Source organism: Vibrio sp. Vb0349, from assembly GCF_033338975.1.
Map to the genome: position 1 here is coordinate 1 of NZ_JAWOTS010000003.1, position 57,671 is coordinate 57,671.

Consider the following 57,671-nt stretch of genomic DNA (forward strand, 5'->3'; position numbering starts at 1 on the left):
ACACTAGCTCAGTTGGTAGAGCGCAACCTTGCCAAGGTTGAGGTCACGAGTTCGAACCTCGTGTGTCGCTCCAAATTATTCAGATATGGCCATGGCGGTATCTCGATGCCAAGTGCATCAACTTAAAACCAGCGAAAGCTGGTTTTTTTGTATCTGAAGACTGATAAATTCACACCATCTCTTTTTCATTACCTGTGAGCTTAGCAACCCCATCTCTGTCACGAGTTTCTGATATTAAGTGTGACCCGATGTTTCGCACCTCAGCCAATTTCAGTTTACAATACGGGCTTCCAAAGGATTTGACGAAGACGCATGAGAAATACCGACGATTACATCATTTTTTATCACTTGATCGAGCAAGGTTCATTCAGTGCTGCCGCGAGACATATGTCACTGACTAAATCGGTCGTCAGTAAACGCATTGCCAAGCTTGAACAAGAGCTTGGTGTACAGCTTCTCTACCGAACAACGCGAACGCTAACGTTGACTGAAGCAGGACGAGCGTTTTTTACTCATGCAAAAGCGGTTTATCAAGCGGTGGCAACGGCGGAAGAATCCATTGTGGGTTTAGGTAAAAACTTATCTGGAAACATTAAAATTTCGGTGCCTACTATCTCTGGTGAATTAATTCTTCCTCAAGTGATTAATGAATTTAATCAGAAATACCCAGACATCAATATCGATATGGATCTAGATAATCGTTTCGTCGATATCGTGAATGAACGTTTTGATTTGGCAATTAGAACGGGTGTGTTGCCAGATTCTAGTCTGATTGCAAGAAAGCTGGTGGATGCAAATTGGATCATTTGCGCGTCACCCCAATACCTAGCTAAACATGGCATACCTAAACAACCTCAAGCCTTGGCTAAACACAATTGTTTAGTCTATTCCTACCAAGAAACCGGAGCGCATGAGTGGGCGTTTAAAGATGGAGACGAGGTATATCAAATCACCGTCGACGGTAACCTCTGTACTAACAATTCTTCTGTATTGAGAAATGTGGCGCTGTTAGGGCAGGGAATCATCTATGTGCCGCGTGTATTGGTTTATGAAGACTTAAAGCAAGGCAGTCTGATTCAGTTATTTAAAGACGAAACAGCCAAATGTTTGGGTATTTATGCGGTGTACCCTTACACTCGTCAGCAACCAGAAAAAATTAAGATCTTTATCGGTCATCTATACACAAGCTTTCAAAGTCAAAACCATCGATTTTAAGCCAATAACTCAACACCGATCGTTATGTTGGTGTTGAGCTTATGTTTCCATCTTCATTTCTAAGAATCCTCTTAAATTTAGGGGCTTACGCTTCTCCTCGTTTTCTTCACTAATATTGATAACAAGATACCCCGCACAACTGTTAACAAATGGTTTTGCTATTGTTTCTTTTAAGAAACGGTCTGTTTCTTACGTTAAATTTCTCAAATGTGAAAGATAAGTAACAGAAAAATAAAGAATTATTTTGTTTGTTGTTTATTGATTACGTATTGTTCGTCCGCCTGACATAGACGCAGAGAAATGGACTGCTTATAGTGGCTCAAACGCCATGCCTGCCGCTAAGCGGTGTTGTGAGCGAAGTACAATAACTAGAGATACGGATATGAAACAAAAGCAGCTGATTGAAGAATTTAAAACCATCGTGGGGGAAGAAAATGTTCTAACCGACGAGGTTAAAACGAAATATTACCGCTCGGGGTTTCGTTCGGGTAGTGGTAATGCGCTTGCTATCGTGTTTCCTAATACTCTTCTAGAACAATGGAAGATTATTAAACAGTGTGTTGAAGCAAACTGCATCATTATCATGCAGGCGGCTAAAACAGGTTTAACAGAGGGCTCGGCTCCGAGTGGTAATGATTATGATCGCGATGTGGTTGTGATCAATATTACCAAAATCAAGAAGATTCACTTATTAGATGGCGGTAAGCAGGCGGTTTGCTTGCCTGGTGCGAGCTTACACTCTTTGGAGAAAGAGTTGAAGGCAGTGAACCGAGCACCGCATTCTATCATCGGCTCTTCATCGCTAGGTGCCACTGTGGTCGGTGGTATCGCCAATAACTCAGGTGGTGCGCTAGTTAAGCGTGGTCCTGCTTATACGGAACTGGCGATCTATGCGCAGGTGGATAAGCAAGGCCAGTTACATTTGGTGAACCACCTTGGTATTGAAGGATTAGGTGAAACGCCAGAAGAAATTCTAACAAACCTGCAAGAAGGGAACTTTGACCCAGCGAAGATCATTCATGATGAGCGAATGGCGTCAGACAAAGAATACGATGAACGTGTTCGAGACGTGACTTCTGACATTCCTTCTCGCTTTAATGCCGATGAACGCCGATTATTTGAAGCCAGTGGCTGCGCTGGTAAGTTGGGGGTTTTTGCCGTTCGGGTTGACAGCTACCCAGTCCCAGAAAAAGAGCAGGTTTTTTACCTTGGCACCAATGACCCTGCGAAACTAACGAAGTTGCGAAAAGACTTCTTATCTACGTTTGATAACTTGCCTGAGATGGGAGAATACTTGCATCGAGATATCTTCAACATGGCAGAGAAGTACGGCAAGGATGTGTTCTTATCCATCGACTTGTTAGGCACAGATAAGCTGCCAAAAATGTTCGCACTTAAAGCTAAGGTAGAAAACTTCTTAGAGCGCATCCCGTTTGTCAGTAAATATCTGCCAGACACCATTTTGTACTACGCGAGCAAGTTGTTCCCACAACACTTACCAGAGCGAATGCTGGATTTCCGTGACAAGTATGAGCATCACCTGGTATTGAAAATGAGTGATGGTGGTATTGCTGAGGCGCAAAAATACCTCAAAGAAGTTTGGGCTGTTGAAGACGACTGTGATTTCTTCGAGTGTACGCCGGAAGAGGGTAAAAAAGCTTATTTACATCGCTTTGCAGCAGCAGGTGCAGCAATTCGTTACGAGACGATTCACCGAAAAGACGTAGAAGACATCGTTGCACTTGATATTGCTTTGCGACGTAATGATGAAGAGTGGCTAGAAACTTTGCCTGAAGAGGTAAGTAAGAACCTTGTTCAAGCGCTCTATTATGGTCACTTTATGTGTTACGTCTTCCATCAAGATTACATTTTCAAAAAAGGGACTGACACGAAGTTGATGAAAAAGATGATGCTAGAGCACCTCAATAGCCGTGGTGCCAAATACCCAGCAGAACATAACGTGGGTCACTTGTATGAAGCCGAAAACTCGTTGCAGAAGTTTTACCACGAATTAGACCCAACCAATACCTTTAACCCTGGTATTGGTAAAATGGACAAATATAAGCGCAATTGTAACTGCTGTGCGTAATGTGCTGTCTCACCATGATTAATAATCGTTGTTCATCGTTAAAATGATGAGCATAAGATAAGCCCTGATGACACTTGTGGCATCAGGGCTTTGTGTTTTGGGTCTTTTATTGATGACTGGTATCGGCGTTGAAACAGCGACTAAAGAGCACGTACTGCGGCGGCGGCGATGATGCCTGCTGCAATTGCGGGTAGAGGCTTTTTCACGATGAACATGACAACGGCAGTAGAAAACAGTGCTGCTCTAGCACCGTTATCACCCTCTACTGCTAGCGGAGCTAAAAGCGCAACCAATACAGAGCCTGACATCGCAGTAATGAAACGTTGAACCCGTTCGCTAATTGGAATGAATGACATAACATACACTCCGCCCCAGCGGGTTATGAGCGTGACTAACGCCATAGCGATGATGATAAGCAGTGTGCCACCTATGGTTGTTTCGATGTTCATGCTTTCTTCTCCTTCCAACAAGCACCCAAGACTCCGCCAGTAATGGCGCCAACCACTACGTGGCTATTCTCTGGCAAATACCAATACGCCAACATAGAAGATGCCGCTGCTATGGCCCAAATCGCAAAGATTCTTAAGTCTTTCGGCCCGGCTACCACCATAGACAGCAGGAAGCACCCCATAACCATATCGAGCCCTAGCGCTACCGGATCTTTGATTGCGCTACCAAAATAAATGCCGATCCAGGTGCCAACAATCCAAAAAGACCACATCGCTAAGCCGCCACCAACAAGCAAGCCAAAGCCTGGTTCTTTTCTACCAAATGCATTGAGTGCCATTGCCCAGTTAGCGTCTGATGCTACCAGCATGACACCGTAACGTTTTGTTGGTGGGAGTTGTCGTAACCATGGATAAAGTGTGGCTCCCATCAAGAGGTGACGAGCATTAATCGCAAATACAGTAATAAGTACTGGAATGAAAGGGACTTCCGCTCCCCACATTTCTAACGTGGCAAATTGTGAAGCACCGGCGAAGACCAGTGTGCTCATCAACATAGTGGGAAATACATCTAGTCCAGTCTGTACCGCAGCAACACCGAAAGCGAGGCCAAATATGACCACGAACATAGAGAGGGGTAAAAGTTGGGTGAAGCCGTTCCAGACGTCAAGCCGATTAAATTCGTGCAACTCAGTGGAGGAGCGTTGAAGATGTTGAGTATTTTCTGTCATAGAGATACCTAGCTAGCAGGCAAAGGGGCAGTGCCATACGAGTGTGTTTGTTATTCTTTTGTAAACTTCATGTTTAACATCAATTGGAGGGGCTTTCAAACTCTAAGTGCTATATAAAATTGAGCCATCCAAGCGGCTTTAAGAAACAGAGTGTAGAGAGTCGCGCTTGGTAGTGCTAAAGGAGAATAAAACAACAGAAATAGTAAGCTCTGTTTAATTGATAACATCACGAGCTAGTACAGATTAGTAAATAAGAAAGAAAGCGAGCACGAGGCTCGCTTTTTCGCTCTGTTACGAATAACTGAATAGGTTTATTTTACGTAGACACGAGGGTTCGCGCTTCCCCAAACCGTGTATAGTTCAGGGAAGATGACTTCTGCGTGTTTTTCCATCTCAGCAGCTGAAATCGTTTTGCCTTGTTGGGAGCCAAACAAAACAACTTCAGAACCAGGCTCAACATCTTTGATACCTGTAACATCTACCATTGTAGTGTTCATTGAAGCAACGCCCGCAACTTTTGCACGTTGGCCATTGATCAGAACTTCTGCTGTATTCCCCATTTTTCGTGGGTAACCATCAGAGTAACCAACAGGAATGTTCGCCATTAAGCTTTCTTTGCTTGTTGTGTAGCTGCTGTCGTAACCGACTGTGCTATTTTTTGGCAGGTGGTGAACGGATGCCACGCGTGTTTTGAAAGACACGATAGAAGGGTACTCAGGGTTAGTGGGTAAGTCTCCGTATAAAACGCCACCAGGACGAACCATATCAAGCTGCGCCTCAGGAACATTAAGCGCGGTGTAAGAGTTAGCTACGTGCAGTAAAATGTTGTCGCGTTTTAGATTCGCTTCTTTAATCAGCCATGCAGAACTGTCTTTGAATGAAGCTAACTTTTGGCGCACGTCGTCTGCATTGTAGTTAGGGAAATGAGTCATGATACCAACAATACTAACGCCAGTTTGTTGAGCGATTTCTAGCGCTTCTTTCTTGCCCGCTTCTGTCGTCATATCAACACCATTACGCCCCATACCACCGTCGTTCAGAGCAAGGTGAGCTTTGATTTCTTTACCAGCTTTCTCGGCTAGTTTAGACAGTGCTTTAGCTTGCTCTGCTGTGCCTATCAACTCTTCGACATTTAGGTCGATTGCGGCTTCAATCTCGCCAATATCCGCTGAGCGTACACGCATAAGTTGGCCTTTAAAGCCACTGTCGCGAACAGTTTGTGCTTCGGCGTTACTTGCAACGGCAACGCAAGGAATTTGTTGTTCGATAATAGTCGGCATCAGGCCTGCGATACCATTGCCGTATGCGTCGGCTTTCATCACGGCGCAGATTTTCGTTTTGCCATCCATGTGCGATTTAAACTGCTCAATATTATCGCGGAACTGACCTAAGTTTATTTCTAGCCAAGCGTTAGCACCTTGAACTTGCTCTGCTTTTGCTGCTGTATTGCTAATTTGAAGAGGAGCAGCAGTAGCTTGCATTACAGGAATCGCGATTGCAGCAGCGATAGTCAGTGATAGTAAGGTTTTATTTAAGCGCATAAAGTCTCCGTACGCGTTTTTTGTATTGGTTATGTTATTGAGTACTTGGGGAAAGTACCTGACGAAGTAAAACGCTCCAAGTGGTGCTTTGGAGCGTTTGTTAAGATAATGATTTAATATATACCTAAATATACCTCAGTGATGACATTCTATTTAAGCAAATCGGGATTGATTTGGTATCTACTAAGGTATCCACTGAGTTTAACTCAGTTTAAAGCGGCTCATTACATCTTTAAGAGAAATGGATAGCTGGCTTAGTTCGCGGCACGCCTGTGCGGTTTGCTCCGAACCTTGAGAGACCTCTTGAGATGCCAAATGTATGTTTTCAATGCTGCGGTTAAGCTCTTCCGCAACAGAGTCTTGCTGGTTACAAGCCGTGGCGATTTGGGTACCCATGTCTGAGATGTCCGAAATCGAATGCTCAATGTCGCTCATCAGCTGTTTTGATTGAATGCCTTGTTCTGCACATTCTGAGATGCTGGTTCTAGAAAGTTCAGTAGCTGATTTTGCGTCTTTTGCAAGTGATTGTAGCTGCTCAATGATCGAAGTGATTTCACTCGTTGAATCTTGCGTACGGCCGGCAAGAGTTCGAACTTCGTCTGCAACGACGGCAAAGCCACGACCAGACTCACCAGCACGCGCCGCTTCAATGGCTGCATTAAGTGCAAGTAGGTTGGTTTGATCGGCAATGTCGCGGATAACATCCACTATAACGTTAATTTTATTCGATTGCTGTTCAAGCTCTGCTACGGTATCGCCTGCAGCGCCAATTACGTTTGAAACTTCTTGAATCGCGTCAACCATACCTTGGGTTTCACGAACACCGTGTTGTGTGCGGCGGTTTGCTTCGTTAGCTTGGTTCGCTGAGTCTTCAGTGTTACGAGCAACATCGGCTACGGCCGCTTTCATTTCTGTCATTGCTGTTGCGATGTGCGTAATTTGCAGCTGTTGATCTTTCATACCAGACGCAGAAATATCGGAGATTTGGTTCATCTCTTCGACAGCGCTGCTTAACTGAGTAACTGCAGCAATCACGTTATCGATAACTTGGCGTAAGTCATCTTGCATCTTAGTGGTCGCGTCTGCCAGTTCACCAAGCTCATCATTGCCGATTGCTTTACGGTCAATGTCACTTGATAGATCACCTGTTGCGATGGCACTTGCTTGCTCAACAACAAGTTTAAGTGGGCCACAAATTAGGCGAGTCAGCACGTATGTCATGCCTACCATGATCAGTAGAATAATCACGTTACTTGCAATTGAAGAATTACTCAATCCATTTACAGAGGACAGGATATGAGTTTTGTTGCTGTCCATAGCTTCTTTAAGGAGACGGATTAGTTCGCCTAACTCTGAGTCAACCGCTTCGAAAGCAGACAAAGAGTTCGCCAAAATAGGGTGGGCCTTGCTTTTGTCGTTAGCTAGCATCGCTTCATTGTACTGGTCCATAGTAACCAAGTACTTTTTCCACTGACGCATAAGACGCTGGTAAGTTTGTTGCTCTTCGCCAGGCCAGATAGTTTCACCGTAAGCGTTGAGCTCTCTAGTGATCTTTTCGCGTTCTCTAATATTGTTAGAAATTTTAGTTTTGACTTGGTCTGCGTCTTCATAAGTGTACGCAGCAAATTGAGCTCGGCGCCAGCGAGACAAGTGATCTCGAATCGAATCGACCCTTTCCATTGCAGGAAGCGTATCGTCGGTATAGTTTAAAAGCTCAGATTTGATGCTTTTGAGCTCTGTAGATAAAAATACGCCAAATGCAATGTTGACGATGGCAATGAGTAAAAACGATAGCGATATCTTTTTCGCTATAGAAAGATTCTTGATAGACATTAGTGATATACCTTGTTTTTCTTATGTTGTGTCGCCAAAGTAAACCACATCCTTATATGTGATATATGTCCATTAAATTACTGCAACTCGTGTAACGTACCATTATTTATTGATATTTTCGATAATGAATTGAGCTTTGTTTGAAAATAAAAAAAGTCAATGATTTTATAAAGGTACGACCACATTCGATATAAAGTTATCGGTAACAAAATATGATGTTCTGTACGCAGTCGTGCCAAGAGTAGGGAATCAAATTGTTACAGATGTTACAGCGGTGAAAAGATCAGCGTTCATAGCTGATAGTCGCGTGTTTACCTCGAAGCAGTTTCGGGCACTAGTATGCGTATGACTTTATAGCTAATGAAAGGGAACGGGTGCTTATTGGTCTAATTGAATGCCAAATATACTAGGCAGATCGCTTTTTAAGCACTTAAATCAAAAAGATAAAATTTATTGTTGACCAGATAAATTAATCCGTTAAAGTACGCCTCGTTCTCACGGCAAAGGTCGCTGAGACAGATGGTGTCTAACCCATCGCATGATTGCGTTGCCCTGGTGGTGGAATTGGTAGACACAAGGGATTTAAAATCCCTCGGCGTTCGCGCTGTGCCGGTTCAAGTCCGGCCCGGGGCACCATCAAAATCTTTGGTGACAGAGATAAAAAATCAGAAAGGCGCCTTGGCAGAGTGGCTATGCAGCGGATTGCAAATCCGTGGACCTCGGTTCGACTCCGGGAGGCGCCTCCACTATTTCGAAAGCCAGTCTTAAATGACTGGCTTTTTTCGTTTTTAGTCCACCTTTTCGTAACCCTTCGCGCTTTCCTAAAGTCTCCCATGTTTTGATCACCATTCAATATTTTTAACGCGCTAATCATTGATTTTATAAATGTTAGACAACTCAATAATTGTATAGTGTGATTGGTGATAGTTTCTCTTCGATTGTAATCCGAACTTTTTGTATTACAGGCAGCAACCTAGCTAGCGTCATAGTTAGCATCGCTTGGTGCGTATATGCAGAAAGGAGGATTCTAGTCCTTAACGTGAGAGAAAAATAATGAAAACATTCAACCTTAAACCTACACTTTTACCCTTAACTTTGCTGCTCAGTTCGCCTGTAATGGCGGCACAAAATGGCACCATGATGCAGTACTTCCATTGGTATGTGCCAAATGACGGTGCACTCTGGACACAAGTTGAAAACAACGCGCCGGCACTATCGGACAACGGCTTCACCGCGTTATGGCTACCGCCCGCCTATAAAGGTGCTGGTGGCAGCAACGACGTCGGTTATGGCGTTTACGATATGTATGATTTGGGAGAGTTTGATCAAAAAGGTTCGGTGCGCACCAAGTATGGCACCAAAGATCAGTACCTAAGCGCCATCAATACTGCCCATAAAAACAATATCCAGATTTATGGCGATGTGGTGTTCAACCATCGCGGCGGTGCGGATGGTAAATCCTGGGTCGACACCAAGCGAGTCGATTGGAACAACCGAAATATTGAACTTGGTGATAAATGGATTGAAGCGTGGGTAGAGTTTGATTTCCCTGGGCGCAACGATAAGTACTCAAACTTTCATTGGACGTGGTACCACTTTGATGGCGTGGACTGGGACGATGCTGGCGAAGAAAAAGCTATCTTCAAATTCAAAGGTGAGGGTAAGGCATGGGATTGGGAAGTGAGCTCGGAAAAAGGCAACTACGATTACCTTATGTACGCTGATCTAGACATGGATCACCCTGAAGTTAAGAAAGAACTTAAAGACTGGGGTGAGTGGTATATCAACATGACTGGTGTTGATGGGTTTAGAATGGACGCGGTGAAGCACATCAAATATCAATACCTGCAAGAATGGATTGATCACCTACGTTGGAAAACAGGGAAAGAACTATTCACGGTCGGAGAGTACTGGAACTACGATGTGAATCAGCTGCATAACTTTATCACCAAAACCTCTGGCAGCATGTCTTTGTTTGATGCACCGTTACATATGAACTTTTATAATGCGTCTAAATCGGGTGGTAGCTACGATATGCGTCAAATCATGGATGGTACGCTGATGAAGGACAATTCAGTCAAAGCGGTTACCTTAGTAGAAAACCATGACACTCAGCCTTTGCAGGCGTTGGAATCAACCGTTGATTGGTGGTTCAAGCCGCTCGCTTACGCGTTTATCTTATTGCGTGAAGAAGGTTATCCATCCGTGTTTTATGCAGATTACTACGGCGCGCAGTACAGTGATAAAGGGCATGACATCAATATGGTCAAAGTGCCTTACATTGAAGAGCTAGTAACACTGCGTAAAGATTATGCGTATGGCAAACAACATTCTTATCTTGACCACTGGGACGTAATTGGTTGGACTCGAGAAGGTGATGCAAAGCATCCACATTCAATGGCCGTGATCATGAGCGATGGACCTGGCGGCTCGAAGTGGATGTATACGGGTAAACCAAGTGCTCGCTACGTAGACAAGTTGGGTATCCGAACTGAAGAAGTTTGGACTGATGCGAATGGTTGGGCTGAGTTCCCAGTAAACGGCGGATCTGTCTCGGTTTGGGTTGGCGTTGAATAATTCATTCCTGTGATTTTGATACAGAGTAGGCAATTCTTGATAAATCTTTTCAATGAATCAATGTGTTATTTGATATTCATTCAACAAATGAGTAACTTATATTTGAGCATAATCTAGAGGAAGATAAAGAATGGAATCTATTGCTGATGTATTGGTTGTGGCTATTGTGTTCGGTGCCATATTTGGGGGCGGGATAATAAAGTTAATCTTGAACCATCGTAAAGAAGTAAGAGCGTTGGAGATATCTGAACGTAATACGATGAGCCGAGAAGAACAAGATAACCTTAACAAGCAAATTGGTGACTTGAAGCGACGTGTTGAAGTGTTAGAGCGAATTGTCACAGATAACAAATATCAACTTGAAAAAGAAATTGCCTCTCTGTAGATCACCACTTAATCGTAAAGCCGGCGAAGTCCGGCTTTTTCGTGTCTGTACGTCATACCTTTCGGATGTTTAACTCAGCGTTCATCAAAAAAGTCTTTGTCGCGAATGTATTTACTCATAAAGTGATAAGAGAACGGTCGCATTAGCCAACTAAATAAGGAGCGCCCAAGCCGTATGAGCGTTGGGGTGTTCTCGTATATTCTCCCGTTATATAACCATAGCATTTTGCCTACATGCCAATACAAAAAAGGTACGGGCGGCATAAAGGTCACGATGTCGATGTCGCAACAAATCCTGTATGTTTTGTGCCCCAAACGGTAGCGTTTCTTAAACGTCCAATCCCCGACAGCGGGCTGTCCGAAAGTGACCACGCGTTTAATGCTTTTGGGGTATTTTTTCTCAATATAGTCAGCAAAAACACTGCCAATCGCGCCACCTGAAGAGTGGCCAGTAATAGTGATTCTTTTTCCCCTGAGAATAAGTGGTACAACGATACCTTCGAGGCGTTCGATCACGGTCAACCCTAACCGATCTTCATTCCGGCTCGGTAAACTTTCTTGGAACAACAGATGATAGAAACCCGCGTGAATGCGATAGTTTAGTCCCAACCTTCGACAGCTTCTCGTCCACATCGCGAAGTTCAACAACCAATCACTGATACTGTGTGAGCCTTTAATCACTACGACCACTTCACTCTGTTTTTTACTCCAGAGCACGCGAATCATAATCTTACCGTGTTCATTTCTAATGACTCGTTGCCCATTAGGATCGAACCCATATTGGGTTTGTCTGAAGACGCGAGGGTAGGCGAGATTACAAAGCACCGCATAGCGCTCGTATTGGTATCGTTTTAATGGTTTCACGTTATCTTTCTTAGTGGAGCCTAACGATTGACTGTAATTAATGAATATTAAAAATACGTGAACCTTGATTTAGAGCCGATAGAGATTCTGTGTATTGGTATCGCGAATGAAAGACTCAAACTGGCTTAAATGCGTCAAGATGGTTTGGCGAGAGAGTTCATGATGTTCGCTAAGCACGTTAATTAGCTTTTTCAAAGCCTTACGATCTTGTTTATTGAGATTTGCTGTCTCTTTGAGTTGTGCGAAAAATTCAATTTGACTTGAAGTGTCGTTAAAGTCACCGAGCTTGTCTTGCAATAGTTTTAGTTGTTTCACGTTGTTTTTGTGCTGTTGGGAAGGATAGAGCGTGGAAAACCCTTCTAACAGATAACGCAGCGCTTTGCACTTTATCCGCATCGAATGAATCACGCTGTCACGACTTTTGTCCGAGATCTTGCGTCGTGCTTTATCAACTTTTTTAAATTGATCGGAGATTTTTTGGCTTGCGAAGAGTAACGCAGGTACGTTGCTATCCACTCGTTCGTGTTGCGTACTTCGCAGCAGACTATTCCTGACCAAAGTGCAGTGCGTTGTGTATTCTTTTGTAGCTAGCCAACGCGTAACTCTTGCCTGTTCGTAAGCACGTTCGGCTTCGATAAAGCCAAAAAGCTGCTCAAGAGACGATTTGTGGTTTGGGAGCATTTCAATGTATTGTTTTTTGCCCAAGATAAATACGTCCAAATCACGCAGCTTATTTGTTTTCTTCATCATTATTTTTAAATGACGTTTCAAAATACGCTGTTCAAAAGGAGGGATCAGTTCGCGAAGTAGTAAGCATAGTGAGCGTATGCGCCTTAGTGTGACGCGATACTGGTGTGTATATTCAGGGTCCAAGTCATGGACGATCCCCTGTTCCAGAGAGCGTGCATAATCAAATTCAGTAAGTAAGAAGTGGGACACTACGAAGTCGAGTTCGGAATCAGTATGTAGCGGTAATTGAAATGATGACTTTCGAAACATGATGAGCGCTTATTTGTCCCCTGCAGTACGAGTTAAGTTTATACCCATACTGCCAATTTGTGCGACTTGTCGATTCCTCATTGACATGAAGTGATGAAGCAAAGTAAACGAGAGCAAAGCATGCTGATGTTCTTGTGAGCAAAATGATCGCCCTTTGTTCGTTTGAGTTGGCTTTTTAACCATTTGAATAAAAGAGACTAATTTTTTGTTGACCAGATAAATTAATCCGTTAAAGTACGCCTCGTTCTCACGGCAAAGGCCGCAGAGACAGATGGTGTCTAACCCATCGCATGATTGCGTTGCCCTGGTGGTGGAATTGGTAGACACAAGGGATTTAAAATCCCTCGGCGTTCGCGCTGTGCCGGTTCAAGTCCGGCCCGGGGCACCATCAAAATCTTTGGTGACAGAGATAAAAAATCAGAAAGGCGCCTTGGCAGAGTGGCTATGCAGCGGATTGCAAATCCGTGGACCTCGGTTCGACTCCGGGAGGCGCCTCCACTATTTCTAAAAACCGGCCTTGTGCTGGTTTTTTACTATCTGGTATTGTCAAACTATTCTAATACACATTTATTATTGAATAATTAATTTTTGTACAAATACCAACCTCAATTATCAATTAATCATTCTTTAACAGATTTTCCTGAATTGCTATCTATAGCGTTATATTATCAATGTGATTTTAGTTCAATATTGAAAATAAAGTTGTGTATATATCCTGCTTGTTTCTCTGTATGTCTCTAGTTGATATTGCACTGTATCGCTCAGTCTGTCTTTTAATCGAGTATAAAACTAGGTGAGCAAAAAATTTTCACCACTTTAATTTAACGTAAATTTAACAATTAAAGATGGATAATATTACTCATGAGTTGTTGAGGTATATTATTAGAATGACTCGTTATTAAGTTAATGAATTTAAAGGTTATAACTTTATACGATGAAATTGAGATTGTTTTAGTTAAATTTATAATTGTTTGATTTTTAATGATTTAAATTGGCTGTAGTGCAAGTGATTTATTAAAGTCATTGTTGAATACAAAGGTTGTTCATATAAAACAATCATAAGGTTATTTTAAGTAACTGACAAAAATGGATAAATTTATTATTACACAAACTTAACCTAAATCACTTATCACTCTGGTTGAATTTTGACCGGTTGCTTTGCTATGATTCCGGCTCTTATATTTTTGGTGGTTATCCTTTTATAACCATGTTGATGTATATAGGAACATATTTGGCTTTATAGGCTAGGGCATTTTATTGCCTAAAATTTATATTATTTTACCCTACCATTTCTGCTTATATTGGCGGGAAGGTGAACTCGTTATTAAATTAAAATTAGGTGAAGCAGTGATAAAAAATATTAAAATAAATAGAACAACCCTAAATAAAGGGTTGTCATTTTTATTAGTAATATTCGCTTGTTTACAGAGCATCCATTACGCCAGTGCAGCAGGAAATACGACGGGACAGCAAAATACATTGGTTATCCTGCTGAACTTCAAAGAAAACCCAAATGAGCAGCCATTAACTTTGTCAGAAGCAAATAATCTAATCTTTGGTACAGTGAATGACTTCTACCGTGAAAGCTCTTTTGATCAAATGTGGCTGTCTGGGAAAGTCGTGGGTTGGTTTAATCTACCGTTGTCTAATCAGGTTTGTGACTTTACCGCTGTTCAAGATGCAGCGGATCAAGAAGCCATCGCTGCGGGAGTGAAGCTTGAAGAGTACGATCGTATTGTATACTTGATGACAAAAACGGCATGTGGTGTCGCTGGATCGGCAACTATTGATGGCATGCCTTCACGCGCGCACATCAATGGTGATTTTTCTCCGATGAATATCGCTCATGAGCTTGGACATAACTTTGGTTTGCATCACTCTCGTGCTCTTGATTGTGGCGAGCATACGCTTTCAGACAACTGTACGTTGCGTGAATACGGTGATACCTATGATGTAATGGGTGGTCCAGACATCGGCTATTTGAATACTTTCCAGCGCGAGCGACTAGGATGGCTAGAGGGAGAGCACGCCTCAAAGACACTGGAAGTTACTCAAAATGGTACTTACTCCATCGCGAATTACGAGACGACTAGTGAGCAGCCAGTTACGATAAAAGTACCTCGTGGTACCGATCCTTCTACAGGTGCAAAAAAATGGTTTTACATTGAATACCGCCAGTCTATTGGGTTTGACGACTTTTTAGATGCTCGTTCTTACTCGTTCTATCGTGGGGACGTTACGGATGGCATCATCATTCGAAGCGCTGTAGAAGGTGATGGGCGCAGCAGTAATCTGCTTCACTTTAAAACTGATTCTGAATATCGTGCGGTTTTTGGCCGAAATGACTGGTTTGACCCATCTATGCCGGTCGGTGGTAGCTATACTGACCCAGACTCAGGTGTAACATTGAGTTTGGTGAGTGCAGCGAACGGCATCGCCGAAGTAAGCGTTGTCTTTGACGGCTCTGACAACGGTAATATCGGGACTTGTACTGTTAATGCTCCATCAGTGACTGCGAAAGCTGCAACAAACAATTCGGTTGCAGCCGGCGATGAGGTTCAATATCAGGTCACTATTACCAACAAAGATAGTGCAGATTGTTCAGCGAGCAGTTTTTCTGTAAACGCGTCAGTGCCAACTGGTTGGAAAGCAAGCAGCAATGCAATCACGCTAGCAGCAGGTGAAACCGGACAAGTAATGATATCAGTCGTATCTTCGGTTGAGGCTAGTGATAAAGACTATGCTTTGAAGATGATCGTGACGCACGGAGAAGACTCAAGTCTGCAAACCGCAGCATCCGTGAATTACTCTGTAACCAATGAAATCTCGCCATCACCAGAGCTTGTTGCTGTTGATGATCAGGTGACTATGTCTTCGAAACAGTCGGTGATTATCGATGTGATGGCAAACGATGTTGTTGGAGAGCAAAACTCTGCAAGCGTGGTTTCTTTTACTAGACCAAGTAAGGGGCGACTAGAGCTGTTATCAGATGGCACCCTGCGTTACACACCTGAGAAGAAATTCAAAAATAATGACAGCTTTACCTATACCATAGGTGATGGTCAAAGCAGCTCGACCGCTCAGGTCTCAGTGAAGTTAGAGTCCTCATCTGGTGGCGATTCTGGCAACTCTGGTAACAATGGGAAAGGTAAGAATAAATAGAACGATATAGTTCGAAAGAAAACGCCTGACGAGTTAACGTCAGGCGTTGTTTTATTAAGTTGTAAGTAGACCTTATTCAGGGCAGTTAACAGGCTCTGGACAAGTTGGACATAGCGTACATTCTGCAGACGCTGTTATCGCTTCTACGACAACATTACCGAAGATAGTTTCACCACTCGCATCCACAGTATCTGTAAACGCTCTGACTTCTTCCCCCGGTAATGGAAGGCCTTCACCATCTCCTGGGATTGGCTCGTAGTTACCAGTAAAGTCGTAACACTCAGCAGGCGCAAGCATACCAACCTGGATTGGATTCGAGTCTTTGTTGTCGATTACGACAATGCCGTCAATGGTGACATCGGAGGTATTACATACACTACCACTGTAATTGACTTGAAGACCGTATTCATTAATACCAGTATCTTCAAATCGATTCACGACGACGACACTACAGTCTTTCTCTAGAGACAATGAACCAGGGATGTTTTGGCTTGGGCATTCCCAATCTGCGTTGTCAGAAACCGCTACACCACCACCAGTTTCAAGTGCTGCGCTTACTTCTGCATAGTTAGTGATACCGTTTTGGTCAATAATAAACGAACCATTAAACTCTTGCGTTTGTCCAACGGCGAGCATCGCTAAATTGAACACATGGTCACCAGCAGCCATATCGTTGTCAACGGCTGTAGTGTCTGTTGCCACAACATCATACAATGCAAAGTCACCGGTGTTTTCTACAGTGAGTTTATAGTTGTATTTCAAAGTGTTACCATTGACAACATCACCAAATGTACAAGTTTTAGTGATTTTAATGTCTGGTACGCCTGGTGTGTAACAGAATGAAATATGACTTAAGCCATAGTATCTACCATTTTTCCCTACAGGTGAATGCAGCAAGGCATCATCTTGATACAATAATCCATCTGTGAAGTAGTTATAAAGGTTTCCGTCAGGACCACCTTTAACAAAGATAGCTTGCATAATCACAGGGCTATCACCTTGATCCCAACTGAAGGTTTTTGCCCCAGGTTGTTGATCAATAACCACTTCAAGCATGCCATCACCGAAAGTGCCGTCTGTAACTGGCTCAAGCTTGTATTCTATCAAACCATCGATCCCTGGAAGTAATTGTTGACAGGTGTTATTCCCTTCAACAAATATTGGTTGCACGCCTCGGCTTGAAGGGTCGCCAGCGGATGCGTAAACAATTTGAGAGCTCAGCACTAAGCTAACCGCTATGACCCAAGTAAACAGCTTAAACATGCTGCTGATATTGATCGCTGTAAGTATATTCTGGCTACATAAAGTGGAACAACGGTAACTCTTATTGCCCCACCAAGAGTTAAATATGGTTTTCATAAAACCTCCTTGTGTAAGTGGGCTCGCTACGTCCTTGAGCCCACATACGTGATAGTTTTCTCACAGAGTTAAACTGCGTCGGTTGACTAGCATAGAGTGTTCCATATTTAACTTTTTGTATTTGTTGGTTATTTTTTATTTTTGTACAGAGGGGTGAACAGTTTGTTTATATTTTCATAAATGGTTGGGCTAAAACTTATTCGCTAAACTACTGAATATGTTTTAGTTAAATGAGTATTCAATTAGATGTGTAAAGGATGTAACACTATGCAAACAGGTGTTACACATCACCTTCACATTAGTTGGAGCAGGTGAGTAAGCGTCTATTTCATATTCATAGTGGACAGTTTCAATACCGTCGTTTTTGTGCACCTGTCACAGGTGTAAACAATAAAGTGTCAATCTGTAACATTATCCTAGAACACGTATATATCTTTGTTATCGTAGGTTTTTTGTCTCTTTTGTTTTCTTTCTCTTTCTTTAAAATTGAACACTCTGTTCATTCTCTTCGCTGTTGAAAATATTTAGTTTAATAAAATCATAACCTTAAGTAGTGGCATGCTCTATGCGTTATACAAGCCGAAACGAAAGTTGTATCTCGCTTTCACACTTTCTTAAAAGGCAATTAATGACATAGGGACCTTCGTCTAGCTTTAGAAGCGTTCTAAGGAGTAGGTTATGAATTCTTGTAAGTCAGGTATCTGGCATACGATGAAGAGCTTTCTTTATGCAATATTTACAAGTTTGCTAATAGGTAGCTCTGCATTTGCAACACCAACAGATGGCGTATTTGAGTTAGAAGCAAATGCTAATGCGATAGATGACTCTGGAGTGGGAGCTCCAGATGACTGGTCAACGCCGCCAAACAGTGGTGGAGCATTAGTATTTAGCTTTGAGAATGACACGGCAACACCGGATACAATCTTTACTGGTGGTAATAAAGACATCAAAGACATACCAGAACTCGGTTGGAAGACTGGGACGGTACTTGATAAAGGGGATATTCTTCATGCGTATGCAGCGGCATACAACATTAATAATGACCTTGTACTCACCTTTGGTGCAGACCGCTTTGGTAACAGCGGTGATGCCTTCTTAGGTTTTTGGTTTTATCAAGACTCAGTCAGTACAAACCCAGACGGTACATTCACTGGTCAACATATTGCTGGCGACCTTTTGATTCAGGTGAATTATTTGCAAGGGGCAAATGAGGGGCCAGAAATTTTGGTTCTTGAATGGGACACAACTTGTGCGAAAGCTGATAACAATAATCCACAAGATGGTCAGTGTGCTGCGACAAACTTACGTTTGAAAGTTAAGACAAATGCACTGTGTTCACCGGGCGCGCAAGATGTGTGTGCTTCAACCAATACAACTGACTCACCTGCACCATGGGCGTATACGCCAAAAAGTGGTGTCGAAAATGTCTTCCCTCCAGAAACCTTCTTTGAAGGTGGTGTAAACCTTACTGAACTTCTACAAACAGACACCTGTTTTAGCTCATTTGCAGCCGAAACAAGAGCATCAAGCAGTATTACCGCTCAGTTGAAAGACTTTGTGGTTGGTGACTTTGAGTTGTGTAGTGTTGATATCACTAAAACATGTAATCAAGCGGTCGTGAATGAAACAGAAGATGGTTACGTTTACTCATACAGCGGCGACGTGATTAATGATGGTGTTGGTACGCTATACGATGTTGTTGTAGAGGATTTAGAAGCAGGTACTACACATAGCTTAGGTGCCATTGCTTCAGGTGACAGTGCTTCATACAGCGGCAGTTTTGAAAGTACAAATAACGGTCTAACTAATACAGTAAGAGTCACAGCAGCTGCGACTCCGGGTGGTCAAGCGACCATTACTGATACAGCAAGTGATCCATGTGAGTCATTGAGCTTGTCTCCAATGATTAGTGTAACGAAATCATGTGAAAGCGGCTTCAAACTTACTGAAAACGGTATCATTGCAGAAGTGAGCTTCTCGGGAATGGTATGTAACACAACGCCTGGACTTACTTTAGTGAATGTTTCTGTTGTGGATGACTCAGGTACGCCTGAGGATACTTCTGATGACGTGAAAGTGGTAGATAATATCGAACTCGCTTCGGATCAATGTCAGTCTTATACTGGTAGCTATATCCCAACGGCATTTAGCAATGCAGAAACACAATCTTTCCGTGATACTGTGACAGCGGTTGGTTTCTTGAAAATCGATAATACTCAAGCGACGAATACAGCTTCTGCAGACTGTGACATTTGTCCTGCACCAAGCAACTAATTGACGTCTTGTGAATAAAAAGCCTGGAGTATTCTCCAGGCTTTTTCATATTGAATTGCGTGATTTAGTTCGGTTTCCCTTTACCGTTTCCACCACCATTCCCACCAGAACTCGATTGTAAGGTGATGCTAATCGTCGCGGTTGAAGAAGATTGACCGTCACTGATCGTATAAGTGAATGAATCATTATTCTTAAACTTCTTCGAAGGTATGTATTCAATGGAGCCATCGCTCAGTACACGGGCGCTGCCTTTGTTTGGCTTAGCGACCGTAATTGCAAGAGAAGTCGATTGTTCAAATGAGTCATTATTTAACTGTTGGATGCGAACGACGGATTTATCACTGATCGTTACGCTATCATTCACCGCTTCAAGTGGTGACGTTGACTCAGATAACACTGTGTAAGGTAGCTCGGTTTTGGCTGATTGTTCATTTTCAGCATCTATAACGTCAACGGCTATGCTGTAAGAGTTCGGTTGAGCATCGCTGTTTGACGTAACCATGACCGTCGTTTCTGCACTCATGCCCGAAGGAACCGTCAAGGCACTTGCGTCATAATTCCATCCGTCAGGAACGCTTAAAGCTGTTGTATAGGTCGCGTCTGCACATTCTGTATTGTTCTGGTTCGTCACTTTTAGATTATACGCTAATGTTTCTCCGGCATTAGCATCAGAACCTGAAAGTGGGGTTAGAGAGAGTAGAGGCGATGTCGCAACGCATTGCCCTGATTCACCACCAAATATGACACTGACCTGTGCGTTTTGACCATTAGCACTTTCCAAAGTAATCGACACGCCTGTTTTTGGATCGGTGAATGTTCCACCGATTGGAAGAGCGGGGTCTTCCCAGTCATTACTCCCAAATAATTGTTTGAAAGTGGAGTCAGGCTTCATGTGTAGCAAGCGGCTACTTTTAAGATCACCGTCTGTCGCTAGGCGCACAACCACACCTTCTGTCACATCTTGGCGGTATACGATGTACGAACGGTCACGTAAAAAGCTGTCGTAGCCAAGAGCTTGTCGATATTCAACATAAAACCATTGGCGCTGGCCTGTAATTGGATCGGTACCTCTTGGGATTTTTAAAACTTTTGATGAAGTACTTTCAAAGTCTTCATAGGCATCAATAGAGTAAACACCATCACTAGAAATGATTTGAGCAGGGGAGGTCTGCCACCCTAAGTTTTCCAGTTGGAAGGCGCTAAAGTAACCCATATCGTAGTTACCCATCGTATCGTAGCTATCACCGTACTCTATGACACGGCAATCACCAGCCAACGTACCGTCTTTACAGTCGAGTGCGGAAGCGTGATGCAATCCAAAATTATGTCCTAATTCATGGGCGATAACTCGAGGCTCGAAAACCGCATTTATTGACGCTCTAGAGGGAGTTACTCCTTGACTACCAGAGCCTTCTGATGCACATCCAGTTTTGGTTGTTAAGTAGATAAAACGGTCATAGTTTGATAGTTGATATCCCGCAGTTTCAGCCATTTTGTTGGCTTCCGCAGCTACAGCATCATCATCGCAAATTTGGTTTGATATCGGCAAGGTGAATGTTCCAGCAACATCACCAGTTAGCCAAAGTTGCCCCTGGGACATTTGCGAATAGAAGTCGCTAACGGTATTAAAAACAACATGATGGGCGTCTTCTTTAGAGATCGGGATCTCTTGAGGGTTTTCTTGGAAATTGACGAGTACAACTAATGTTTTTTGTTCACCACTAGCCACTTGCTCAACATAAGCCTCTGATGAAAAAGAATATGCTGGCACGAGGGTTACAAAGCCAAGAGCTAGCAAGCGTAAATTTGACGCAACAAAGCCCAATTGAGGGAGGATGACCTTCTTCAATTTATATACCTACTTAATATTTTGATATTAAATGAAATTACAAATTCATAATGTTTTAAATAAAATAAATAACGAGCTCTACCCAAATAGAACCAGTAATTATCAAGTGTGCATTATGTTTTATAAAGTTTGTTTTATATTTGTGTGTGTTTATTACTTTTAAACACGAGGCGAGATATTAGCAGAAGGGGTGGTTAAAATTCAACCATGCATTTCGGTTTTTATAAGTTCATGAATTATAATGTTTAACTAATTTTTACTGGTGGTTTTTATAAAAATAATAAGAGACAATATTGTATGCAACAAAAGTAGTTACAAAGACAGTAGTAATATTACACCGTGTAGTATGCAACACTCTTAATTGTTTGTTATTTCTTTTGTTTTATATATAAATTACTTATTAAAAATAAGATGCTATCAATTCCATAGAGAAAATTGTCAAATTAAAGAAATATTAATTTCAAAAAACAAGAGACTTATTATATCTGGATATAGGCAACGCCATTTTTGCCATTTTTTTATCTCATACATTGCATGATCGGCTTTTTGATAAACTTCATTAAACTGTTGTTTTCCTTTATCAAATAGACAAACACCGATGCTCATTCCAATCGTTACTTTATTTAAGTCCTGATTTATCACAGGAATGATGGAACTTAAGAGTCGATCACAAAGTTGAGATATTTCTTCTTGATTTGAATAAGAGCTTAAAACGACAAACTCATCTCCTCCTATGCGTCCGACTTGAGACTTGCTTGGCGCAAGCTCTGTTAAGCTATTGGCTATATTAATGAGGAGAGTATCACCAGTATGATGGCCTAGCTGGTCGTTAACTGCTTTAAAATTATCTATATCAACAAACACTAAGGCAGACTGCTGAGACGGCTTGGTTTGAGGTTGATGATTAAAGTTTTCCTCAATTGCTTTTCTATTTAATAGTCCGGTCAATGGATCACTCGAAGCTAACTTAGCCAGTTGCTGCTCATATCGCTTTTCTTTTGTAATATCGATATGAGTGCCCATCATGCGCAGTGGTTCGCCATCAGAACCATACTCGACGATGCGCCCTCGATCGTAGACCCAACTATCACTGCCGTCTTTATGAATCATGCGATGAACTACCTCATAAAGGTCGGTTTTGCCAGCTAGGTGATCTTCAAATGCACCCACCGCAAGATCATAATCTTCAGGGTGGAGATTGTTTTTCCACGTTTCAACCGTCGCGGTTAACTCATGGGGCTGATAACCTAGCATTTTGCCCCATTGCATATTGAATATCGTCAAAGTACCTGAAGGAATATGCTGCTCCCACAAACACAGTCCATTACTGTCGAGTGCAGCATTCAACTTTTCTTGTAGTCGCGCATTTTTCCGCTTCAGCTCTTCATTTTCTTTTTCTAAGACGGCAATTCGAGTTAGATATTCTTCCATTTTGCGCATAATTTACGTCGTTTTCGGAGCGACAATATACGAAAAATACTTTGCAATTTCTATGATTGAGCTTGGAGATATAAGTATTGAATATGCGGTAAATAATAAAGAATCGGTGATGTTACTTAAGAGCAGCAAAGTAAATGCTTGGAAAAACAAAGAGGGAAATAGGGGATAAGCGAGGGGCTCTCCTGGTGCAAAGTCTTAAATGGAGGCCTTTGCACCGGGACTACTGAGGGTTAGCGGTTTAGTGCACCACAACGCTCAGGCTGGTAGGTGATATCGACAATTTCAATTGTCTTCACTTGATTATTTGGCATTGGCCATTCAAGTTTTTGACCAACAGACAAACCGATCAGTGCGCTGCCTACGGGCGCAAAAATAGAGATATCATCACTGCTTTTCAGTTCAGAAGGGTAAACCAGTGTCTTTGTCATGGTTCTATCTTCACCTGAAAATTTAAACTCTACAGTCGAGTTCATCGTGACCACGTTATCTGGCATTTGTTCTGGCTCAAGAACTGTTGCTCGGTCGAGCTCTGCTTCTAATTCCACAAGCTCCGCTGCGATGTTTGGCATTTTATCCAACAAGGCCGTGATTCGGTTCATATCTAAGCTTGAGATGTAGATAGAATTGTTTTCTGACATTTTATGACTCCCAAATAAAAGGCCGCCTCACAAAAATGGGACGGCACTCTATATGTCAATTACGGTATCAATCATATGGACGCTATTCCATATGAACTAAACCTGATTTTAGTCTTTATAGTGCAACTTAGCTAGTAAAAAATTTTTGTTGTGAAGCTTGATTTTTCTAAATCTTTCAATCACTTCAGATATTGTTCTCTGATCACCTTGAAACGGTGAAGTCAAGTGAGTGCGTCGTTTAGAAGCAAAACAGGATTTATCGTAGGTGTGCTCGGTTTCGATGGTCAGCCTAACTTCATAAAAGCAAAACGGTATAGTCCGTTGCTAGCATGGCTTCGGTTATCTCAGTTTGTTAAAACTACCAATATCCGTTAATAAATTACTTTTTATTTCGCAATAGTCAGATAAATACGTTCATCTACCCCTTTAGGGTAGTTTGAAATTGTAATTGATTTACATCATGTATTAATTTTCTTTCACAACTAACAATGAGCTCAGTGATAAGAACCTAACCCTTAGGAATTATAATGAGCAAGTTGAAGCTAGTAGTCATCGGTAACGGTATGGTAGGGCACCGTTATATTGAAGACTTAGTCGAGAAAGCTGATATGTCTAATATAGACATTACGGTTTTCTGTGAAGAACCTCGTGTCGCATACGACCGTGTGCACCTTTCCTCTTACTTTTCTCACCATACTGCAGATGAACTTTCTTTAGTAAAAGAAGGCTTCTACGAGAAACACGGTATTAACATGCTGATCGGCGAACGCGCGATTAACATCAACCGTGAAAACCGCATTGTTTACTCAAGCACTGGCCGTGAAGTTCAATACGACAAGCTGATTCTTGCTACTGGCTCGTTCCCATTTGTTCCACCTATCAAAGGTCACGAAAGCAAAGACTGTTTTGTTTACCGTACTATCGAAGATCTTAAAGCGATCGAAGCGTGTGCGAAGAAGAGCAAATCAGGCGTTGTTGTCGGTGGTGGTCTGCTAGGTCTTGAAGCAGCAGGCGCATTGAAAGCACTGGGTGTAGAAACGCATGTTGTTGAGTTCGCACCGAAGCTAATGGCTGAGCAACTTGACCTTGCTGGTGGTAACCAACTTCGACAAAAGATCGAGCGTATGGGCGTGAACGTTCACACTAGCAAAAACACGCTTGAGATTGCGCCAGAAGGCACAAACGCACGCAACGTTATGCGTTTTGCTGACGGCTCAGAGCTAGAAACAGACTTCATCGTATTCTCTGCAGGTATTCGTCCACAAGACAAACTAGCACGCCAAATGGAGCTAGAAGTGGCACCTCGTGGCGGTGTTGCTATCAACGATCATTGTCAGACTTCTGATGAGAACATCTACGCGATTGGTGAGTGTGCGTCTTGGAACGAAATGTTCTACGGCCTTGTTGCTCCTGGCTACAAGATGGCGACAGTTGCCGTTGATCACCTACTAGGTAACACAGAAAGCAAATTCGAAGGCGCTGACATGTCTGCGAAGCTGAAACTTCTTGGCGTTAAAGTAGGCTCTATCGGTGACGCGAACGGTCGTACTGAAGGCTGTAAGAGTTACGTTTACCAAAACGAAGAGCAAGAAGTTTACAAACGTCTTATCGTTTCTGAAGACAACAAGAAACTGCTTGGCGCGGTTATGGTTGGTGACACCTCTGACTACGGCGATCTGCTTCAACTTATGTTGAACGAAATCGACCTACCAGAGCACCCAGATGCGTTGATCCTTCCTGCACACGCAGGCGCTGAGAAACCAGCACTAGGTGCAGACGCTCTACCAGAAAGCGCAGTGATTTGTTCATGTTTCGACGTGACAAAAGGCAAGATCGCACAAGCGGTTGCTGATGGTCACCACACATTGGGCGACATCAAAGCAGTGACTGGCGCAGGTACAGGCTGTGGTGGTTGTATTCCTCTAGTGACGTCTGTTCTAAATGCTGAGCTTGCTAAATCGGGTATCGAAGTGAAGAACGACGTGTGTGAGCACTTTGCATACTCACGCCAAGAGTTGTTCCACCTAATCCGCATTGAAGAGATCAAAACGTTTGATGAGCTTCTAGAGAAATACGGCAAAGGTTACGGCTGTGAAGTTTGTAAACCACTGGCTGGTTCTATCTTGGCTTCTTGCTGGGGTGAGCACATTCTTAAGCCACAATTGGTTAAGCTGCACGACACGAACGATAACTTCCTAGGTAACATCCAAAAAGACGGAACTTACTCTGTTATCCCACGTATGGCGGGTGGTGAAGTAACACCTCAAGCACTGGGTGCGCTAGCGAACGTTGCTGCGGAATACAACCTATACACCAAAGTAACCGGCGCTCAACGTATTGGTCTGTTTGGTGCTCAAAAAGACGATCTTCCAGAGATCTGGCGCAAGCTTATCGATGCTGGCTTCGAAACAGGTCAAGCGTACGCAAAAGCACTTCGTATGGCGAAAACATGTGTGGGCTCTACTTGGTGTCGTTACGGTGTTCAAGACTCTGTTGGTCTAGGTTCTTACATCGAGAACCGTTACAAAGGCATTCGTACACCTCATAAGATGAAGTTCGGTGTTTCTGGCTGTACTCGTGAATGTGCGGAAGCACAAGGTAAAGACCTTGGCATCATCGCGACTGACGCAGGTTGGAACATGTACGTATGTGGTAACGGCGGTATGAAACCTCGTCACGCAGACCTACTTGCAAGTGACCTAGATAAAGAAACGCTGATTAAGTACATCGACCGCTTCATGATGTTCTACATCCGTACTGCTGCGCCACTACAACGCACATCAGTTTGGATGGAAAACATGGAAGGTGGCGTTGACTACCTACGCGAAGTGATTGTTAACGACAAGCTTGGCATCAACGCTCAACTAGAAGCTGACGTAGCGAAGCTTGTAGACGAGTACGAGTGTGAGTGGACTGCGACCATCAACGACGAATCACAACTGACTCGTTTCGCGCACTTCATCAACTCTGACAAGCGCGATGACAACGTTGTGTTTGTACAAGAGCGTGAACAGCACCGCCCAGCAACCTTCACGGAAAAACACCCTGAAGCGAAAGGCGATATCCTACACGTAGCGATCACTGAAGCATAAGGGAAGGTTGATTATGTCATTTGAAAAGATTTGCCAAATCAGCGACATCGTACCGGGCACGGGTGTTTGTGCACTGGTTGATGGTCAGCAAGTTGCGGTATTCCGCCCAACACAAGCAGAAGAAGTGCTGGCGATCAGCAACACTGACCCGTTCTTCCAATCAAACGTGCTTTCTCGCGGTTTGATTTGTGAGCACCAAGGCGAGCTTTGGGTGGCAAGCCCACTTAAGAAGCAGCGCTTTAACCTGACAACAGGTGCGTGCATGGAAGACGAGCGTTTTAGCGTGAAAGCGTACAAAACCCGCGTAACAAACGGCGAAGTAGAAATCTCTGCGTAAGCTTGGTTTTCATTCCCTCCTCTTAGGGGAGGGAATGAACTGAAACCTAGATTTAATAGACAAAGGCTTTCCAAGCATCAACTCAGGGGAACAGGGAAGCGAGGTGTTGTAGACAGCGTTCAGGTGTCAACGGGAAGCCTTTCTCTATTAAATCTTTAACTTTTTAACTTTCAATTTTGGATAAGGACACATTCATGTCTACTGATTTTAAGCCTGCAGAATTCGTGCAAACCATGATCAATGTTGGTGAAGCGAAAACCAATACAAGCACGCGAGATCTTCTGCTTCGCGGTACGATGGCTGGCGTTATTCTTTCGCTTGCGGTGGTGGTTGCTATTACCGCGATTGTACAAACGGGTATCGGTCTTGTAGGAGCACTTGTTTTCCCCGTTGGTTTCGTAATTCTAAGTGTGATGGGGTATGACCTAGTAACCGGTGTTTTTGGTCTAGCGCCTCTGGCTAAGTTTGCTAACCGTCCGGGCATCACTTGGGGTCGTATCTTCCGTTGTTGGGGGCTTGTAGGCTTGGGTAACCTTATCGGTTCTCTGATCGTTGCTTACCTAGTGGCTATCTCTCTAACAGGTAACTTCTCTCTAGAACTGAATGCAGTAGCGAAGAAATTTGTCGCTGTTTCTACCGCGCGTAGCCTTGGTTTTGAAAACATGGGTATGGACGGATGGATCACGTGTTTCGTACGCGGCATCTTCTGTAACCTAATGGTATGTCTAGGCGTTATCGGCAACATGACAGCACGTTCAGTATCTGGTCGCGTAGCAATGATGTGGTTCCCAATCTTCATCTTCTTCGCTCTAGTATTCGAGCACACAGTAGTAAACATGTTCCTATTCCCACTAGGTATGATTCTAGGTGCGGATTTTGGTATCGCGACTTGGTTGAACTTCAACCTTATCCCAACCATCCTAGGTAACATTGTTGGTGGTCTAGTAATGACTTGTATTCCACTGTACCTAACTCACGCTAAAACTGCGCCTTCTATCAATGCTGAAGAAGAAGTAAAAGCGCAACCTGCAATGGCTAAATAACCATTAACGGGTAATTCGCTTAATATGGTCCCGCTTCTGGATGGGCGGGACTATTCTCTAACTAGATTTCAATTTTTAACTTTCACTTTCGCGACATATTTTATTGATTTAGCTATAAAAAGTAATAACTCCTTAGAGTGGTTTTAGCCCTAAGTGCATAACGCGAGTGTTACTCTTTATATCTAAATTTTTCGATAGGCGTTGATATGACTACTGCTCACTCATCTTTAAACAGCGGCTTTGTTTCTCTTGTTGGTGCAGGTCCAGGTGATCCTGATTTGCTCACAGTAAAAGGCTTAAAAGCCATTCAAGCGGCTGAAGTTGTGGTGTACGACCGATTAGTGTCGAAAGACATTCTTGAATTGGCTCACGCATCAGCAGAGATGATTTACGTAGGAAAAAAATTGGACTTTCACTGTGTGCCTCAAGATCAAATTAACCAAATCTTGGTGCAGAAAGCGCAAGAGGGTAAACGCGTTGTGCGCCTAAAAGGTGGGGACTCATTTATCTTTGGCCGTGGTGGTGAAGAGCTAGAAGAGCTAGCCGAATTTGGCATCAAATACGAAGTGGTTCCGGGTATTACGGCGGCGGCGGGCGCGACGGCTTATGCTGGTATTCCATTAACACACCGCGACCATGCACAAAGCGTTCAATTTATCACAGGTCATGTACAAAAAGATGGTCGTGAGATTGAATGGCATTCACTAGCGCAATCCAACAACACACTTGTGTTCTATATGGGTTTGAAGCAAAGCGGCCATATTATGGATAAGCTGATCACTCATGGGTTAGATCCTGAGATGTCATGCGCCATTATTGAAAACGGTACGCGCCCAGAGCAGCGCGTGTTCCAAGGAAAGTTGAACGAGCTATCGATCATGGCAGAGCAAGCCGTGAGCCCAGCATTGATTGTGGTTGGCAGCGTGACTCAACTTCACAACAAGTTGGATTGGTTCGCAAAGTAATACTGCTCAGAAGTGACTATATTTTACAGGGGCTTTGTTGCCTCTGCATTTCTTGCTTACGCATAGGCATTTGATCAATGAGGTTGTTGATAAACGGCCAGTCTGTTTCTGCGCCCCAGCGGTGCTTTTCTAGACCATCTTTACCAAGCAAAATAGCGGTATGAGAACCTTTTTCGACCTCATAAAGACGAGCTAGCATTTTTAAGTCGAACTCTTCTTTAAGCCAAGCAGGAAAGGTATAACCTTGTTCTGTAATGACAAGTGTGACGACATCTCTGTCTTCCAACTCACACTCATTCATAAGTGTTTCTAGCAAGAATTGTTTGACGTATTCATCATTTTCCGGCGCAAAGTAGAGCACACTTCTATGTGGCCAGTATTTGGAGTGCGCTGGATAACCAAATGCTGTCGATGACAAGATACAAGAAAGTAGTATCACTAGTAACTTTCCGCCCATGACAGTTCCCCTAGAAACCCAAATAACTTTTTATACGTTAAGTTTAGTGGAATTGGCTCATTGTGCTTTTTCCAAAACTGGCATAGGGTAGGCAGCAAATAAATTGAGCGTAGAAATAGATGAGTTCGGAAAGCAAACAAAAAATCGCCATTTTGGTTGATGTACAGAATGTGTATTACACCTGTCGCGAAGCGTATCGAAGCAACTTTGATTACAACCAGTTTTGGTATGTTGCCACACAAGGGAAAGAGGTGGTATGTGCTCGTGCTTATGCTATTGCGAGTAACGACCCTAAGCAGCGTCAGTTCCACCATATTCTTCGTGGTGTTGGATTTGAGGTGATGCTTAAACCCTACATCCAGCGTCGTGATGGCAGCTCGAAAGGCGATTGGGATGTGGGTATTACTCTCGATGCAATTGAAATTGCTCCCGAAGTTGAGGAAGTGATTCTAGTTTCGGGAGATGGAGACTTTAGTCTGCTAGTAGAGAGAATTCAGCAGCGCTTCAATAAAACGGTGACCGTTTATGGTGTACCTAAGCTAACATCCCAAACTCTGATTGATTGTGCCGACAATTTTGTCGCGATTGATGACGATTTCTTGCTGTAGTTAATAGTGCAATAAAGAAAGGCGAGTCACTCAGGCTGTACGAAACGTACAATGACTCGCCTCTAATTTATCCTTGATTTGGCTAGTTACGAAGGAATGATCATTTGCCCTAGCAAGTAACCCAAGCAACACGCACCAATCACGCCGATTAAGCCCACAGACATGAATGAGTGGTTGAAGTACCACTTACCAATCTTAGTTGTGCCCGAGGTATCGAAGTTCACAGTCGCGATATCTGAAGGGTAGTTTGGAATAAAGAAGTAGCCGTATACCGCAGGCATCAAGCCGATAAGCAGCGCAGGTTCCAAACCTAAGCCGAGACCAACAGGCAGCATCATGCGAGCCGTTGCAGCTTGAGAGTTCACCACAACCGACACAATGAATAACGCAAGCGCGAATGTCCAAGGATAGTTGGTTACCATCTCTACGATGCCAGATTTAAATTGAGGCATAGCGTACTGGAAGTAGGTATCTGACATCCATGCAATACCGAAGATAGCAATCGCCGCCACCATACCAGATTTAAATACCACCCCATTTGGTACGTCACGCGGGTCAGTTTTGGTCGCAAGCAAAATGATACCGCCGAAGCAGAGCATCATCATTTGAATCACAACTGCCATGCTGATTGGCTTCGAGCCATCTACGATGGTACGAATGTCTGGCCACATCGCGATAACGACGATAACCAAGATAGAAGCAATGAACAGCAATACAGAGTTACGAGCACTTGTTGGTAGTACTTCATCAAGAGACGTCGCAGTTGTGTTGAGGATCTTTTCGCGCCACACAGGATCTTTCAAACGCTCTTGGTATTCTTCATCGTCGTCTAGCTCTTTACCACGCTTTAGGCTGTAAAGTGACATCAACAACGTACCGAATAAGGTTGCAGGTACAGTAACGAGCAGAATTGAGAGCAGAGTGATCTCGTGTTGAATATCAGAGAGTTGCGCCAAGTAGTAAACTACGGCCGCTGAAATTGGTGATGCCGTGATTGCGATTTGAGACGCGACAGAAGCGGCAGCCATAGGACGCTCTGGACGAATGCCGTTTTTCAATGCAACGTCGCCAATGATTGGCATAATGGAGTAAACCGCGTGACCTGTACCGAGCAAGAAAGTCATAAAGTAAGTCACAAAAGGAGCAATAAGGGTGACGCGTTTTGGGTTCTTACGAAGCACACGCTCGGCAACTTGCAGCATGTATTTCAAACCGCCAGCGGCTTCAAGAATGGAAGCACATGTTACCACCGCTAAAATGATCAACATGACGGTGACAGGAGGAGAGGTTGGCGGCATCTTAAAGATGAATACTTCAATCACCAAGCCAATTCCGGATACGACCCCAAGGCCTATACCACCATAACGTGAGCCGATATACAGCATCACGAGCAAAAATAGAAACTCAAGATACAACATGTGGATTTCCTTATTCAAAACAGAGGGCTACATAGCCAAATTACCTCTTTGTATTGTCTCGATATTCAGAAAGAAAATACTTCATGTTGTTCACAATCCGCTGGATAAGAAACAGCAATATTCAATTATTGGCAATAACTCACGCTACACAGGGAAACTGTTAACACAGTTTTATCAGGGTGTTTTTATGCTGTGTATTTTTGCGATCATGTGAGCGTTAAATGCGAAGAGGTTTAAGAGTTTGTTGCTATTCATCGCATACGTAACCAGACCTTACAGCTTCACAGAACTCGGAAATACAGTCATAACTAACCCTAAGAGTGCTTCTTTGTTATGAAAACGCAAAGGATAATAGTTTGCATTGCGATTGGGGCTTGGGTATAAAGGTGTCAGAATGACTACACCAACAATAAGCCACCATGTCTGAGCAATTTTTCCCGCAACTGTTTCAAACTTCGAGTGAGATTACACCTTACCTACACGGTGATATCGGCGAGATAGGGCAAGAAGCTATCCATATAGAGAATGATATCAACCCGATCATCCAAGTCCTTTACCAGCAAATCTCGGAGGCTCATCCGGAAGCGGGAAAAGCATATTGGTTGACAAGAACGTGGGATTTACTTTGTTGGCAGCCAGTTTATGTCGCATTCATCTCTATTTACGGTTACCACATGTTGCCAAACATTCGCGAGATAGCGCAGCACCTCAAACCTTGTTTTGTTTCTGGGTACCGATTCGCCGACGAAGCGCATATACATGGCGAGCCAGAAGCGTTGATAAAAGAGGCGGGGCGTCAAATCCGAGAACTGTTCGACTTCTATCAACAAGAGATGAGTCAATGGACACGCATTCGTCCTGGCTTCACCCATCAATTGATGTCGGACGGAATCATGGCTTGTTTAATTCGTCTCCAACAGCGCTTTCCGCAAATGACTAACTCGACACTTCAGGAGCATGCGGTCTTGTGGCTAAGCGCAATGGGTTTGGATGTTGATAATAGTCGCTCACTTCATGAGACGGAATCTGATCAGCCGCTAAAGTTAGTAAGAAAAAGTTGTTGTTTAGTCTATAAGTGTGAAGGCAGAAAGCTTTGTGCAGATTGTCCTCGTTTAGAGGAAAATCGACAGCTTATGAGCAAGAAGGTTCTTAATTAACATTTATTTAACTTGTGTAACAGTGCTCGATTTGAGAGTGAGAATAAGTATCATTGCATGCTCTTGTTGACAACAAAAAGATAAATACAATGATGAAAAGGACGTTTTCTTTCAATCTCATCGTACTTGCGATGAGCAGTGGATACGCAGTTAGCTCAATAGCAGCAGAAGATCTTCAACAAACATCGACTCCGAGCGATGAGCAATTGGTTGTTGTAGGCAGTGTGATGCCGAAATCGATCTCCGATATTCCAGGAACGGTTTGGTTTGTTGGCCAAGAAGAGATTGCTCAGCAATATCGTGCGGGCAAGACACTGGGTGATATTCTTTCTGCAACCATCCCTTCTTTAGACGTCGGCACCGGTGGTCGAACTAACTATGGTCAGAACCTTCGCGGTAGAGCAATGTTGGTAATGATTGATGGTGTCTCGTTACAGTCTTCTCGCCCGATTAGTCGTCAGTTAGACGCAATAGACCCATTCAACATCGAGCGAATTGAAGTACTATCTGGTGCAACCTCCATTTATGGTGCAGGCGCTACTGGTGGTGTTATTAACATTATCACCAAGAAAGCGTACTCGGATGACTTGTCGTTTGAATCCTACGTGAGTGGCACTACAGGTTTTAATAGCAGCGATGACTTTGATTACAAACTCGCTCAGTCTATCTCGGGTGGTAATGAGCGAATTACCGCTAGAGGTTCGGTTGTGTACACCGAGACACAAGGTGCATTTGACGCAAATGGCGACATTGTCACCCCAGACATTTCACAGGGCTCTTTGCAGTATAATTCAACGCTCGATGTTATGGGCTCGACCGAGATTCAAATCTCCGATGCCAGCAAGTTAAACCTTGTCGCACAATACTATGACAGCCAGCAAGATTCGCCATACGGTTTGTACATTGTTAACAATAAATTTGTTGACGTACGAGAGGGGTTCGATTCCGACCGTGAACATGGTACAGAGCGAGTTCTCTTAAGTGCGAACTACGCTCACGACAGCGTATTCGGTCATCAACTGATAGGCGAGTTATCTTACCGTAGTGAAGACCAAACCTTTACTCCTTATTACCAAAGTGCCTCTCAACAAAAAACAGAAGTTTTTGCTGGGCGCTTAGCGTTAGCTAAAAGCTGGGAGTCATTCAAACTTGTTTATGGTGTCGATGCGTACTTAGACCGTTTTGAAAGTAACCAGGCTCTGTTCGATCCAACCATTGCGAACAGCTCTGGGAACTTAATTAATCGAACCTATGCCGAAGTGGGGCGTTACCCAGATGTTGATGTGGCGTCTTACGCAATGTTTGTCCAAGGGGATTACCAAATCAATCAAGATTGGTCAGTACAAGCAGGCTACCGCTACCAATACATGGACAATAAGATTGATGATTTTGTTGCCTATAGTATACAAAAGAAGATCGCATCGGGTAATGGTGTATCAGCGGATGCGGTACCAGGTGGCAGCACTGACTACTCTGTGAGCTTATTTAATTTGGGCACCATTTATCAGCTTAACGATGAATCTCAGCTTTGGGCGAACTTCTCTCAAGGTTTCGAACTCGCTGATCCTGCAAAGTACTACGGCCAAGGTAGCTACGATGCCGCGGATGCAAATGGTCACTACGCGTTGAACAATAGCATTAACGTATCTGACTCAAAAATGTCGGGCATCAAAACGGACAGCTATGAAATCGGTTACCGATTAGATACCGATACTGTCGCACTGCAAGCGGCGGGTTACTACTCGGTGTCGGATAACTCAATCAAGTATGACAAGAAGACGCTCCTAATCACCAATGTTGATGACGAGAAACGTGTATACGGTGCCGAAGCAAACATTAACTACTGGGTAAACCGTGATATTTTGTTAGGTGCATCAGGTCACTATGTGGTTTCTGAGCTGAAAACCAACGGTAAGTGGGAAGATCTAAGCGCGGGTAAAGCAAGTACATCAAAAGCGAACGCGTGGGCGGCTTACTATCAGGATGGCTATTCAGTACGTTTACAAAGCCAGACGATGTTTGATTACGAAGATGACGCAAACAATAAACTAGATGGATACACTACGTTTGATCTTCTTGGTAACGTAACACTACCTATCGGGCAGTTAGGTTTTGGTATTCAAAACCTATTTGACGAAGACTACACAACCGCTTGGGGACAACGTGCGCAGATTCTTTATGCAGCACACTACGATGCAGCAGCGTACGACTACAAAGGAAGAGGTCGCACATTCACACTGAACTACAGTGTCGAATACTAAAGCTAACTCTCTCCGAATATCAAAAAAGCCGCTGAAAGCGGCTTTTCTTTTAGGCTTGATCTGTCTGCGCTGTGTCTACAACGTTTTCCGTGTGTTCTGAAGCTTGGTTTTGTTCTTCAGCTTCCATTTTCGCGCGTTCAGCTTTGGAGATATAACGCGGCTTATTGCTCTTATGTAGCTTAGCGTTATGCTTCTTCTGCTTCGCTTTCAAGATCTGATTGATTTTCTTCTTGCGGTTCATGGTGGTGGTCCTTTAATTTAGCGAGGCAGGATAGTTACTTTTTTATCAAGTTACAACTAAATAAGCGCCGGTATCGGTCGCAAAATTCAAGTACGTTCCTATGTCCAATCATCTATCGCGTTTTAATGGAGCCCAAATGAAAACACTGTACACCGAACGTTTGATACTGCGTCTTGTGAGTGTAGATGATGCACCATTTATACTAGAACTTTATAACCACCCAGACTTCTACCGTTTTGTCGGAGACAAACAAATTCGTACCGAATATGAAGCGGCGCGTTACATAAAAGAAAACATGCTACGCATGCAACAAATTAAAGGCGTGAGTTTACTCGTTGTAGAGAAGAAAGAAGATGGGCAACCCATCGGGATTTGTGGGTTGGTTAAACGTGACACATTACAATACTATGATCTCGGATATGGATTTTTACCTTCCGCTTATGGCTTCGGCTACGGAACGGAGTCTGCAACCGCAGTGCTGGAATACGCTAGAGAGGAAATGAAACTCGATAATTTGGTTGCCATCACCAATAATGACAATATTCGTAGTATAAGTTTGCTCAAAAAACTGGGCTTTGAGTTTGAACGAGTTGAGCAGCAATATGATAATGGCCGCACGTTAGAACTTTACACAATGATGTTGTGATTTTTGGATAGCGCATGAGCGATATTTTACTTGGCAAACTCGCCACTGAATTTAAGACAGTAAAAGCCATGGTAGAGGTTTACTGTCATGACCATCATGGAACAAAACGTGACTTATGCTCAGAATGTCGTGAGCTGCTTGAATACGCAGAAGTGCGCCTCGACCGCTGTCCTTATGGAGAGAATAAACCGACGTGTAACAAATGTCCGATTCACTGCTACAAACCAGAGCCGAAAGAACAAATGCGTTTGGTCATGCGTTACTCTGGCCCCAGAATGTTACTGAAACATCCCATCTTGGCGGTTCGTCATTTGCTTCATGAAAAGCGCATGGTACCGGAAAAGCCTGCAGCGAACGCGTCAAACCGTCACAAGCGTTTATCTAAACAAAAATTCGAAGAATAAAAAAACGAGGGCGACATGCCCTCGTTTTCGTTGAGTAGAAGCGGCGTGGTTAGAGGCCAGCGGCCATACGCTGCTTGGTTTTGCTCGCAGCAAGTAGCATGTATACGCCAGTCGCAACCAAAGCGGCAAACAAGTAGCCTAGCAAGCCGTGTTCTTGGCCCATGAATTTATCAGCGACAACAGGACCAGCAACAGAGCCGATGCTGTAGCTAAACAGCATGACTTGTGTCGCAGAGACAATAAAGCGTTCATCAAGACCTTCGCAACCTAAGTTGATTGCAATCGGGTACAAAGCAAAAGTAGCTGCACCTAAAAAGAATAATGCAGCAGCCAATACCACGGCTGACGAGGAAATAAACGTCATACCGATCGAAAAAATACCCAAAATACAGAAAAACGCCATTAGCACTGTGCGGCTCATGTATTTGTTTAACGCGGTCACCATTGGTTGAACTAGCATGCCACCTAGAATCACTAGCGCCATCAATGTACCAATGTCTTGATGGCTAATTTTACGGTTAGTTAACTCAACTGGCATTAATCCGTAGATCGCGCCTAAGGTCAAACCTGAAACAACACAACCAATAATTGCTGCATGGTTTAGTTTGGCAATTTGCTTAAATGATAAAGCGGTTGATTCATGGCTGTTTGGCTGCTCACACTCAATGAACATTAGCACCAGCATCGCCATTAGGATCAACGTCGTGATCGCAATAAACGGAACGCCGCCACTTACGCCAAGCACGCCAATACCAAACTGGCCTAATGCTGAACCACCATAAAGCGATAGCATGTACAAGCTCAAACGTTTCGCACGCGATGCTTCGTCTCCAGACATTAGCCAAGACTCAACAATGACAAAAACACCAGCAACCGCGATACCCGCAATAAAGCGAGCGGCAAGCCACATCAATCCGTTAGCAAACACGGGTAGTGTGACGATAGTTAGCGAAAATACGGCCAAGCAACCAATAAACGCGTTACGGTGACCAACTTGACGTACGATACGTTCAATAAAAATAGCACCGGTTAATAAGCCGCCATAAAACACACTCGCCAACCAACTCGCGTAATCTGCTGAGATGTTGTATTCACCGAGCATGAGAGGGATCAAGCTCATTAAATAGCCCGAAGCCACCGCATAAAGAGACAGTGCGACGACTGGAACTGTAACTCGTGGTGATGCTGCAGGAACGACTGTGTTTTCCACTGTTTTGCGCCTATAAGTTAAATGAAATCTTAGGGTTATTCGGCGCGAATATGAGGCTAATAGTTAGGCAAGTAAAATGATAAATTTAAGTCGTTTCGATAAATAATATTTGTTAACTAGATAGGTTGATAAGTTGCATAAAAACGCCAACCTACAAACAAGGTTGGCGTGGAAGATTATTTAGTAAGTGCTTGATTTAACCATTGATCGAATTGAGTTTTAGGTAACGCACCATTGATCATATCAACGCGTTGACCATTCTTGAAAACCATAATGGTAGGAATACTGCGAATACCAAATTGCGTCGCAAGTTGTTGTTGAGCTTCGGTATCAATCTTAACAAAACGAGCCGTTCCGGCTTGCTCATGAGCAACATCAGAGAAAACAGGAGCAAAGCCAACGCACGGGTTGCACCATGGGGCCCAAAAATCTACTACAACAGGCATATCACTTTGTAATAGAGCAGAAAAGTTATCTTGTGTACCTTCGATAGGCGAGCCGTCTAAAAGTGCACTTTTACATTTACCGCAAGTTGCAGATTCGGCAACGCGCTCATTAGGGACACGATTTAGACCGCCGCACGAAGGGCAGCGAGTTTTAAACGATGACATGACTTCTTCCTTTATTACGTATTGATGAAAACATGACTTACCAGTCAGCCTCATTATTTGTATACTTATTTTTTAACCTGCCGAAATAACGCAGCGCAGGTTTGTATTTGAGCCTAAGGTTCTAAGAAATTTTATTAAAATACAACAATAAATAGGTCTGCGATGACAAATTACTACGCTGAAATTACAGGTTGGGGGAAATGTGTTCCGCCAGCCGTGCTCTCTAACGATGATCTTAGCACTTTCCTCGATACTTCCGATGAGTGGATTCGTACCCGCACTGGTATCGAAAACCGCCGTATTAGTCATGTAAACACGTCAGACATGGCGACCGTTGCTGCTAAACATGCATTAGCTCGAGCAGGCGTCGATGCAACAGACGTGGATTTAATCATTGTGGCGACTTGTTCACCAGATTCATTGATTCCAAATATCGCGTCTAAGGTACAGCAGAACCTAGGTATTCGTGCAGCCGCTGCCTTTGACTTAAATGCCGCATGTACGGGATTTGTCTATGGCCTAGAAACGGGCACACGTTTGATTCAATCAGGTAACTATCGTAACGCGATCATTATTGGTGCGGAAAGATTGTCTTTCTACATCGATTGGGCAATGCGAGATACCGCTGTTCTATTTGGTGATGGTGCGGGCGCCGTTGTGTTATCAAGAACGGAAAAAGAAACGGGTTTACTACAGTCTCAAATCGGTTGTGACGCAAAAGGCCGCGATATTCTGTCCGTACCAAAGTTTGGTACTTGTATGGATCGCTTTGCGGAAGACAACGGTTACTGGGATTTCAACTTTGTAGGACAAGAAATTTTCAAACGTGCAGTAAAAGGCATGGGGCTAGCTGCGAAAACCGTACTGAAAGCATCACAGTTAACGACGGAACAAATCGATGTTGTGATTCCGCATCAAGCGAATATTCGTATTATTCAAACCTTGTGTGACCTGTCTGGAATTCCACACGACAAAGCGTTTGTTAACATTCAAAACTATGGCAATACTTCAGCTGCGACCGTGCCAATTGCATTGTGTGAAGCGGTAGAGCAAGGTCGAGTTAACCCAGGTGATAATATGCTTCTTGCTGCGTTTGGTGCAGGTTTGACATGGGGTGCGGCAGTATTGAAATGGGGTGACCGCGTAACGCCAGTTTCTGAAAGTGATGCGGTTCTGCCTGAATGTGAGCAATCCGCGTTAGAATTACTTGAGCGTGCCATTAAGCTGTGTAATGAACGCCGTCGCGACGAGGTGTAACGGACACTCTGCAAACATAAGATGAGTAAGGGAGCGCGAGGCTCCCTTATTTGATGATGCGTTCTACAGCTAACCTGTAAAATATCTTAAGCCATAAAACCCAGGTTTGAATGAGTAAAATTACGGATGTTCGGGAAGACGTATTCCAGTGCAGCGTTATCACTCACGCCCATCCACTGTGCTAGTGTTGAACCAACTTGATCAGCGGCAATTTTGGGTATGAGTCGGCCTTGAGAGTAATCATCGTTTCCGCCCAGTATTAGTTCCGGCCATGTACCGATAGGTTGTTTCCCATTTACCGCGCCTCCAATTAATAGTTGATGGCCACCCCAGCCATGATCAGTACCATTTCCGTTGCTCATCATCCGTCGACCGAAGTCAGACATAGTGAAAGAGGTGACTTGCTTGTTTAGCCCTAACCGTTCGACCGCACGATACATTGCCAAAAGGTTTGTCGCGAGATCCTCAAGTAACACTGGATGACGTGCCAGTTGCGAATCGTGTAGGTCATACCCAGAGTGTTTAACGAAAAAGACTTGTCGTTGCTGCTTCAGGACATCTTGGCTTGCTATCAATTTGTACACGGTTTGCATCTGCTTGCCGAGCGTCGATGACGTAAACAGCGGCTCGTCAGCAATGTGGTTGAGTTGCTCGCTCAGTACACTGCTCATTACCATCGACTCATCAACCATCAAATTAAAATGACCATTAAATGGATTGTCAGTTTGATGAGAGAGAAGGCGATCATAGATCCCCTTGTATAGCGGGTTATCAATCGCGGTAAGCTGAACTGCGCGATCTTTTTTCAGGACGGTTTGGCGGTGTTCCATTGCCCGTAACCAAAGCGAGTTGCCATGCACACTGTATAGCGGTGTTATTTCTGATTCAGAGTTTAATACATCCAACATTCTGCCAGCCCAACCAAGATTTTTAGACTCACTCATTCCACCAAGTAACCAAGCGTCTGTTTGAGAATTATGAGAAAACAGTTGCTCGGGAAGTGATGCTTCATCTTGCTCAATAGCTTGTTTGGTGACGGGGTGGTTGAGAATGCCACTATTGAGCACGATGCTGGCATCGCCTTGTTCGAAAACGGAAGTCAACGCATTTAACTTTGGGTGTAAGCCGAGCTTCACTGGGTGATTTGAGCTATCGACAGCACTCAAATTGATAGGGAGTATGTCTTCTTTGGCGACAGAGAGTGGCCCTCTGACTTTGGAATATTGACGATAGTGCGCCTCCGATAATGGCAGTATGGTGTTGAATGCATCGTTTCCGCCTGCTAAATACACACATATTAATGCTCGAAAGTCATTGGATGGCGCTGCGAGAGAGTAACCTGGCAGACTAAGAGAGGCTAGTGCGCCCATCGATAGCGTGCTTTGTATAAAATGTCGTCGTGAAATATCCATAATTCACTCCTAATCCTGAATATAGAATTCGTCGCCAGAAATGGCGGTAAATATCACTAGAGCGAGTTTTGTTGTTGGCACATAGTCACCACGATAATCATTCAGGGCGGTGAGCATGAGCTCTTTCAATTCAGCAGAAGCCGTTCCAGCAAAGAAACGCTCGTTAACCAATTCGACTAAGGCACGGTGATCGTCCAGAAGAAGATAAAACTCGTTAAGATCGAAGTGGTAGGAATCACCACCTCCTCTACGAGTGCTGGTTAACATATAGTTGACCAAATCGGTATAAACAGACCAATTGAGAAGTTCATACTCTGGAGAGTTAATACCAGACTCCGTAAACTCGTTAGACGGCTGATAGTCTGGAGAGTAAAAATTAAACACGGAAGGAGAACGAAGCGGCCCTTGATTAGCGATGTTCATCATCGTTGTTGCGTCTTCGTAACGTGATCCTTTAACCGTAAAACCTGATGCTCGATGAAAATTAGTCAGGACCAGTATCGGTTCTTTCACTTTTATAGGCGGGGTATCCGTCATCCCTAATGCTTCAGGGTCGAGCAATATGGCTCGAACAACGGCGGTTAGATCGCCTTTTTCTCCTTCCCCATTGTTGTTAAATATCGTAGCAACACGCGCGACGTACTCTGGGCTTGGATTTGAACTGACCAAACGTTGGATAAGTAACTTTGAAACAAATGGAGCAACATTTGGGTGAGACATCAACATATCAATCACTTTTGAAAGCTCTTCTTGTGCGGTTAGACCCGATGGGATCACGTTCCCTAGAAATCGCTTCTCGCCGGTGTCGTGTCTTTGACTGATAACTCGCATCGGTTTCACGAATGCGATGTCGGAATTTTTCCATCCAGTTAATGCTCGCGCGAGCTCTTGAATATCAGTTTGATTGTACGTGGGGATAGGTTTGCCTGTTGCGTGGTTTAGCTTTTTACTGCCATCTAAATTGAGTTCATACAAACCGATAGTGAATAACTGCATTAACTCTCGAGCAAAGTTCTCATCGGGAAGCGTTCCTGTCCCACTATTTTCTTTTGCACTACCGAGCATAGACAAATAGCTCCCCATGACTGGATGGATGGAAACGTCATACAACAGGTCTCGGTAGTTGCCAAACGCATGCTCAACCAACAGATCGTAGTAATTCACTAACCCTGTAGGTTTGCTGGAAAGAACGCCGCCATAACGAGAAACGACTACGATCTGACTCAATGCATAAGCCGTTCGCTGTCTGAGCTGATCTTCAGCAGTAACAACAATCTGATACCAAGCATTTTCTCGGTTTGACTGTAGGCCTTTAGAAAAAGGCGTTTGATAAAGTGGTTGATGGTAGGTTGCTGGCAGGTTGATTTGTTTCTGTATCCAGTCCCCTAACCCGTTTTCCCTAACCTCATTAATTAACGCAGGAGTTGGTCCAAAAGAGGTTTGATAGAGAAAACGCGCAACGGTTTGATCGGATGGGGATTGCTGTATTTGTGCTGATACATTAGACCCATGGCTCAGCAATAAGATAGCCAATCCTAGTACCCAAGCAGAGATTTTATTTAGCTTCTGACGTCTCATAGTTAACTCGCTTACCCGAAGTAACGATTTAAGTCCATTTAACGGGAGTTATTAAGCTCTTTTGAGCTGTTTAGTAAATTTATGAAAATCAAGCAGCTGCATAGGCGAGTATAGTAGCAATAAGTGGTGAACAAAAAACTCAAACGATGAATTTGGTACTATAGTGCTAGAATTTTTTGATGCTATTTTTTCTAAGATACTGATATTAAATATGGCCAATGAAGAGTGACAAGCAGAGGTATCGCAATGGATATAGAAGGGGGACAGCTAAAGTACTGTTAACAAGAGATTGGTCTGTTTGTTAAGGCTTAAGTTAGTTTCAAGAAATTATTGAGCCAATAAATAAAGTCCATTGGTTTGCACAAGAGAAAACCACACGGATGTTCTCTTGTACAAAGCAACAAAGGTTATTTTCGGGCAAGCTTATGGTGAGCACGAGAAAAGTGATCGGCACAAAATGCGCCCACAATCGAGAGTTCGCCAGCCAGACAAAGCGAAGCTGCGACTTCGGCTAACGCTTTCGCATTGCCGTTGCCGTGCAAACCCAAAATATCCAAACATGCTTTTTGCGTTGGAAGGCCAGTACCACCGCCAACCGTTCCCACCATGATGTTTGGCAAGGTCACGCACGCGTACAAGTTGCCTTGAGCGTCCACATCCATACGAGTGATTCCAATGGCAGACTCTGCAACGCAAGCGGCATCTTGACCACAAGCAATGTAAAGCGCGGCAAGGGCATTTGCGTAATGCGCGTTGACGCCAATTGTCCCGCTGAGTAAACCACCCACCGTGGTCATTTTGCCAAATTGAACCATAGACTCCGGCGTCGTATGCAGATATTTTTCCACCAACTCAGCAGGAATGGTCACTTCGGCGGATACTTTCTTACCGCGTACCGAGCGCAGTGTGTGTGCGTTTGGTTTTTTGTCGCCTGATAAGTTGCCATCCAAGAATGCTTGAGTTGGTTTGATTGGGCTGGTCGCCAAAATATGATGGAACACTTCGTTTGTTGCGATGGTCACCATGTTTTGTCCGGAAGCGTCACCAGTCACGTATTCAAAGACCAAATAAACATGGTTTCCTTCGATATTTACATTGATGTCTTTGAGTTTGCCATGTGAGGTGGTGGATTCCGCAATTTGACGAAATACGTCAAACTGGGTCACAACCCAACTGACGAACTGGCCGGCGTCAGCAAGGTGATTAAAGGCGAATACTGGTGTTCGGCTCACCCCTTCACTTAGTAACAATGCGCTCGCGCCACCAGCGGCGGTGATAAGATTTGCGCCACGGTTGTAGGAAGCGACTAACGCGGCTTCTGTCGTTGCGAGCGGAACCAAAAAGTCATCGTTCGCATACAAGCCGTTGACGCGCAAAGGGCCTGCAATGCCGACCGGCACATTAACAGTACCAATGAAGTGCTCGATGTTGTTGGAGTAAGCATCGCAATGTGACTGCGTGAAAGGATCAAGGAGATGATCTTTATTGGTCACGTGTTCCAATACTTGCCAACGGCGCGCCAAATGATTATCCGACAGGCCAGGGCTTAAGCAGAGACGTTTCTCTGGCTTGTGAAACTTCGGTTCTAATGCCGATTGAATCTTACTGCTGGTTTCGATATCGGAAAGGGCGGAGCTTTGAACAGGGTTATCTTGGTTTAACTTCGGCATACAAACGTTAACTGAAAAATCGAACCAGAGATTGTAGTGATTGAGGCTTTGATTACAACGTTGATTATACGTTTTGCAACAAATACCACTGTGCAAGCGCCTTTATTATCCAAGTGATTTGATATTGGAGCGACGAATTTATCGGACATAAATGGGTTTTGACAATGAATGTTGAGTAAATGGTAGATCCGGGAGGTTATGGCTTTTAGAGAAACTGGCCTGTAGGTGTTTTGATTCGACAAGGTGTAAGCATGAGTGCCTTAAGAGCGGAATGGTTCAATCTATGAAAGGAATAAATTGTCTAACCCAGTCCCTTGGGTCAGACGTTAGTTTGAATCGGTTGTTCAAAAACTAGTTGAAGGCGCGAGCCACACGTCCCGCACTTTGAATACGGTAATGGCCAACGTAAGCAGGAACAAATACAGATTGTCCCTTCGCGGCGGTTAACGTCTCACCGTTATCACTGATGAGTGTCAGGTCGGCATCAATCGCCATCAAAATCTCTGCGCTATTGGCATCAACCACTTCATTGTTCGGTTGGTTAAGAATGCTGAAACTAAAGTCTGCCACTGGGACCGGATAAAGGCTTTGGCAACCATCGGCATTGGGTTCTAGAACAAGGCTGTTAAACGGCTTAGGCACAAAGTCTGTGCATTTAACCAGTTCTTCAACATCCATGTGTTTCGGCGTGAGTCCTGCACGCAAAACGTTATCTGAGTTCGCCATGATCTCTAATCCCGTACCTTTAATGTAAGCGTGTGGCGTTCTTGCGCTCAGGAACATCGCTTCGCCAGGTTGCAGCGTGATGACATTCAACAGTAATGGCGCAAACAAGCCGACATCGCCAGGGTATTGAGTGGATAGATCCAAGATGAGCTGGAAAACGTCGCTGTCAGTGCCTTGCTCCGATTGACGTGAAGCGTGGGCAAGAAGCTGTTTCAGTGCTCGCTCTTTTGTTTCTCCTTCCATGGTAAGAATGTGCACAAAGAAATCGCGTAAACCTTGTGAGTTGATTTCGCGTTTGAATGTGTCAAGAGGCGCGCGTAGCTCATCGATATCGCAAAGGCTAAATGCCTCAATAATCTCGGCATACGAGCGAAAACCGTTCATGGCTTGGTAACTTGTCAGCGCGTACACCAACTCAGGTTTGTGGTTTGGATCCTTGTAGTTACGATGGCTTGCGTTTAGTGGGATCCCGGCACTTTGTTCTTTTTCGAAGCCTATTTCGGCATCTTGTTTGCTTGGGTGAACTTGAATCGACAGTGCATGTTCGGCCGCTAAGATCTTAAACAGAAAGGGCAGGTCGCCAAATTTCGCTGCGGTTTCTGCTGATAAGTAAGCGGGTTGGTTTTGTTTGATCAGTTCAGACAAAGGCAGCGTGTTTTGCTCAATCTGAACTTCAGAGCAGCCGTTTGGGTGAGTACCCATCCATACTTCTGCTTGAGGCTCATTCGTTTCGTTAGAAAAGCCAAACAAATCGTGAATAGAAGAGGTGCTTCCCCAAGCGTAGTTTTGGATTTTGTTGTTCATTTGAAAGAAGCTATGCGATGAAATAGTGTTCAAATTCATGAATTTTTCCCATAGTTAACCCTCCGAACTGAATCGGAAGAAAAATTGAGCAGAGATACGTTAAATAAGGTGGGCGAGCGCGGTTAGGTCACTCGCCAATTTGCCCGAAGGGCGATAAGTCGATTTACAACCGAGGTTTTGGTTCGAGTGGTTTTCGTGATGGTTGCGCTTGCAAAAATGGCAGTAACAAAAGGCCAATGACGGCTGCACAAACTGAAATGGTGATGAAGAAACCCGTCCAATGATATTCTTCAAGAATTAACGCCAGTGGATAACCAGACAATGCTGCGCCCATGTAGGCGAACAAGCCCACGAATCCTGTTGCCGCGCCGGCAGAATCTTTGTGAGAGCACTCCGCCGCCGCCATACCGATCAGCATTTGTGGTCCAAAGACAAAGAAGCCGATGGAGAACAATCCCGCGGCTTGGAATGCAAAGTTAGTCAGAGGCATCAGCCAAAGCGCGGAGACAGATAAGAAAATCCCAATAGCGAACAGCAAGTTCATTGGCCCACGGTTACCGCCAAAGAGTTTGTCTGAGCCCCAACCCGCAACCAATGAACCAACAAAACCGCCGATTTCAAACATCGACAGAGCAGCGTTGGCGTTAATCAGGCTATAGTGATGCTGCTCGGTCAAGTACAGGTTTCCCCAGTCATTGATTGCGGTTCGGACGATGTAAACCAACACATAACTGAACGCGAGTAGCCAGATGTATTTGTTGTTAAATACGTACGATTTCAGAATTTCGCGGTAGGTGAGGCCACGTCCGTAATTTTCTTGCGCAAGTTCTAATGCGTCGTTGCGCCATTGGCCGACACTTGGTAAACCCATTGTTGTGGGTTTGTCGCGCAATCGCCAACAAACGAATAGACCGAGCAATACCCCGATGATGCCGGGTAGAATAAAGCCTTCACGCCAGCTGTAGTGCAACGTTAAATAACCCACCAAAATAGGGATCAGCGCGCCACCAACGTTGTGTGCGGTGTTCCAAATCGCCCATAAGAAGCCACGCTCGGAACGTGAATACCAAGTCGTTAACAGCTTGGAGCATGAAGGCCAGCCCCAGCCTTGGAACCAGGCGTTTAAGATCCACAGAGTAATGAAAGCCGCGAGTGAGCTAGAAAAACCGAACGCGATATTGACCAGACCTGTCGCAATCAATCCTAATCCCATGAAATAACGAGGGTTAGAGCGATCCGAAATCGTGCCAGAAATAAACTTCGAGCAGCCGTAGGTGATGTAGAAAAGTGTACCGATAAGACCCAAGTCGCCTTTATCTAAGCCAAGGTCGGTAATCATCGCTGGTGCTGCGTAGTTAAAGGTCTTACGGGTAAAGTAGAAACCTGCGTAGCCGATGTACATCCCCAACATAATGTGCAAACGCCAATGGCGGTAACGCTGGTCGATTTGCTCGTTGCTCAGACTCGGTTGAGTAAATTTAGGTGAACGTAAAAATCCAAACATCTTGAGTTACACCTTAGGTAAAGTAATGCTGATTTGTGTGCCGATCATTTGATCGCTGGTGGAGTAGATAACCATTTTTCCACCTAACGCGTGCACACGCTCTTGCATGCCGCGAACGCCCATGCCTTTCATGCTGTCCTGAACTTTGAAGCCGACACCATCATCGTGAATCATTAGTGACACCGCCGCTTCTCCGATCGTCAGTTCAATACTGATCAACTGCGCTTCTGCATATTTGGCGGCGTTATTCAATGACTCTTGGCATAAACGGAATAGGGTGACTTTGAGCGTGTCACTCAAGTTGGTGTAATCGCCTTGCCAGTTCAGTTGAACAGTCGTTCCGTGATTGGCAAATTCCATCTCTCGCGTCAGTTGCTCGACGGATTCTTTCAAGTCCAAATCATCCAGCATTTTTGGTCTTAGCTTGCTTAACAGTCGCTTAGTGGTGTCGTACACGTTGAGGGAAAGTCTTTCAATCATGTCTGCGCAACCTACGCTTGTTTCGGCGTTATTTACCCGCTTAATGATGTTGGCTTGTGTGCGGATCGCCGTGATGTTCTGTCCAATTTCGTCATGTAGCTCGCGCGCAATATCGCGTCTTACCGATTCTTCCGCTTTGATAAGCTGGCGAGACAAATTCTGATTGCGTGCAAGTTCGCCGCGCAGTTTGTGATTGAGGTCTTTTTGTTTCTGAACCCCTAAGCCGAGCATAATGCCGGTGATGGTTTGCGCCGAGAGAGATAATAACAAATCGGTGATTTCTAGATTTGATACGCCGCTGCGAGCCGCAATCAGCGCAATGCTGTTGAGCATGGTGGCGAGTAGAGCACCTTGCCAGCCGTAACGCAGAGCAAGCACGATGATTGGAATCGCCATACAAAACGGCGCAAACCGTTTTAGCTCTTCAGGCAAACTGGTTTGCACCAAAATACTGCCGATCAAAAGCAGCGCATAAAGCACGATATGACGTACCTGAAATACAACGGCATTACTAAGTAGGAGAGAGCTAAGCGGAGACCAACGACTTTGGAACAAATAGCTCCACAACAGGTAGCACATAGGCACCACGAGCAAGCCTCCAGAAATGCTAGCCAGCCATACCATGTAAACAGAAGGCACGTGAAATCCGACCGCCATTACGTTGATGAAGGCGGTAATGATGATCACAATGCCCATGACGGCTAAGTGGCGGTTTTGGTCACCGTAGTAGTATTTTTTCGCAATCAGTGTGACCGGGATACTGGCAATGCTCGCAATCAGCACGGTAAGCCACTGCGGTTGACCCAGTAACATCGCAAGTGCGATGGAAAGTCCCCACTCCGAAAGGTAAATCGTCGGCCAATAAGCGGTGCGAGTGTGAAGGGCGACACCTAATCGTAAAGCGAAAGGAAACAATAAGATCGCCAGCTCGGGATCATTGACAAAGTAGTAGGCGATCACCCACAAACAGAACCAGGCGCAGGCCATAACAAAAAGTCCGCAAATGGTGGTAACAGCATAAGCTCGCATTAAAAGGACTCTTGAGAAAATAGTTTGGCGAGCTCAACGTTGTTTTTCACGCCGAGTTTGTCGATGGCATTCGCACGATGCACATGCACGGTCTTGTGGCTCAAGCCAAGCTCTGCCGCGACAGACTTTACATCCAACCCATTGGCAAGTAGCTGACATACCTCGTTTTCACGTTTTGTCAGTTGGCATAGAGAGGTGGTGTTGTCGCTAGGCGTTGCAAGTTTAAGTGCAATATCTGATGTGAGGTAACAGCCGCCAGAAGCACTGGTTCTCACGGCTTGAATAAGTTCGTCTGGGCTACAGCGTTTACTAAGATAGCCTTTTGCACCTAGCTTTAGTGATTTTTCCACCATCGCAGGGGAGTCATGCACGCTAAGCATCACGCAGGCAATGCCAGTTGGTATTTCGCTAAGAAAGTTTAAGCCGCTTTCATCTGGCATGGAGATATCTAGGATGACGACATGAGGGTGTACCGCAGGCAAGCCTTTGCGCGCTTCGGCGACAGAGCCGAATTCACCGACAACGGTAATATCACTTTCTAAATTTAATAATTGTGCGAAACCTGAACGCACGATGACGTGATCATCAACTAGAGCAACATGAATCATTATTACAACCAAATAGAGCAGACGACTAACAACAATAAGCTCCAACAGGAGCCAATAGAAAAACCTTTAATGATACTGAATTGATCAACTCATTTTAATGATCTTGCGCGCTTTACCGAAGTAAAGCGCGCAGAGAAGTTAGGCTTGGTTTTGTGCAAGTTGAAGCTTCTTCGCGTGTCGAATCTTCTTCTCTTCCGCGATAGCGACGAAAGCAAGCAAAACAATACAAATCATGGCGGAGGTATCTAGAGCTGCGAAGGTACCTTTCCAACCTGTTAAGCCGAAGATAGGTGTACCGTCTGCAATCATACCGAGACCAAGTTTCGCGAAGCTGTCACCGATTAGGTAAGCGAATGTACCTTTTACGCCGTCAGCCACACTGATTGCTTTTTTAGGGACAAAACCAACCGCGGCAACACCGATAAGAAGTTGCGGACCAAACACCAAGAAGCCCAATACAAATAGTGAGGCTAAGTACATGAACTCGCTAGTGGCGTGTTGGTAGAACTCAAGCGATACGATGATCAAACCAAGAGACACACAAGCAACCAATGCGCGGCGACCGTTTGCTAAGTCAGATAAGTAACCCCACATCAAAGTACCCACAAGCGCACCGACTTCGAATAGAGTAAAGCCAGAGATTGCCGTTTCTTTTGACAGACCAAGTTCTTGGTACGCGTATACCGTTGACCATTGGTCGATACCGATACGAACGATGTAAAGGAAGATGTTGGCAAAGCAAAGTAGCCAGATAACTTTGTTTTTAAGAACGTATTCAACAAAGATTTCTTTTTTGGTCATCTGGTTTTCTTCAGCGGCGGTGTCTTCTTCACTCACTGCTTCATCGAAAAGTTCTTCTACTTTACCTAGACCGTAAGCTTCTGGAGAGTCGCTACCAAAGCGCATACCGATAAAACCAACGATGATCGCGATGATAGAAGGGAACACGAACATGCCGATTACGTGTCCGTCGAATAGGTAGTTGGCACCGAAAAGAGCAACACCCGCTGCGCCCGCACCACCAACGTTGTGTGACATGTTCCACAAGCCTAGGTAAGAGCCGCGTTTGTTACGAGGTGTCCATTTTGTAATGGTTGAGTAACTAGAAGGGCCACCAGTACTTTGGAAGAAACCACTCAGAGCGTAGAAAGCCACCATCAAGAACAGGCTTGCACTACCGCCGCCCATGCTGAAGCTGAAACCAAGCATTGCAAGACCAGAAAGGATCAGCATAAAAGGGAGGAATTGCTTGGTGTTCTTACCGTCAGCGTAGTAAGAGACAACGGTTTTACCGATGCCGTATGTGATGGAGAAGCCAAGGCCAATAAGACCTAGGTCTGTCATGCTCAAACCGTAAGTTGAGATCATGTCGTTTTGCGCGACATTGAAGTTCTTACGAATCAAGTACATGGTTAGGTAGCCGATAAATACGACCAAGTAAGATTGGATGAACGGTTTAAACCACATCTTTCTTCTAACTTCGACAGGAAGATCGAGGGTCGGCTTCCGCACCTGTTCGAGGAATTTTAACATGATGAACTCTCTTGTAATTGTTTTAGAAACACAACGGCGACCGTTATGTGCTCTTGTTACCTTTGACTGAGCGGAATTCTAGAGAGTGGTTTTGTGAGGCACATGAGATGGTTGCCTAGATCGGCTAGGAAAAATTCCTAGAAATGCCTAGGAAGGCGGAAAAGCGTGAAAAGAGTCACACAAAATCCTTACTAATTTATGGGTTTTTGACAGGGTTCTTATCGGATTGGAAAGCGTTCAAATGCAAGCAGGTTAATATATGCAAGCTTAGTGCTGACAAGGGGTGAGCACGTTTGGTTGGAGAGAATAGTGTCTTGTCGCTAAGTATCAATTGGGAACGAGAAGCAAACAACAGAGACCCAGAGGTCTCTGTTAGAAATATTAGGGATTTGGCTAGGTTGACGTGTTAAGGCGCAGGGCTGTATAGACGTGGCGAGCCGTGTTTTGGTAAGTGAATTAGGTTCAAATGGTTTCTTCTTGCCCATTCGACAGTTAACGCTGTAGGTGCAGATAAGCAAACCAGAGTGGGGATACGCGCGCGAACGGCTTTGTGGATCAACTCTAAGCTGCAACGGCTTGTCATGATAGCGAAGCCACTTTGAGGCTCGATGTGATTGTTGGCCAATGCGCCAATCAACTTATCTAGCGCGTTGTGACGGCCGATGTCCTCTCGGCACAACTTGATGTTGCCTTGTAAATCTGCAAATAAAGCGGCGTGTAACGCGCCAGATTCACGTGCGGCTTCTTGATGCAGTGCGACTTTGTCTCGCAGCCCTTCAAATACATCGGAGCGCGGAGGAAGAGACGGTGTTAGCGGTGCCAAATCAGGCAAAGCTTGTTCCAGAGCCTCTACACCACAAATGCCGCATCCGGTTGTGCCGGCAAGATTTCGGCGCTGTGTTTTTAACGCCCAGAAAGCGCGGTTGCTGATTTCCACTTCCGCATAGTGAGATTCGTGATCGCCACCAATTTCAATGTCTTTAATCTCTTTGAAATCGTGGACGATGCCTGTGCTTAGGCTAAATCCTTTCACGAAGTCTTCCAGATGGCCTGGCGTCACCATCATGACCGCTTGGCTAATGCCGTTATAGCTGATAGCTAAGGCGGATTCACTCGCCAGCGACATTTGTTGCACTGGGCGGCCATCAATCAATTCTCGGTAATTGAACGCACTTGGTTGAGGTGGTGCTTGATTGAAATCGGACAGTTCAAAATAAGATTGAGTAGTACATCTCATGAAATCACCTCATAAGCCGTTATGTATGCCAAAAATTGACGTGTGGATTCTTGTTATCGATTGAATATGTGTTTTGCTTCTGCGAAGCACTGATCGGTTAGCGCGGAGAAGGGTTCTTGTTTTCGCTTTAACAAACCTAGCGGGGCGTGAACGGCGGCTTCTTCGATAGGGATAATGCGAAGCGTATCGTTCAACTCTTCCAATCCACAATTCAGCGGCATAATGGCGCAACAAAGGCCACTGGTTACTGCTTGGATCAAGTGAAAGGTGGAGTTACTTTCAATGACGGTTTGCGGAACCAGCCCTTTACTCACAAAGCTAAGATCAATGGAGTGGCGATAGTGCATGCCCTTCGAAAGCAGCCCTAGCGGAATGTTATTGAGTGACTCCCATAACACTTCAGATTCGGCAAAATCAAAATGACGCTCATCGAATAAAACGCCAAGTTTGGTTGAATCTAGCTCGATAACATCGAAGTAAGCGGTGTTAACTTGATCGACATAACACATCCCCAAATCAAGTTGATTTCGATTGAGTTGGTCTATGATCTGTTCGGTCGTCATGGAGAGTATTTGAAAGCGTAACTCAGGGAACTGTTGAGCTAATGGTTTGAGCAATTGCATAGGGTTTTGGCTGGCGAGTGGCACCATTCCAAGCCGAAGAGAGCCGACCAATTGACCACGGCAGTTGGCGGCTTCGGCTTGCAATCCATCATGAGCTGCTAAGACGGTTTTTGCCCAAGCCAAAATGCGTTCTCCGGCTTCAGTAAATCCTTCAAATCGTTGACTTCTTTGGATTAATTCGAGATCGAGCTCTTCCTCTAGGCTTCGGATCCTCATGGACAAGGTAGGCTGCGTAATGTGGCACAATGCGGCGGCTTGACCAAAGTGTTTGGTCTGTTCAAGTGCGATGAGATATTTAAGTTGTTTGATATCCATAATGGCTTGTTAACCTTGCGTTGTGAGTCACATGTACGGGGGAACTCCCTAAAAAGGGCACAGCACTACCGTACTTTTTAAGCGCTGGAGCGTTTTAACTAGGAAATGGAAAACCAAAACCAAGTCAAGAATAAAACCACACTCAAAATTGATCTGAATCAAGGCTATTCCTGATATTAATTAGGGTCAAATTTAAAGTATCTATAGTGTGATAGATATTATCTATTATCAAGAGTAGCGATTTTATTGAGTTCGTTAATCGAACTAGGTGGAATCGAATGGGAAAACGATTAGCCTCATAAATTGTATTGATTAAAAATGTGATAACCGTCAGTGGAAAAATTCGTCATAGATTTTGTTTATCACTCGGTCAGGATTATCAATTGGACGCATATTGAATATCGACTTAATCTTTGATTTAGATCAAGACGCAGCAATGCAAATTGAATCTACCAGTCTTAGAAACAGTAGGCGGGTATCCGATATCAAGAATCTAGATAAGTAAACGCTCGGACAGGCGAGAGCATGTTGAGTGGTTACTTATTTGGATTAAAAAATACATGGATTAGAAACTAAGCCCTTCAATACTTCCGCATTATCTCAATAAATAACGCGCTTGTTTTCACGGGCACCCTGCTTGCTGGTATATCTGCGAGGAGTAAAGTCGTGAGCCAAAAAGAACAAATAAAAGCATACAAAGGTCCAGCTGGTGGTTGGGGTGCACTGAAAGCCGTAACCAGAAGTTGGTGGGGCAGTGAAAATGCAGTTAAAAACATTCGCACTATGCTCAAAACCAACCAAAATGGCGGTTTCGACTGCCCGGGATGTGCATGGGGTGAGTCGCCAGATAGCGGTAAAGTCAATTTCTGTGAGAATGGCGCGAAAGCGGTAAACTGGGAGGCGACCAATCGTCTGGTTGATCCTGAGTTTTTTGCCAATCACAGCGTTTCTTCTCTCTCAACGCAAACCGATTACTGGTTGGAATACCAAGGCCGTATCACGCACCCAATGCGATACGATGCAGAATCCGATCACTATGTGCCAGTCTCTTGGGATGAGGCTTTTGCACTTGTCGCGAAGCATCTCAATCAATTGGATTCACCGCACCAAGCGGAGTTTTATACCTCTGGTCGTGCAAGCAACGAAGCGGCGTTTTTGTATCAGCTATTTGTCCGCGCATTCGGTACCAATAACTTTCCAGATTGTTCCAACATGTGTCACGAAGCCAGTGCAATAGGGATGAAAGACACCATTGGTGTTGGTAAAGGCACAGTGATCTTTGATGATTTTGAAGAAGCTGATGCGATTTTCGTGATTGGTCAAAATCCGGGCACGAACCACCCACGAATGCTGGAACCTCTGCGCGAAGCGGTAAAACGTGGTGCACAGGTTATCTGTCTAAACCCGCTGAAAGAGCGTGGGTTAGAGCGTTTCCAAAACCCACAAATGCCGATTGAGATGTTGAGTAACGGCTCAGAGCCTACCAACACGGCGTACCTGCGTCCTGCTTTGGGCGGAGACATGGCAGTATTTCGTGGCATCGCGAAATTCTTGTTGCAATGGGAACGCGAGGCATTGCAAAACGGTGGAAAAGCGGTATTTGATCGTGAATTCATCAAGCAACACACAACAGGTATTGATGAGTATTTGGCTGAAGTGGACGCAACCTCTTGGGAACACATCGCGGAACAATCGGGTCTTGATTTAAGTGAAATCGAGATGGTGGCGAGCATGTATCGACGTGCAGAACGTGTGATCATGTGTTGGGCGATGGGGTTGACTCAGCATCGTCACTCTGTGCCAACCATTAAAGAAGTCGCAAACGTGCAAATGTTACGAAGTAACGTTGGTAAGCCGGGCGCGGGTCTTTCACCAGTGCGTGGTCACAGTAACGTTCAGGGCGACCGTACGATGGGCATTGATGAAAAACCTTCAGATCTGTTGTTGGATCGCATTGAAAGTCGATTTAACTTTGACGTCCCGCGTGGTGAAGGCCACAACACTGTGCAAGCCATTAAAGCGATGGAAGAAGGGCAAGCGAAAGTATTTATCGGTTTGGGCGGTAACTTTGCACAAGCAACGCCAGACACAGAACGTACGCACAACGCGATGCGAAACTGTAATTTAACCGTACACATTTCGACGAAGTTAAATCGTTCTCACCTTGTCACAGGTAAAGATGCGCTTATTCTTCCATGCTTAGGCCGTACTGAGATTGATCAGCAAGCGACTGGCCCACAAGGCGTGACGGTTGAAGATACCTTCAGCATGGTACATATCTCATTTGGTCAGCTAAAACCGCGTTCGGAGCATTTGCGTTCAGAACCAGCGATTATTGCCGGTATTGCCAATGCTACACTCGGGGCAAAACCAATTGATTGGTTGTGGGCGATTGAAGATTACGACCGTATTCGCGATTTGATTGCCGACACGATTCCGGGCTTTACCGACTTTAACCATAAGCTTAAACACCCGGGTGGATTCCACTTGGTAAACCCAGCTGCCGAGCGTCGATGGAATACACCAAGCGGCAAAGCACAGTTCAGCTCTAGCGAGTTGCCGAAGCAGTTGATCAGCGAAGCGATACTCGAAAAAGGCCAAAAGCCAGATTTGATCTTGCAAACCATGCGCTCACACGACCAATACAATACGACACTTTACGGCTTGAATGACCGTTATCGTGGAGTATTTGGTATGCGCGAAGTGCTGTTTATCAATGAAGCGGATATTCGTAAACTCGGTTTTGAACCGGGCGACAAAGTGGACATGGTGTCATTGTGGGAAGATGGCGTTGAGCGCCGTGTGAGCGGATTTACGCTTGTTGCCTATGATGTACCAGCAGGTCAGGCGGCGGCTTACTATCCAGAAACAAACCCATTAGTTCCTTTGGACAGTTATGGGGATAGAACGTTTACGCCAACCTCTAAGTTTATTGCGATAAAATTGGAAAAATCGACATCCGATAAGATCGCTTTGGTGGAAGCGGAATAGTGACCAAACCGGCACAACGACATTTCCGATAAGCAAACGGCTGATATTAATTATCAGCCGTTTTTAATTGCGCTCAGTCTGCATTTAGTGCGCATAGCTTGTGTATAATGTTAATGACATTATGCTGCTCGATAATAGACAGATAAGGCCGATTTGAATCTAAATTCAAGTAGTAAAACTAATAAGAAGATGCTTATGACCTTGAAAAATATAATTAAATTAACAATCAGTCACTTAGTGGCAGTTTCTATTGGCATTGCGATAGGTGTCTATACTTTACCGATCCTTATTGCACCACCTGCGCCGACCGATGAGCAAGTTGCTAAGAGTAAGCAAGGCGCAGAATACAGCGCAGTGTTTAAGAGGGAACTCAAAGGTAGCGATGCTTTTCATTGGGGAGAGGGAGAAATTCATTTGAGTTCTGAAGTCATTACGTTGGTAGGAAAACTCGCTCCCGGACCAGACTATAAACTCTATCTATCTCCTAAGTTTGTCGAAACGGAACAAGAGTTTAATGACCTTAAATCTGAGATGAGCTTAATTGGTGATGTCAAAACGTTCGATAACTTCGTTGTTGAGGTTCCTCAAAGCACTTCAATTTCTGAATACAATACGGTTGTTGTATGGTGCGAGACATTCGGTGAGTTCATTACTTCGGCAAAGTATCAATAAACCTTAGCAGTAGAGTGAAAGGCTTTTCTTTTCACTTTACGCTAGGATGTTGTTTCGCATAATTAAGAGGCAAAGACTCTTAAACACTCTAAATTTAAGAGCCTTTGTTTAGAGTTATTGACAGAACCATTCGACTTGTAAGTCGTTTGCACCTTTCAGGCTACGTTCTGGAAAAACAAGATTTCGAACTATTTAGAGTTATTCTCTGTTTGGCTTGTTTCGTTCGATGACGCTAATCGCAATAGCTAAAAATAGAATATCTTTTACTAAAAAGAAGTTTGTCACCAAAACCCCATCAGACACTTTCCATGTATTCGGTGTCGTAATTAGAAAGCTGAGTGTCGCAAGAAAAATAATTGCGGCGGCTATGCCAGAAAAATAAGCGACTCGTGTGTTTTTAAGGCCAACGATTAATCCAATAGCGACAATGATTTCTGTTGCGCCAATGATGTTTGATACGGCTTGAACTGACATCACATCATACAACCAACTCATCAGAAAATGATTTTCAACGAGCGGTTGTATAAGCTTGGCCTCTGTAGGTGTGAATTTATAAATACCAATCCATATTAGAACTAAAGAAACGCCGAAAACTCCGATAAGATATCCAATTGAGTCACATTGATGATGGCTTTTTACGTTTTGCATAATTAACTACATTCTCCTGTTTGTTAGCGCTTCCAACAAGACCTATAAGGTTGGTAGAAAATTTCATAGGTTTTTTTCGCTCAAACAACAGATATTAAAAATCACGTGATACAGAATTACGTGTTTGATAGAACTTAAGGATATTTCGTGGAAGTTAAAATTTTTCAGGTTGACTCGTTTACATCAGAGGTTTTCAAAGGTAATCCCGCGGGTGTTTGTATCACAGAGTCAAGCCTTGATGAGGAAACGATGTTGGCCATCGCGGCCGAGATGTCGTTATCTGAAACGGCATTTCTGTCACTCAGTACAATGCAACTTCGTTGGTTTACACCGAGGACGGAAGTTGCTTTGTGTGGACACGGCACACTTGCAACGGCGCACGTTCTGAAAGAGCAGGGGTTATATAATACTGGAGATACGATTGAGTTCGTTACGCTATCTGGGGTTTTAACTGCACAACTCGATCATGAAGAAATTCATTTGGTGTTTCCTGCTCCAACTTTAGATATGCGAGCTAGTATTAACAAAGACTTACTTCATGGTTTGGGGTTAGATGCCGCCAATGTAGTCGCCTACGGTCAGTTTGATAATAAGCAGTTGGTCGTCATTAATGATGAATTTGTGCTTGAACAGCTCGACCCTGATTTTGGTGCGCTTTTTAAACAAAAAGGCCGTGGCGTCGTCATCACTGCTCAATCAAGCACTGACGCCGATTTTGTCTCTCGATACTTCG

The 57,671-nt window shown here is 44.2% G+C and carries 44 protein-coding genes, 4 tRNA genes and 1 pseudogene (1 of these 49 running past the window's edge); 23 read left to right on the forward strand and 26 right to left on the reverse strand.

The genetic code is table 11. The features are described 5' to 3' along the window. Positions 1 to 312: 312 nt before the first annotated feature. Both R7Q47_RS05045 and dld read left to right on the forward strand, forming a co-directional pair. Positions 313 to 1,215, forward strand: a complete 903-nt coding sequence (locus R7Q47_RS05045; RefSeq protein WP_318088673.1) for a LysR family transcriptional regulator — start codon at positions 313 to 315, stop codon at positions 1,213 to 1,215. A gap of 382 nt (positions 1,216 to 1,597) precedes the next feature. Then, on the forward strand, positions 1,598 to 3,304 hold the full coding sequence (dld, locus tag R7Q47_RS05050; protein ID WP_206969303.1) for a D-lactate dehydrogenase: 1,707 nt from the start codon (positions 1,598 to 1,600) through the stop codon (positions 3,302 to 3,304). 140 nt (positions 3,305 to 3,444) lie between these two features. Here dld and R7Q47_RS05055 read toward each other — a convergent pair whose 3' ends face one another. The 4 genes from R7Q47_RS05055 to R7Q47_RS05070 form a co-directional block, all read right to left on the reverse strand. Further along, the gene (locus R7Q47_RS05055; protein ID WP_005375985.1) at positions 3,445 to 3,753 is read right to left on the reverse strand and encodes an AzlD family protein; all 309 of its coding nucleotides are present in this window, start codon (positions 3,751 to 3,753) and stop codon (positions 3,445 to 3,447) included. Next, positions 3,750 to 4,481: an AzlC family ABC transporter permease gene (locus R7Q47_RS05060; RefSeq protein WP_054574298.1), complete on the reverse strand. Its 732-nt coding sequence runs from the start codon at positions 4,479 to 4,481 to the stop codon at positions 3,750 to 3,752. Before R7Q47_RS05060 ends, R7Q47_RS05055 begins: the two co-directional genes overlap by 4 nt. Before the next feature lie 311 nt (positions 4,482 to 4,792). Further along, positions 4,793 to 6,022 carry an alanine racemase gene (gene alr, locus R7Q47_RS05065; RefSeq protein ID WP_248486308.1) on the reverse strand — a complete coding sequence of 410 codons (1,230 nt, stop codon included), beginning with the start codon at positions 6,020 to 6,022 and terminating at the stop codon, positions 4,793 to 4,795. A 201-nt stretch (positions 6,023 to 6,223) separates the two neighbouring features. Beyond that, positions 6,224 to 7,855 carry a methyl-accepting chemotaxis protein gene (locus R7Q47_RS05070; RefSeq protein ID WP_248486310.1) on the reverse strand — a complete coding sequence of 544 codons (1,632 nt, stop codon included), beginning with the start codon at positions 7,853 to 7,855 and terminating at the stop codon, positions 6,224 to 6,226. 549 nt (positions 7,856 to 8,404) lie between these two features. Between R7Q47_RS05070 and R7Q47_RS05075 the strand changes: the two genes are divergently transcribed. The 4 genes from R7Q47_RS05075 (at position 8,405) to R7Q47_RS05090 (ending at position 10,817) form a co-directional block, all read left to right on the forward strand. Then, a tRNA-Leu gene (locus R7Q47_RS05075) sits at positions 8,405 to 8,491 on the forward strand. Positions 8,492 to 8,527: 36 nt separating this feature from the next. Then, positions 8,528 to 8,601: transfer RNA gene (locus R7Q47_RS05080), tRNA-Cys, on the forward strand. Positions 8,602 to 8,908: 307 nt separating this feature from the next. Next, positions 8,909 to 10,432 carry an alpha-amylase gene (amyS, locus tag R7Q47_RS05085; RefSeq protein WP_248486312.1) on the forward strand — a complete coding sequence of 508 codons (1,524 nt, stop codon included), beginning with the start codon at positions 8,909 to 8,911 and terminating at the stop codon, positions 10,430 to 10,432. 130 nt (positions 10,433 to 10,562) lie between these two features. Next, entirely contained in the window at positions 10,563 to 10,817 is a 255-nt protein-coding gene (locus tag R7Q47_RS05090; protein ID WP_005375990.1) for a hypothetical protein, read from the forward strand. 74 nt (positions 10,818 to 10,891) lie between these two features. Here the strand turns inward: R7Q47_RS05090 and R7Q47_RS05095 are convergent, their stop codons facing one another. Next, positions 10,892 to 11,680 (reverse strand): lipase family protein, encoded by a 789-nt coding sequence (locus tag R7Q47_RS05095; RefSeq protein ID WP_005375991.1) that lies wholly within the window; start codon positions 11,678 to 11,680, stop codon positions 10,892 to 10,894. 69 nt (positions 11,681 to 11,749) lie between these two features. Then, positions 11,750 to 12,679: a CHAD domain-containing protein gene (locus R7Q47_RS05100; RefSeq protein ID WP_239945560.1), complete on the reverse strand. Its 930-nt coding sequence runs from the start codon at positions 12,677 to 12,679 to the stop codon at positions 11,750 to 11,752. 301 nt (positions 12,680 to 12,980) lie between these two features. On the opposite strand from R7Q47_RS05100, the gene R7Q47_RS05105 reads away from it, so the two are divergent. From R7Q47_RS05105 to R7Q47_RS05115, 3 genes are all read left to right on the forward strand, one after another. After that, positions 12,981 to 13,067: transfer RNA gene (locus R7Q47_RS05105), tRNA-Leu, on the forward strand. Between the two features lie 36 nt (positions 13,068 to 13,103). Next, a tRNA-Cys gene (locus R7Q47_RS05110) sits at positions 13,104 to 13,177 on the forward strand. Positions 13,178 to 14,158: 981 nt separating this feature from the next. Further along, a complete protein-coding gene (locus R7Q47_RS05115) occupies positions 14,159 to 15,841 on the forward strand; it encodes an Ig-like domain-containing protein (RefSeq protein WP_154204422.1) in 1,683 nt (560 codons plus the stop codon). A gap of 72 nt (positions 15,842 to 15,913) precedes the next feature. Here the strand turns inward: R7Q47_RS05115 and R7Q47_RS05120 are convergent, their stop codons facing one another. Further along, positions 15,914 to 17,200 carry a hypothetical protein gene (locus tag R7Q47_RS05120; protein ID WP_151515534.1) on the reverse strand — a complete coding sequence of 429 codons (1,287 nt, stop codon included), beginning with the start codon at positions 17,198 to 17,200 and terminating at the stop codon, positions 15,914 to 15,916. 678 nt (positions 17,201 to 17,878) lie between these two features. Here R7Q47_RS05120 and R7Q47_RS05125 point away from each other — a divergent pair. Then, entirely contained in the window at positions 17,879 to 19,474 is a 1,596-nt protein-coding gene (locus tag R7Q47_RS05125; RefSeq protein ID WP_151515535.1) for a DUF11 domain-containing protein, read from the forward strand. A gap of 64 nt (positions 19,475 to 19,538) precedes the next feature. On the opposite strand, the gene R7Q47_RS05130 is transcribed toward R7Q47_RS05125, so the two are convergent. The 3 genes and pseudogenes from R7Q47_RS05130 to rnk all read right to left on the reverse strand — a co-directional run bounded on the left by R7Q47_RS05130 (position 19,539) and on the right by rnk (position 23,401). Continuing rightward, complete coding sequence (locus R7Q47_RS05130; RefSeq protein WP_213962427.1) at positions 19,539 to 21,323, reverse strand: Ig-like domain-containing protein; 1,785 nt, start codon at positions 21,321 to 21,323, stop codon at positions 19,539 to 19,541. A gap of 479 nt (positions 21,324 to 21,802) precedes the next feature. Then, positions 21,803 to 22,754, reverse strand: a pseudogene (locus R7Q47_RS05135) (diguanylate cyclase domain-containing protein). Positions 22,755 to 22,993: 239 nt separating this feature from the next. Continuing rightward, positions 22,994 to 23,401: a nucleoside diphosphate kinase regulator gene (gene rnk / locus R7Q47_RS05140; protein ID WP_005376048.1), complete on the reverse strand. Its 408-nt coding sequence runs from the start codon at positions 23,399 to 23,401 to the stop codon at positions 22,994 to 22,996. A 527-nt stretch (positions 23,402 to 23,928) separates the two neighbouring features. On the opposite strand from rnk, the gene nirB reads away from it, so the two are divergent. From nirB to cobA, 4 genes are all read left to right on the forward strand, one after another. Next, complete coding sequence (gene nirB / locus R7Q47_RS05145) at positions 23,929 to 26,493, forward strand: nitrite reductase large subunit NirB (RefSeq protein ID WP_054575425.1); 2,565 nt, start codon at positions 23,929 to 23,931, stop codon at positions 26,491 to 26,493. Positions 26,494 to 26,506: 13 nt separating this feature from the next. Further along, complete coding sequence (gene nirD / locus R7Q47_RS05150) at positions 26,507 to 26,830, forward strand: nitrite reductase small subunit NirD (protein ID WP_005387969.1); 324 nt, start codon at positions 26,507 to 26,509, stop codon at positions 26,828 to 26,830. Positions 26,831 to 27,024: 194 nt separating this feature from the next. Next, on the forward strand, positions 27,025 to 27,873 hold the full coding sequence (locus R7Q47_RS05155) for a formate/nitrite transporter family protein (RefSeq protein WP_005387971.1): 849 nt from the start codon (positions 27,025 to 27,027) through the stop codon (positions 27,871 to 27,873). Positions 27,874 to 28,079: 206 nt separating this feature from the next. Then, on the forward strand, positions 28,080 to 28,838 hold the full coding sequence (gene cobA / locus R7Q47_RS05160) for a uroporphyrinogen-III C-methyltransferase (protein ID WP_017634651.1): 759 nt from the start codon (positions 28,080 to 28,082) through the stop codon (positions 28,836 to 28,838). A gap of 16 nt (positions 28,839 to 28,854) precedes the next feature. On the opposite strand, the gene R7Q47_RS05165 is transcribed toward cobA, so the two are convergent. Then, complete coding sequence (locus R7Q47_RS05165; protein WP_005376058.1) at positions 28,855 to 29,295, reverse strand: DUF4174 domain-containing protein; 441 nt, start codon at positions 29,293 to 29,295, stop codon at positions 28,855 to 28,857. 119 nt (positions 29,296 to 29,414) lie between these two features. Here R7Q47_RS05165 and R7Q47_RS05170 point away from each other — a divergent pair, with 119 nt between their 5' ends. Next, a complete protein-coding gene (locus tag R7Q47_RS05170) occupies positions 29,415 to 29,903 on the forward strand; it encodes an NYN domain-containing protein (protein WP_017634650.1) in 489 nt (162 codons plus the stop codon). 86 nt (positions 29,904 to 29,989) lie between these two features. On the opposite strand, the gene R7Q47_RS05175 is transcribed toward R7Q47_RS05170, so the two are convergent. After that, complete coding sequence (locus tag R7Q47_RS05175; protein ID WP_005376060.1) at positions 29,990 to 31,321, reverse strand: anaerobic C4-dicarboxylate transporter; 1,332 nt, start codon at positions 31,319 to 31,321, stop codon at positions 29,990 to 29,992. Positions 31,322 to 31,740: 419 nt separating this feature from the next. Here R7Q47_RS05175 and R7Q47_RS05180 point away from each other — a divergent pair, with 419 nt between their 5' ends. Further along, positions 31,741 to 32,478 (forward strand): siderophore ferric iron reductase, encoded by a 738-nt coding sequence (locus tag R7Q47_RS05180; RefSeq protein ID WP_318088674.1) that lies wholly within the window; start codon positions 31,741 to 31,743, stop codon positions 32,476 to 32,478. Positions 32,479 to 32,567: 89 nt separating this feature from the next. Continuing rightward, positions 32,568 to 34,739 carry a TonB-dependent receptor gene (locus R7Q47_RS05185; RefSeq protein ID WP_213962428.1) on the forward strand — a complete coding sequence of 724 codons (2,172 nt, stop codon included), beginning with the start codon at positions 32,568 to 32,570 and terminating at the stop codon, positions 34,737 to 34,739. Between the two features lie 49 nt (positions 34,740 to 34,788). On the opposite strand, the gene R7Q47_RS05190 is transcribed toward R7Q47_RS05185, so the two are convergent. Beyond that, entirely contained in the window at positions 34,789 to 34,980 is a 192-nt protein-coding gene (locus tag R7Q47_RS05190) for a DUF2986 domain-containing protein (RefSeq protein ID WP_005376066.1), read from the reverse strand. 136 nt (positions 34,981 to 35,116) lie between these two features. Between R7Q47_RS05190 and R7Q47_RS05195 the strand changes: the two genes are divergently transcribed. Both R7Q47_RS05195 and R7Q47_RS05200 read left to right on the forward strand, forming a co-directional pair. Then, positions 35,117 to 35,626 carry a GNAT family N-acetyltransferase gene (locus R7Q47_RS05195; protein ID WP_054579612.1) on the forward strand — a complete coding sequence of 170 codons (510 nt, stop codon included), beginning with the start codon at positions 35,117 to 35,119 and terminating at the stop codon, positions 35,624 to 35,626. A 14-nt stretch (positions 35,627 to 35,640) separates the two neighbouring features. Beyond that, positions 35,641 to 36,030, forward strand: coding sequence for a nitrous oxide-stimulated promoter family protein (locus tag R7Q47_RS05200; RefSeq protein WP_054575964.1), 390 nt, complete (start codon positions 35,641 to 35,643; stop codon positions 36,028 to 36,030). A 49-nt stretch (positions 36,031 to 36,079) separates the two neighbouring features. On the opposite strand, the gene R7Q47_RS05205 is transcribed toward R7Q47_RS05200, so the two are convergent. Both R7Q47_RS05205 and trxC read right to left on the reverse strand, forming a co-directional pair. Beyond that, positions 36,080 to 37,240 carry an MFS transporter gene (locus tag R7Q47_RS05205; RefSeq protein WP_033907039.1) on the reverse strand — a complete coding sequence of 387 codons (1,161 nt, stop codon included), beginning with the start codon at positions 37,238 to 37,240 and terminating at the stop codon, positions 36,080 to 36,082. Between the two features lie 176 nt (positions 37,241 to 37,416). Beyond that, a complete protein-coding gene (trxC, locus tag R7Q47_RS05210) occupies positions 37,417 to 37,851 on the reverse strand; it encodes a thioredoxin TrxC (protein WP_005387991.1) in 435 nt (144 codons plus the stop codon). A gap of 162 nt (positions 37,852 to 38,013) precedes the next feature. Here trxC and R7Q47_RS05215 point away from each other — a divergent pair, with 162 nt between their 5' ends. After that, entirely contained in the window at positions 38,014 to 39,108 is a 1,095-nt protein-coding gene (locus R7Q47_RS05215) for a ketoacyl-ACP synthase III (protein WP_053349917.1), read from the forward strand. Positions 39,109 to 39,194: 86 nt separating this feature from the next. On the opposite strand, the gene R7Q47_RS05220 is transcribed toward R7Q47_RS05215, so the two are convergent. From R7Q47_RS05220 to R7Q47_RS05265, 10 genes are all read right to left on the reverse strand, one after another. Continuing rightward, positions 39,195 to 40,520 carry a DUF1501 domain-containing protein gene (locus tag R7Q47_RS05220; RefSeq protein ID WP_104976075.1) on the reverse strand — a complete coding sequence of 442 codons (1,326 nt, stop codon included), beginning with the start codon at positions 40,518 to 40,520 and terminating at the stop codon, positions 39,195 to 39,197. 9 nt (positions 40,521 to 40,529) lie between these two features. Further along, the gene (locus R7Q47_RS05225) at positions 40,530 to 42,098 is read right to left on the reverse strand and encodes a DUF1800 family protein (protein WP_104976076.1); all 1,569 of its coding nucleotides are present in this window, start codon (positions 42,096 to 42,098) and stop codon (positions 40,530 to 40,532) included. Between the two features lie 407 nt (positions 42,099 to 42,505). Next, the gene (locus tag R7Q47_RS05230) at positions 42,506 to 43,768 is read right to left on the reverse strand and encodes a hydroxymethylglutaryl-CoA reductase (RefSeq protein ID WP_154204416.1); all 1,263 of its coding nucleotides are present in this window, start codon (positions 43,766 to 43,768) and stop codon (positions 42,506 to 42,508) included. A gap of 351 nt (positions 43,769 to 44,119) precedes the next feature. Then, a complete protein-coding gene (manA, locus tag R7Q47_RS05235; RefSeq protein ID WP_005388002.1) occupies positions 44,120 to 45,337 on the reverse strand; it encodes a mannose-6-phosphate isomerase, class I in 1,218 nt (405 codons plus the stop codon). A 124-nt stretch (positions 45,338 to 45,461) separates the two neighbouring features. After that, a complete protein-coding gene (locus R7Q47_RS05240) occupies positions 45,462 to 46,802 on the reverse strand; it encodes an MFS transporter (RefSeq protein WP_005480243.1) in 1,341 nt (446 codons plus the stop codon). 6 nt (positions 46,803 to 46,808) lie between these two features. Continuing rightward, complete coding sequence (gene uhpB, locus R7Q47_RS05245) at positions 46,809 to 48,311, reverse strand: signal transduction histidine-protein kinase/phosphatase UhpB (protein ID WP_154204415.1); 1,503 nt, start codon at positions 48,309 to 48,311, stop codon at positions 46,809 to 46,811. Continuing rightward, positions 48,311 to 48,919, reverse strand: coding sequence for a transcriptional regulator UhpA (gene uhpA, locus R7Q47_RS05250; protein ID WP_005388005.1), 609 nt, complete (start codon positions 48,917 to 48,919; stop codon positions 48,311 to 48,313). The genes uhpB and uhpA overlap by 1 nt, the downstream gene beginning before the upstream one ends. Positions 48,920 to 49,057: 138 nt before the next feature. Then, positions 49,058 to 50,452: a hexose-6-phosphate:phosphate antiporter gene (gene uhpT, locus R7Q47_RS05255; protein WP_021707729.1), complete on the reverse strand. Its 1,395-nt coding sequence runs from the start codon at positions 50,450 to 50,452 to the stop codon at positions 49,058 to 49,060. A gap of 406 nt (positions 50,453 to 50,858) precedes the next feature. Next, positions 50,859 to 51,689, reverse strand: a complete 831-nt coding sequence (fdhD, locus tag R7Q47_RS05260; RefSeq protein WP_017447522.1) for a formate dehydrogenase accessory sulfurtransferase FdhD — start codon at positions 51,687 to 51,689, stop codon at positions 50,859 to 50,861. Between the two features lie 53 nt (positions 51,690 to 51,742). Beyond that, entirely contained in the window at positions 51,743 to 52,627 is an 885-nt protein-coding gene (locus tag R7Q47_RS05265) for a LysR family transcriptional regulator (RefSeq protein ID WP_069539794.1), read from the reverse strand. A 666-nt stretch (positions 52,628 to 53,293) separates the two neighbouring features. Here R7Q47_RS05265 and R7Q47_RS05270 point away from each other — a divergent pair. Next, positions 53,294 to 55,618 carry an FdhF/YdeP family oxidoreductase gene (locus R7Q47_RS05270; RefSeq protein WP_154204413.1) on the forward strand — a complete coding sequence of 775 codons (2,325 nt, stop codon included), beginning with the start codon at positions 53,294 to 53,296 and terminating at the stop codon, positions 55,616 to 55,618. 195 nt (positions 55,619 to 55,813) lie between these two features. Then, the gene (locus R7Q47_RS05275; RefSeq protein ID WP_154204412.1) at positions 55,814 to 56,290 is read left to right on the forward strand and encodes a DM13 domain-containing protein; all 477 of its coding nucleotides are present in this window, start codon (positions 55,814 to 55,816) and stop codon (positions 56,288 to 56,290) included. A gap of 198 nt (positions 56,291 to 56,488) precedes the next feature. On the opposite strand, the gene R7Q47_RS05280 is transcribed toward R7Q47_RS05275, so the two are convergent. Continuing rightward, positions 56,489 to 56,938, reverse strand: a complete 450-nt coding sequence (locus tag R7Q47_RS05280) for a YkgB family protein (protein WP_005376100.1) — start codon at positions 56,936 to 56,938, stop codon at positions 56,489 to 56,491. A gap of 147 nt (positions 56,939 to 57,085) precedes the next feature. Between R7Q47_RS05280 and R7Q47_RS05285 the strand changes: the two genes are divergently transcribed. Further along, on the forward strand, positions 57,086 to 57,671 hold the 5' portion of the coding sequence (locus tag R7Q47_RS05285) for a PhzF family phenazine biosynthesis protein (RefSeq protein ID WP_154204411.1). The gene runs 215 nt beyond the window's last position; only the first 586 of its 801 coding nucleotides appear in the window; it begins with the start codon at positions 57,086 to 57,088; the stop codon falls past the right edge of the window.

What these genes read in the sequence shown, in the direction of transcription:
- R7Q47_RS05170 (WP_017634650.1), top strand. Translation starts at nt 29,415, where the DNA reads ATGAGTTCGGAAAGCAAACAAAAAATCGCCATTTTGGTTGATGTACAG.
- R7Q47_RS05165 (WP_005376058.1), bottom strand. Translation starts at nt 29,295, where the DNA reads ATGGGCGGAAAGTTACTAGTGATACTACTTTCTTGTATCTTGTCATCG.
- R7Q47_RS05100 (WP_239945560.1), bottom strand. Translation starts at nt 12,679, where the DNA reads ATGTTTCGAAAGTCATCATTTCAATTACCGCTACATACTGATTCCGAA.
- R7Q47_RS05220 (WP_104976075.1), bottom strand. Translation starts at nt 40,520, where the DNA reads ATGGATATTTCACGACGACATTTTATACAAAGCACGCTATCGATGGGC.
- R7Q47_RS05045 (WP_318088673.1), top strand. Translation starts at nt 313, where the DNA reads ATGAGAAATACCGACGATTACATCATTTTTTATCACTTGATCGAGCAA.
- R7Q47_RS05280 (WP_005376100.1), bottom strand. Translation starts at nt 56,938, where the DNA reads ATGCAAAACGTAAAAAGCCATCATCAATGTGACTCAATTGGATATCTT.
- R7Q47_RS05090 (WP_005375990.1), top strand. Translation starts at nt 10,563, where the DNA reads ATGGAATCTATTGCTGATGTATTGGTTGTGGCTATTGTGTTCGGTGCC.
- R7Q47_RS05225 (WP_104976076.1), bottom strand. Translation starts at nt 42,098, where the DNA reads ATGAGACGTCAGAAGCTAAATAAAATCTCTGCTTGGGTACTAGGATTG.
- cobA (WP_017634651.1), top strand. Translation starts at nt 28,080, where the DNA reads ATGACTACTGCTCACTCATCTTTAAACAGCGGCTTTGTTTCTCTTGTT.
- R7Q47_RS05055 (WP_005375985.1), bottom strand. Translation starts at nt 3,753, where the DNA reads ATGAACATCGAAACAACCATAGGTGGCACACTGCTTATCATCATCGCT.
- R7Q47_RS05070 (WP_248486310.1), bottom strand. Translation starts at nt 7,855, where the DNA reads ATGTCTATCAAGAATCTTTCTATAGCGAAAAAGATATCGCTATCGTTT.
- R7Q47_RS05265 (WP_069539794.1), bottom strand. Translation starts at nt 52,627, where the DNA reads ATGGATATCAAACAACTTAAATATCTCATCGCACTTGAACAGACCAAA.
- amyS (WP_248486312.1), top strand. Translation starts at nt 8,909, where the DNA reads ATGAAAACATTCAACCTTAAACCTACACTTTTACCCTTAACTTTGCTG.
- R7Q47_RS05195 (WP_054579612.1), top strand. Translation starts at nt 35,117, where the DNA reads ATGAAAACACTGTACACCGAACGTTTGATACTGCGTCTTGTGAGTGTA.
- R7Q47_RS05190 (WP_005376066.1), bottom strand. Translation starts at nt 34,980, where the DNA reads ATGAACCGCAAGAAGAAAATCAATCAGATCTTGAAAGCGAAGCAGAAG.
- trxC (WP_005387991.1), bottom strand. Translation starts at nt 37,851, where the DNA reads ATGTCATCGTTTAAAACTCGCTGCCCTTCGTGCGGCGGTCTAAATCGT.
- dld (WP_206969303.1), top strand. Translation starts at nt 1,598, where the DNA reads ATGAAACAAAAGCAGCTGATTGAAGAATTTAAAACCATCGTGGGGGAA.
- R7Q47_RS05180 (WP_318088674.1), top strand. Translation starts at nt 31,741, where the DNA reads ATGTCTGAGCAATTTTTCCCGCAACTGTTTCAAACTTCGAGTGAGATT.
- R7Q47_RS05155 (WP_005387971.1), top strand. Translation starts at nt 27,025, where the DNA reads ATGTCTACTGATTTTAAGCCTGCAGAATTCGTGCAAACCATGATCAAT.
- fdhD (WP_017447522.1), bottom strand. Translation starts at nt 51,689, where the DNA reads ATGAGATGTACTACTCAATCTTATTTTGAACTGTCCGATTTCAATCAA.
- R7Q47_RS05125 (WP_151515535.1), top strand. Translation starts at nt 17,879, where the DNA reads ATGAATTCTTGTAAGTCAGGTATCTGGCATACGATGAAGAGCTTTCTT.
- nirB (WP_054575425.1), top strand. Translation starts at nt 23,929, where the DNA reads ATGAGCAAGTTGAAGCTAGTAGTCATCGGTAACGGTATGGTAGGGCAC.
- rnk (WP_005376048.1), bottom strand. Translation starts at nt 23,401, where the DNA reads ATGTCAGAAAACAATTCTATCTACATCTCAAGCTTAGATATGAACCGA.
- uhpB (WP_154204415.1), bottom strand. Translation starts at nt 48,311, where the DNA reads ATGCGAGCTTATGCTGTTACCACCATTTGCGGACTTTTTGTTATGGCC.
- R7Q47_RS05240 (WP_005480243.1), bottom strand. Translation starts at nt 46,802, where the DNA reads ATGTTTGGATTTTTACGTTCACCTAAATTTACTCAACCGAGTCTGAGC.
- R7Q47_RS05060 (WP_054574298.1), bottom strand. Translation starts at nt 4,481, where the DNA reads ATGACAGAAAATACTCAACATCTTCAACGCTCCTCCACTGAGTTGCAC.
- R7Q47_RS05215 (WP_053349917.1), top strand. Translation starts at nt 38,014, where the DNA reads ATGACAAATTACTACGCTGAAATTACAGGTTGGGGGAAATGTGTTCCG.
- R7Q47_RS05230 (WP_154204416.1), bottom strand. Translation starts at nt 43,768, where the DNA reads ATGCCGAAGTTAAACCAAGATAACCCTGTTCAAAGCTCCGCCCTTTCC.
- nirD (WP_005387969.1), top strand. Translation starts at nt 26,507, where the DNA reads ATGTCATTTGAAAAGATTTGCCAAATCAGCGACATCGTACCGGGCACG.
- R7Q47_RS05185 (WP_213962428.1), top strand. Translation starts at nt 32,568, where the DNA reads ATGATGAAAAGGACGTTTTCTTTCAATCTCATCGTACTTGCGATGAGC.
- R7Q47_RS05200 (WP_054575964.1), top strand. Translation starts at nt 35,641, where the DNA reads ATGAGCGATATTTTACTTGGCAAACTCGCCACTGAATTTAAGACAGTA.
- uhpT (WP_021707729.1), bottom strand. Translation starts at nt 50,452, where the DNA reads ATGTTAAAATTCCTCGAACAGGTGCGGAAGCCGACCCTCGATCTTCCT.
- R7Q47_RS05275 (WP_154204412.1), top strand. Translation starts at nt 55,814, where the DNA reads ATGACCTTGAAAAATATAATTAAATTAACAATCAGTCACTTAGTGGCA.
- uhpA (WP_005388005.1), bottom strand. Translation starts at nt 48,919, where the DNA reads ATGATTCATGTTGCTCTAGTTGATGATCACGTCATCGTGCGTTCAGGT.
- R7Q47_RS05120 (WP_151515534.1), bottom strand. Translation starts at nt 17,200, where the DNA reads ATGAAAACCATATTTAACTCTTGGTGGGGCAATAAGAGTTACCGTTGT.
- alr (WP_248486308.1), bottom strand. Translation starts at nt 6,022, where the DNA reads ATGCGCTTAAATAAAACCTTACTATCACTGACTATCGCTGCTGCAATC.
- manA (WP_005388002.1), bottom strand. Translation starts at nt 45,337, where the DNA reads ATGAATTTGAACACTATTTCATCGCATAGCTTCTTTCAAATGAACAAC.
- R7Q47_RS05175 (WP_005376060.1), bottom strand. Translation starts at nt 31,321, where the DNA reads ATGTTGTATCTTGAGTTTCTATTTTTGCTCGTGATGCTGTATATCGGC.